General features: G+C 46.4%; 51 protein-coding genes, 2 tRNA genes and 2 pseudogenes. 35 read left to right on the top strand and 20 right to left on the bottom strand.

Annotated features, from left to right (window positions below; translation table 11 throughout):
• The first annotated feature begins 239 nt into the window (after positions 1-239).
• Together C2M35_RS11020 and nagP are read left to right on the top strand one after the other, a co-directional pair.
• Positions 240-2,879, top strand: coding sequence for a family 20 glycosylhydrolase (locus tag C2M35_RS11020; RefSeq protein WP_199774418.1), 2,640 nt, complete (start codon positions 240-242; stop codon positions 2,877-2,879).
• Between the two features lie 160 nt (positions 2,880-3,039).
• Positions 3,040-4,347 carry an N-acetylglucosamine MFS transporter NagP gene (gene nagP / locus C2M35_RS11025; protein ID WP_105265337.1) on the top strand — a complete coding sequence of 436 codons (1,308 nt, stop codon included), beginning with the start codon at positions 3,040-3,042 and terminating at the stop codon, positions 4,345-4,347.
• A gap of 64 nt (positions 4,348-4,411) precedes the next feature.
• On the opposite strand, the gene yjjG is transcribed toward nagP, so the two are convergent.
• From yjjG to C2M35_RS11040, 3 genes are all read right to left on the bottom strand, one after another.
• On the bottom strand, positions 4,412-5,089 hold the full coding sequence (gene yjjG / locus C2M35_RS11030) for a pyrimidine 5'-nucleotidase (protein ID WP_105265338.1): 678 nt from the start codon (positions 5,087-5,089) through the stop codon (positions 4,412-4,414).
• A 3-nt stretch (positions 5,090-5,092) separates the two neighbouring features.
• Positions 5,093-5,647, bottom strand: a complete 555-nt coding sequence (gene yjjX, locus C2M35_RS11035; RefSeq protein WP_105199380.1) for an inosine/xanthosine triphosphatase — start codon at positions 5,645-5,647, stop codon at positions 5,093-5,095.
• Positions 5,648-5,744: 97 nt separating this feature from the next.
• Positions 5,745-6,599 (bottom strand): HDOD domain-containing protein, encoded by an 855-nt coding sequence (locus C2M35_RS11040; RefSeq protein WP_105265339.1) that lies wholly within the window; start codon positions 6,597-6,599, stop codon positions 5,745-5,747.
• 156 nt (positions 6,600-6,755) lie between these two features.
• On the opposite strand from C2M35_RS11040, the gene C2M35_RS11045 reads away from it, so the two are divergent.
• Positions 6,756-7,220 (top strand): thioredoxin, encoded by a 465-nt coding sequence (locus C2M35_RS11045; protein WP_105265340.1) that lies wholly within the window; start codon positions 6,756-6,758, stop codon positions 7,218-7,220.
• A 123-nt stretch (positions 7,221-7,343) separates the two neighbouring features.
• Here the strand turns inward: C2M35_RS11045 and C2M35_RS11050 are convergent.
• The 6 genes from C2M35_RS11050 to cutA all read right to left on the bottom strand — a co-directional run bounded on the left by C2M35_RS11050 (position 7,344) and on the right by cutA (position 12,496).
• Positions 7,344-7,420, bottom strand: a tRNA-Ile gene (locus C2M35_RS11050).
• Between the two features lie 386 nt (positions 7,421-7,806).
• The gene (accC, locus tag C2M35_RS11055) at positions 7,807-9,147 is read right to left on the bottom strand and encodes an acetyl-CoA carboxylase biotin carboxylase subunit (protein WP_105199383.1); all 1,341 of its coding nucleotides are present in this window, start codon (positions 9,145-9,147) and stop codon (positions 7,807-7,809) included.
• A gap of 27 nt (positions 9,148-9,174) precedes the next feature.
• Positions 9,175-9,630, bottom strand: a complete 456-nt coding sequence (gene accB, locus C2M35_RS11060) for an acetyl-CoA carboxylase biotin carboxyl carrier protein (RefSeq protein WP_105199384.1) — start codon at positions 9,628-9,630, stop codon at positions 9,175-9,177.
• A gap of 26 nt (positions 9,631-9,656) precedes the next feature.
• Positions 9,657-10,109, bottom strand: coding sequence for a type II 3-dehydroquinate dehydratase (gene aroQ, locus C2M35_RS11065; protein ID WP_105199385.1), 453 nt, complete (start codon positions 10,107-10,109; stop codon positions 9,657-9,659).
• Positions 10,110-10,346: 237 nt separating this feature from the next.
• Entirely contained in the window at positions 10,347-12,164 is a 1,818-nt protein-coding gene (locus C2M35_RS11070) for a protein-disulfide reductase DsbD (RefSeq protein WP_105265369.1), read from the bottom strand.
• Positions 12,165-12,175: 11 nt separating this feature from the next.
• Positions 12,176-12,496 carry a divalent-cation tolerance protein CutA gene (gene cutA / locus C2M35_RS11075; RefSeq protein WP_105199386.1) on the bottom strand — a complete coding sequence of 107 codons (321 nt, stop codon included), beginning with the start codon at positions 12,494-12,496 and terminating at the stop codon, positions 12,176-12,178.
• Positions 12,497-12,635: 139 nt separating this feature from the next.
• On the opposite strand from cutA, the gene C2M35_RS11080 reads away from it, so the two are divergent.
• From C2M35_RS11080 to C2M35_RS11095, 4 genes are all read left to right on the top strand, one after another.
• Positions 12,636-13,130 (top strand): FxsA family protein, encoded by a 495-nt coding sequence (locus tag C2M35_RS11080; protein ID WP_105258053.1) that lies wholly within the window; start codon positions 12,636-12,638, stop codon positions 13,128-13,130.
• A 110-nt stretch (positions 13,131-13,240) separates the two neighbouring features.
• The gene (locus C2M35_RS11085) at positions 13,241-13,528 is read left to right on the top strand and encodes a co-chaperone GroES (protein WP_105199388.1); all 288 of its coding nucleotides are present in this window, start codon (positions 13,241-13,243) and stop codon (positions 13,526-13,528) included.
• 59 nt (positions 13,529-13,587) lie between these two features.
• Positions 13,588-15,231 carry a chaperonin GroEL gene (gene groL / locus C2M35_RS11090; protein ID WP_105199389.1) on the top strand — a complete coding sequence of 548 codons (1,644 nt, stop codon included), beginning with the start codon at positions 13,588-13,590 and terminating at the stop codon, positions 15,229-15,231.
• Between the two features lie 742 nt (positions 15,232-15,973).
• A complete protein-coding gene (locus tag C2M35_RS11095; RefSeq protein WP_105199390.1) occupies positions 15,974-16,486 on the top strand; it encodes a DUF3016 domain-containing protein in 513 nt (170 codons plus the stop codon).
• A gap of 109 nt (positions 16,487-16,595) precedes the next feature.
• Here the strand turns inward: C2M35_RS11095 and C2M35_RS11100 are convergent, their stop codons facing one another.
• Positions 16,596-16,889: a prephenate dehydrogenase gene (locus tag C2M35_RS11100; RefSeq protein ID WP_105265341.1), complete on the bottom strand. Its 294-nt coding sequence runs from the start codon at positions 16,887-16,889 to the stop codon at positions 16,596-16,598.
• A gap of 259 nt (positions 16,890-17,148) precedes the next feature.
• Entirely contained in the window at positions 17,149-18,165 is a 1,017-nt protein-coding gene (epmB, locus tag C2M35_RS11105; RefSeq protein WP_105265342.1) for an EF-P beta-lysylation protein EpmB, read from the bottom strand.
• 40 nt (positions 18,166-18,205) lie between these two features.
• On the opposite strand from epmB, the gene efp reads away from it, so the two are divergent.
• Both efp and epmA read left to right on the top strand, forming a co-directional pair.
• Entirely contained in the window at positions 18,206-18,772 is a 567-nt protein-coding gene (gene efp / locus C2M35_RS11110; RefSeq protein ID WP_105213424.1) for an elongation factor P, read from the top strand.
• Between the two features lie 111 nt (positions 18,773-18,883).
• Entirely contained in the window at positions 18,884-19,864 is a 981-nt protein-coding gene (epmA, locus tag C2M35_RS11115) for an elongation factor P--(R)-beta-lysine ligase (protein WP_105265343.1), read from the top strand.
• Positions 19,865-19,993: 129 nt separating this feature from the next.
• Here the strand turns inward: epmA and C2M35_RS11120 are convergent.
• Positions 19,994-20,069: transfer RNA gene (locus tag C2M35_RS11120), tRNA-His, on the bottom strand.
• 291 nt (positions 20,070-20,360) lie between these two features.
• Here C2M35_RS11120 and C2M35_RS11125 point away from each other — a divergent pair.
• The 16 genes and pseudogenes from C2M35_RS11125 (at position 20,361) to C2M35_RS11200 (ending at position 38,596) form a co-directional block, all read left to right on the top strand.
• Entirely contained in the window at positions 20,361-21,182 is an 822-nt protein-coding gene (locus C2M35_RS11125) for a mechanosensitive ion channel domain-containing protein (protein ID WP_105265344.1), read from the top strand.
• 19 nt (positions 21,183-21,201) lie between these two features.
• On the top strand, positions 21,202-21,978 hold the full coding sequence (locus tag C2M35_RS11130) for a DUF481 domain-containing protein (protein ID WP_105258050.1): 777 nt from the start codon (positions 21,202-21,204) through the stop codon (positions 21,976-21,978).
• Positions 21,979-22,080: 102 nt separating this feature from the next.
• Positions 22,081-24,771, top strand: a complete 2,691-nt coding sequence (locus tag C2M35_RS11135; RefSeq protein WP_105265345.1) for an SLBB domain-containing protein — start codon at positions 22,081-22,083, stop codon at positions 24,769-24,771.
• A gap of 12 nt (positions 24,772-24,783) precedes the next feature.
• Entirely contained in the window at positions 24,784-25,740 is a 957-nt protein-coding gene (locus tag C2M35_RS11140; protein WP_105265346.1) for a Wzz/FepE/Etk N-terminal domain-containing protein, read from the top strand.
• Position 25,741: 1 nt separating this feature from the next.
• Positions 25,742-27,016 carry a Vi polysaccharide biosynthesis UDP-N-acetylglucosamine C-6 dehydrogenase TviB gene (gene tviB, locus C2M35_RS11145; protein ID WP_105265347.1) on the top strand — a complete coding sequence of 425 codons (1,275 nt, stop codon included), beginning with the start codon at positions 25,742-25,744 and terminating at the stop codon, positions 27,014-27,016.
• Between the two features lie 8 nt (positions 27,017-27,024).
• Positions 27,025-27,969: a Gfo/Idh/MocA family protein gene (locus tag C2M35_RS11150; protein WP_105265348.1), complete on the top strand. Its 945-nt coding sequence runs from the start codon at positions 27,025-27,027 to the stop codon at positions 27,967-27,969.
• A gap of 1 nt (position 27,970) precedes the next feature.
• The gene (locus C2M35_RS11155) at positions 27,971-28,561 is read left to right on the top strand and encodes an acyltransferase (RefSeq protein ID WP_105265349.1); all 591 of its coding nucleotides are present in this window, start codon (positions 27,971-27,973) and stop codon (positions 28,559-28,561) included.
• A gap of 3 nt (positions 28,562-28,564) precedes the next feature.
• Entirely contained in the window at positions 28,565-29,644 is a 1,080-nt protein-coding gene (locus C2M35_RS11160) for a DegT/DnrJ/EryC1/StrS family aminotransferase (RefSeq protein WP_105265350.1), read from the top strand.
• Positions 29,641-30,825: a glycosyltransferase gene (locus C2M35_RS11165; RefSeq protein ID WP_105265351.1), complete on the top strand. Its 1,185-nt coding sequence runs from the start codon at positions 29,641-29,643 to the stop codon at positions 30,823-30,825. Before C2M35_RS11160 ends, C2M35_RS11165 begins: the two co-directional genes overlap by 4 nt.
• A gap of 45 nt (positions 30,826-30,870) precedes the next feature.
• Entirely contained in the window at positions 30,871-32,289 is a 1,419-nt protein-coding gene (locus tag C2M35_RS11170; protein ID WP_105265352.1) for a lipopolysaccharide biosynthesis protein, read from the top strand.
• An 8-nt stretch (positions 32,290-32,297) separates the two neighbouring features.
• Positions 32,298-33,361 (top strand): annotated as a pseudogene (gene wecB / locus C2M35_RS11175) (non-hydrolyzing UDP-N-acetylglucosamine 2-epimerase).
• A 4-nt stretch (positions 33,362-33,365) separates the two neighbouring features.
• Complete coding sequence (locus tag C2M35_RS11180) at positions 33,366-34,469, top strand: glycosyltransferase family 4 protein (RefSeq protein WP_105265353.1); 1,104 nt, start codon at positions 33,366-33,368, stop codon at positions 34,467-34,469.
• 20 nt (positions 34,470-34,489) lie between these two features.
• A pseudogene (gene wecB, locus C2M35_RS11185) lies at positions 34,490-35,628 on the top strand (non-hydrolyzing UDP-N-acetylglucosamine 2-epimerase).
• Positions 35,629-35,699: 71 nt separating this feature from the next.
• A complete protein-coding gene (locus C2M35_RS11190; protein ID WP_158677969.1) occupies positions 35,700-36,692 on the top strand; it encodes an EpsG family protein in 993 nt (330 codons plus the stop codon).
• 7 nt (positions 36,693-36,699) lie between these two features.
• Entirely contained in the window at positions 36,700-37,806 is a 1,107-nt protein-coding gene (locus C2M35_RS11195; RefSeq protein WP_105265355.1) for a hypothetical protein, read from the top strand.
• Positions 37,807-37,816: 10 nt separating this feature from the next.
• A complete protein-coding gene (locus tag C2M35_RS11200; protein WP_105265356.1) occupies positions 37,817-38,596 on the top strand; it encodes a glycosyltransferase family 2 protein in 780 nt (259 codons plus the stop codon).
• A gap of 58 nt (positions 38,597-38,654) precedes the next feature.
• On the opposite strand, the gene C2M35_RS11205 is transcribed toward C2M35_RS11200, so the two are convergent.
• Positions 38,655-39,563 (bottom strand): exopolysaccharide biosynthesis polyprenyl glycosylphosphotransferase, encoded by a 909-nt coding sequence (locus tag C2M35_RS11205; protein ID WP_234000055.1) that lies wholly within the window; start codon positions 39,561-39,563, stop codon positions 38,655-38,657.
• 344 nt (positions 39,564-39,907) lie between these two features.
• Between C2M35_RS11205 and galU the strand changes: the two genes are divergently transcribed.
• The 4 genes from galU (at position 39,908) to galE (ending at position 44,151) form a co-directional block, all read left to right on the top strand.
• On the top strand, positions 39,908-40,786 hold the full coding sequence (gene galU / locus C2M35_RS11210; protein ID WP_105265358.1) for a UTP--glucose-1-phosphate uridylyltransferase GalU: 879 nt from the start codon (positions 39,908-39,910) through the stop codon (positions 40,784-40,786).
• 152 nt (positions 40,787-40,938) lie between these two features.
• Positions 40,939-42,105: a nucleotide sugar dehydrogenase gene (locus C2M35_RS11215; protein WP_105265359.1), complete on the top strand. Its 1,167-nt coding sequence runs from the start codon at positions 40,939-40,941 to the stop codon at positions 42,103-42,105.
• A gap of 11 nt (positions 42,106-42,116) precedes the next feature.
• Entirely contained in the window at positions 42,117-43,118 is a 1,002-nt protein-coding gene (locus C2M35_RS11220; RefSeq protein WP_105265360.1) for an NAD-dependent epimerase, read from the top strand.
• Positions 43,119-43,137: 19 nt separating this feature from the next.
• Entirely contained in the window at positions 43,138-44,151 is a 1,014-nt protein-coding gene (gene galE / locus C2M35_RS11225) for a UDP-glucose 4-epimerase GalE (protein WP_105265361.1), read from the top strand.
• Positions 44,152-44,230: 79 nt separating this feature from the next.
• On the opposite strand, the gene C2M35_RS11230 is transcribed toward galE, so the two are convergent.
• Complete coding sequence (locus C2M35_RS11230) at positions 44,231-45,595, bottom strand: MBL fold metallo-hydrolase RNA specificity domain-containing protein (protein WP_105265362.1); 1,365 nt, start codon at positions 45,593-45,595, stop codon at positions 44,231-44,233.
• Between the two features lie 88 nt (positions 45,596-45,683).
• Positions 45,684-46,382, bottom strand: coding sequence for a 16S rRNA pseudouridine(516) synthase RsuA (gene rsuA, locus C2M35_RS11235; protein ID WP_105265363.1), 699 nt, complete (start codon positions 46,380-46,382; stop codon positions 45,684-45,686).
• Positions 46,383-46,436: 54 nt separating this feature from the next.
• On the opposite strand from rsuA, the gene zapE reads away from it, so the two are divergent.
• On the top strand, positions 46,437-47,570 hold the full coding sequence (zapE, locus tag C2M35_RS11240) for a cell division protein ZapE (protein WP_234000054.1): 1,134 nt from the start codon (positions 46,437-46,439) through the stop codon (positions 47,568-47,570).
• Between the two features lie 81 nt (positions 47,571-47,651).
• Here zapE and slmA read toward each other — a convergent pair whose 3' ends face one another.
• Complete coding sequence (gene slmA, locus C2M35_RS11245; protein WP_105199418.1) at positions 47,652-48,239, bottom strand: nucleoid occlusion factor SlmA; 588 nt, start codon at positions 48,237-48,239, stop codon at positions 47,652-47,654.
• Positions 48,240-48,334: 95 nt separating this feature from the next.
• Positions 48,335-49,522, bottom strand: a complete 1,188-nt coding sequence (coaBC, locus tag C2M35_RS11250; protein ID WP_442792756.1) for a bifunctional phosphopantothenoylcysteine decarboxylase/phosphopantothenate--cysteine ligase CoaBC — start codon at positions 49,520-49,522, stop codon at positions 48,335-48,337.
• 117 nt (positions 49,523-49,639) lie between these two features.
• Between coaBC and radC the strand changes: the two genes are divergently transcribed.
• From radC to rpmG, 3 genes are all read left to right on the top strand, one after another.
• The gene (radC, locus tag C2M35_RS11255) at positions 49,640-50,314 is read left to right on the top strand and encodes a RadC family protein (RefSeq protein WP_105199420.1); all 675 of its coding nucleotides are present in this window, start codon (positions 49,640-49,642) and stop codon (positions 50,312-50,314) included.
• Between the two features lie 326 nt (positions 50,315-50,640).
• A complete protein-coding gene (gene rpmB / locus C2M35_RS11260; RefSeq protein WP_105199421.1) occupies positions 50,641-50,877 on the top strand; it encodes a 50S ribosomal protein L28 in 237 nt (78 codons plus the stop codon).
• A 12-nt stretch (positions 50,878-50,889) separates the two neighbouring features.
• Entirely contained in the window at positions 50,890-51,045 is a 156-nt protein-coding gene (gene rpmG, locus C2M35_RS11265; protein WP_005493124.1) for a 50S ribosomal protein L33, read from the top strand.
• A 78-nt stretch (positions 51,046-51,123) separates the two neighbouring features.
• Here rpmG and C2M35_RS11270 read toward each other — a convergent pair whose 3' ends face one another.
• Positions 51,124-52,977 carry a cation:proton antiporter gene (locus C2M35_RS11270; protein ID WP_105265365.1) on the bottom strand — a complete coding sequence of 618 codons (1,854 nt, stop codon included), beginning with the start codon at positions 52,975-52,977 and terminating at the stop codon, positions 51,124-51,126.
• A 550-nt stretch (positions 52,978-53,527) separates the two neighbouring features.
• Between C2M35_RS11270 and proB the strand changes: the two genes are divergently transcribed.
• Together proB and C2M35_RS11280 are read left to right on the top strand one after the other, a co-directional pair.
• Positions 53,528-54,634, top strand: coding sequence for a glutamate 5-kinase (gene proB, locus C2M35_RS11275; protein ID WP_105199423.1), 1,107 nt, complete (start codon positions 53,528-53,530; stop codon positions 54,632-54,634).
• The gene (locus tag C2M35_RS11280) at positions 54,631-55,878 is read left to right on the top strand and encodes a glutamate-5-semialdehyde dehydrogenase (protein ID WP_105265366.1); all 1,248 of its coding nucleotides are present in this window, start codon (positions 54,631-54,633) and stop codon (positions 55,876-55,878) included. The genes proB and C2M35_RS11280 overlap by 4 nt, the downstream gene beginning before the upstream one ends.
• A 77-nt stretch (positions 55,879-55,955) precedes the next feature.
• Here C2M35_RS11280 and C2M35_RS11285 read toward each other — a convergent pair whose 3' ends face one another.
• Together C2M35_RS11285 and C2M35_RS11290 are read right to left on the bottom strand one after the other, a co-directional pair.
• On the bottom strand, positions 55,956-56,675 hold the full coding sequence (locus tag C2M35_RS11285; protein ID WP_105258023.1) for a glycerophosphodiester phosphodiesterase: 720 nt from the start codon (positions 56,673-56,675) through the stop codon (positions 55,956-55,958).
• Positions 56,672-57,535 carry a DMT family transporter gene (locus C2M35_RS11290; RefSeq protein WP_105265367.1) on the bottom strand — a complete coding sequence of 288 codons (864 nt, stop codon included), beginning with the start codon at positions 57,533-57,535 and terminating at the stop codon, positions 56,672-56,674. The genes C2M35_RS11285 and C2M35_RS11290 overlap by 4 nt, the downstream gene beginning before the upstream one ends.
• Positions 57,536-57,671: the final 136 nt, after the last annotated feature.

The raw sequence follows: 57,671 nt of genomic DNA on the forward strand, positions 1-57,671 counted from the left end.
CATAGAATGACTATGCAGCATAACGAGCGTCGTGATCAGAATGCGTTTAGATTGAACATAAAGTAAACCGCAAAGATAAACAGACCCTATGAATGAAGCCAGATTTCCAGGGCGGCTACGGCCGCCTTTTATACATAAATTGACGATTATTTAACATAAATGATAGCGCTGTCATTTTATATTTTATATGATGCTAACACGCAACAATCAGAATCTAAGGTCCAGGACCAGGAGTAAGCATGTTCAAAGCGAGCCTTATTGCGGCGTTAATGATGTCCTTGGCTGCACAGGCCCATGCCCAGGAAAAGCTAAGCCAGGAGCAAATAAACGCGTTTGCCACAAACACCGAGTTCATGTTTGCGGTAAACAGCAACTTCCATAATGAGGATAAGAGCTTTCTTGGCAGCATTAGGCTTACTAACCGCTCTGGAGTCAGCCTGCCTGCCGGCGAGCAGCCCTGGCATATTTACCTGCACAGTGTGCGCAAGATAAAAGAGGGAGTCAGTCAGGGCCTGCGTATTGAGCATGTGAATGGCGATTTGCATCGCCTGAGTCCGACGGCCAGCTTCAACGGCCTGGCGGCCGGTGAACAATTAGAAATTCCTTTTGAGGCGGCGGTCTGGGTAGTTGCCTACAGCGACTTTATGCCACGGGCCTTTATGGTGGGTCACAATACCGAGCCAGCCATTTTTGCCAATACCAACAGCGAAGACTTTGGCGATTTTGTTGCTCCTTTTACCCAGGAGCAGCAGCTGCGTCGCTATAATCAGCCTCAAGATCTCACCCCCTTAATGACCGCCGAGCTGCGCTATGAGCTTAATAGCAGCCCCTTGAGCGTGAAAGACGAGCAGGTGCAAACGCGCATAGTTCCTAAGCCCCAGGAGCTTGAGATTAATCGCGGCAAAACCACCCTTTCTGATGCCTGGCAAATTCGTTATGCTGGACAATTGCAGGCGGAAGTGGCCTTGTTTCAGAGCGATTTAGAGAAGAAGTATCAACTGGCCCTCGAGGCGCAGGCCGATCATATCGACGCGCCCAACAAGAAGGTGATCAGCATAGGTGTTGATAGCAAAATCGGTAACAAAGAAGGCTATCGCCTGGAGATAGACGGCGAGCATATTCGCATTATCGGAGCCGACAATGCCGGCGCCTTTTATGGCATGCAAAGCCTGTTGGCCTTATTGCCGGCCACCGGCAGTCCAACCCTGGCCAATGTGGAGATAAGCGATGCGCCACGCTATCCATGGCGGGGCATGCATTATGACAATGGTCGTAACTTCCATGGTAAAGAGGCCATGTTTAAGCTGGTCGAGCAAATGGCGCGATACAAGATGAATCGCTTGCACTGGCATTTCTCGGAAGATGAGGGCTGGCGTTTGCAGATCCCCGGATTGGAAGAGCTGACCGAGGTCGGCGCCTACCGCTGTTTTGATCTGGCTGAAAACCGCTGCTTGCTGACTCAGCTGGGTACCGGGCCCTTTAAATCAGGCTCGGGCAATGGCTATTTGAGCCGCGCCGACTTTATTGAATTACTGCGCTTTGCCAAGGCGCGCCATATCGATATCATTCCGGAAATTGAGGGCCCAGGTCATGCTCGTGCTTCCATTAAGGCCATGGAGGCGCGTTACCGTAAACTGAAAGCGCAAGCAGAAGCCGTGGCCAGCAACTCGCTGCTCACCCCAAAAAGCGGGGGCCAGGAGTTTTCAGGCGCGGATTTATCAAAGGCGACCCAATACCTGCTGACCGATCCCAAGGACAGCTCCAGCTATATTACGGTGCAGAATTACACGGATAACTCGATGAATGTGTGCATGGACTCCACCTATGCCTTTATCGACAAGGTCACCTATGAATTACAGCAGATGTACCGCGAGGCCGGCACCAAGCTGAACTATTTGCATATCGGTGGCGATGAGGTCGGCGCGGGCTCCTGGGTGGGCTCTCCCGCCTGCCAGGCGCTTTTTGCCGAGCCTAATAATGGCGTAGCCGGGGTTGCTGATTTAAAGCCGTATTTTACCAAGCGCGTGGCCGACTTATTGCATAAACGCGGTATTGCGCCGGGGATCTGGGAAGACGGCATTATGTACGACAAGGTAAACTCTTTTAATCGCGATGAATACGCGAACAAAACCTTCTTTACCAATGCCTGGGATAATATTTGGGAGTGGGGCGTGGCCGACAGGGCCTATCGCCTGGCCAATGACGGCTATCAGGTGGTGCTCTCTCATGGGACGCATTTGTATTTTGACCATCCCTATGAGCCGCACCCCGAGGAGCGCGGCTATTACTGGGCGACTCGCTATACCGATACCAAAAAGGTCTTTGCCTATATGCCGGATAACGTCTACGCCAATGCCGATTTTACTCGCACCGGCGCCGCCATAGACAACCTTGAAGCCCTGGTGGGAAGGCCCATGCCTGCTTTGCAAAAGCCGGAGAATATTCTCGGCATGCAGGGTCAGGTGTGGTCAGAAACCATACGCACCGAGGCGCAGCTGCTGGCCATGGTGTTCCCTCGTATGCTGGCCGTGGCCGAGCGCGCTTGGAGCAAGGCCCCTTGGGAAGGAGAACAAGTTAAAGTGGGCGCACGCGAGCAAGACTGGCAGGAGTTTGCTGCTACCTTGGCGCTCAAAGAGTTGGCCAAGCTGGACCGCGACGGCATAGCGCTGCATTTGCCTGTGCCCGGTGCTAAGTTTAGTGAGGGTCGCGTGGTGGCCAACAGTGCTTTTGCGGGCTTGGCGATTGAATACAGCCTGGATAAGGGCGTTAGCTGGCTGCTTTATCAGCAGCCGCTTACGCTGACTGAGGGTGGTGAGCTCTTGCTTCGTACTCGAGTACAAGATCAGGTGAGTCGCACCACGTCGGTGTTCGTGCAGTAAAGACAAGGGAGCATGTCAGCGCTGCCAAAAATATCAATTAATTGGTATTCTGAATTGCTCATTTTTACGACTAAAAAAATAATAAATAGCGCTTTTAATGGCCGTTTGCTCAAGCAGTGCAAGCGCCTTAAAGGTAAACAATTCGACAACGAGAAATGTTATGGAAGCAACAGTGTCTACAACCAAAAAACAAAGCAACTTTGTGCCTATGGCTATTGTTGCCACCCTGTTCTTTATCCTCGGGTTTGCGACCTGGCTCAATGGTTCATTGATGCCTTATCTAAAGCAAATCCTGGATTTAACGCCTTTGCAGGCCTCACTTATTTTATTCTCCTTCTATATCGCCGTGACCTTTACCGCGGTGCCTTCGGCGATCATCATCAAGAAGATTGGCTATAAGAATGGCATGGCATTGGGTATGGCGGTGATGATGCTGGCCGGTTTTTTATATGTGCCGGCGGCCAAAACCCAGGTGTTTGCGCTGTTTTTGTTTGCGCAACTGGTGATGGGTATAGGGCAAACCTTGTTGCAAACCGCGGTTAACCCTTATGTGGTGCGTATTGGCCCGGAAGAGTCGGCGGCCGCACGCGTCAGTGTTATGGGTATCTTAAATAAAAGTGCCGGTGTACTTGCCCCTATGGTCTTTACCGCGCTGATCCTAAGTAACTTTACCGGCTTAGTGGGCAAGGACTTAAGCCAGGAAGAAATTGACCAAATGGCCAACAGCCTGATCTTCCCTTACATCGGTATGGCCCTGTTTATCGGTGTGTTGGCGCTGGCCGTTAAATTCTCACCCCTGCCTGAGCTAATCGATGACGACACCCAAGCCCATGAAAAGGGCATGGTGAAAGCCGCCTTGGCTCGTCCTAATCTGGCCTTAGGTGTACTTGCTTTGCTCGTGTATGTGGCCGTTGAGGTCATTGCCGGCGATACCATAGGCACCTTTGCCCTGGCGTTGGGCGTTGAAAAATACAGTGTGATGACCTCCTATACCATGGTCTGTATGGTGTTGGGTTATGCTCTGGGTATCCTCTTGATCCCACGAGTGCTGTCACAACAAACGGCGCTGACTATCTCGGCGATCTTGGGCTGTGTGCTTACCTTGGCCATTGTCCTTGGCGATGCGCAATCGACTATGATTGCCAACGCTCTGTTGGTGCCTTTTGGCGGCGTGGCACTGCCTGATCCTCTATTGCTGATCGCCGTGCTTGGTTTTGCCAATGCCCTTGTCTGGCCAGCGGTGTGGCCATTGGCGCTCTCTGGATTGGGTAAGCTGACCAGTGTAGGTTCAGGGCTTTTAATTATGGGTATAGCCGGTGGTGCATTCGGCCCGTTATTCTGGGGCTTGGCAAGCGGTAGCGATGGCGGTGCTCAGGGACAGCAGAGCGCTTATTTAGTCATGTTACCTTGTTATCTGTTCATTCTTTTCTATGCTATCAAAGGCCATAAGATGACTTCCTGGAAGTGATCGGAATCTAGATTAGTGGCAACCATCCCGTGTTAATGCCAGCGTATGCTGGCATTTTTTATGGCTAAGAGTCTAATAGTAGGGTGCGCAGTTGGCACAAGGACTTAACCTCATAGGTCGGGGTTAAATGCGCGGGCGCTAATTTTTCCAAGCGATTGAGCCAACAGGTGTCGATACCGGCATTGATACCACCCTGAATATCCGACTCCAGGGTATCGCCGACCATAAGGATCTCGTTTTTCGGCGGATTACCCATCAACTCAAAGGCGTGCTCAAACACCGCCATATGCGGCTTGGCATAGCCCACCTGCTCGGAGATCACCAACCACTCAAAGGTGCCCTTTAAACCCGTTTGCTCCAGGCGGGCGCTTTGCAGCTCGGTAAAGCCATTGGTAATGATCCCCAGTCGAGCCTTGCCCTGCAGGGCGTTTAACAGCTCGATAGCGCCTGGCAGTGGCTGGCATATTTGCGCCATGGCCTCCATAAACCACAAGTTTAATTGCTGGGGCGAGATATCCAGGCGCTCGGCCCAGGACATAAAGCGTCTCTCCTGCAATTGTTTGGCACTGATCTCGTTATTCTGATACTGCACCCACAGCGGCTTATTGATCTGCTCAAAGGTGCGGTAGTCCGGCTCGCTAAAGGCAACATTGAGTTTGGCGAACATGGCCTGCAAGCCGGCAAAGGCATCGAAATGAAACAGGGTTTCATCGGCATCAAATAATATCCAGGGATAACGCATGACTTAACTCGAAAATAGTTCGGGGTGATTAAAGGGCGCCATGGCCAGGGTAAGCGCCTGTTGATAGGTGCTTTGGCGGGTGGCATGGCCGCGGGTAAGCAAGCCAATGGCACCGCCCTGCTGCTTGATATTGGTGGTATTAAAGGCTGCATCCATCACATCGCCAAGTTCCTGGCCCTGTTGTAACTTTTCGAACAGCGATTCAGGTAAAGGGAGGTTGCAGCTACGGCCAACGCTCAATTGATGATTATCGGCGATCACCACATAGGCGAAGGTGGCGGCACCATAGTCGAAGCGGGCCGCGCCTCCTTCCATGGCCATATAGAAATCCCCCTGATAATGCTCCTGGCAATAACGCACGCGGTTTTCGGCACCTTGTAGGGTATCTGGTTCACCAAGGGGCTGATCGGCCACCCCGGAAGGGGCGTCGACACCTAGGCAGTCGATATGGTAATCGGGAAAGTAGGTGGCAAGCGTGGCTTTTGCGGCATTTACTTTAACCGGGTTTTTGGAGCCGACGATCAACTTAAGTTGTTTTGCTGCGGAACTTATGGCCATTTCCTTGTCCTTTTAGGTGCTTTTGGCCATTGTATCATGGCCGCAGGGACGGGCACACAGGCCCAAGGGAAGTCTGAGGTTAAGGTCGAAGGACTCTTTAATGGGCACCAAGGAGCAGCAGGTTCTGGCCATTCTCCAGGCAATGTTTGTAGTCGCTTTGCTGCCAGTCTAAGGTTGAAAATACTTTTGCCTCAAGCTGGCGCCAATGATTGATATCACGATGCCGTTTATGCACATGAGCGATATTCTCGGCGACCTTCAAAATAGCGTAGTACAGCTTTTCTTCTTCGCTATGCGGCTCATCCAGAAAGTGTAGATCATGATGGTGCAACACTATGCTGCACAGGGAGCTGGGCAAATGCCAGGAATTCGCCATATAAAATCCGAGCATGGCGTGGTTACAGGGATAACGTTGGTCTTCCAGTGCGGTAAGCGAGGCATGACAGTTATCATCGGCGGCGCTAAGAACCTGCACATAGTCAGGAAAATTCATGGCCATAACCGGAATGCCGATATCATGAAACAGGCCCAGGGTTTGTATATTGTCGAGAGCGATACCGTGCTTTTGTCCTTGAGCCAGATACAAGCACAGCCGCGATATCTCGGTGGCACTATCCCAAAACCTGTCTAAGGAGATACAGCAACTAGGCTGAGGAAAAACCTGCTTAACCAAATAGCCGGAGGTGAGCTGACTAATGGTATTGAGTCCCAGTAATTTAACCGCCTGTTTTACATCCGTGATTTCCAGCTCGGACATGAGTTCGGGCAAGTTTATAAGGCGTAACACCAAGGCTGCCAGGGCGACATCGGCGGTGATCAATTCACTGACCTTATTCAGGCTGGGATCGCTCCGGTTTAGCTCTGCCTGCAATTCATTCAGCGCCGCAGGCCTAACGGGTAGCTTATAGCCCGTCTCTAATTGTGAAAAAACATCGTCATTTATGCCCAGCATAGAACCCCCGCACCACCATGTTAAGTTTAGTCGATTTCCCCTTTGTCGCTAGCTGAACTGGCGCCAGCGCTTCGTGAGTCAGCTTTCGATAAGGCAAGACAAGGCTTGGTAACAAGGTCAAAATGGCGTAGGTATTTACTCTAAGAATTAATAACTATGCGAACTTTTTTAAAACTTTGTTTCTTAATTATGGCCTTGTCGACGACAGCGGCCTGCGCCGACGATAAGCCCTATATCGGCGTGATTGATAGCGCCAGCTTATTGAGTGAATATAAAACCTTTGCCACCGCCTACGATGATTTTGCTCCAAGCGATGACGAGCTGGCGCAGATGCACAAGCTAACGGGTAAGTCCTTATTGGTGCTATTCGGCACCTGGTGTCACGACAGCGAGCGTGAAGTGCCGCGCTTATTAAAGCTACTGGCACTGAGCAAGGTTGAACTCGCCCAGCTTGAGCTGGTGGCCGTGGATTACAGTAAAAAAGATGACAGGGGCTTGGCCGAGCAATTTGCGCTTAAATACACCCCCACCTTTATCGTCCTAGATGGCGACACAGAACTAGTGCGAGTGGTTGAAAAACCTGAGGGCTCACTGGCCGAAGCGCTCACTGATTTTAATTAGTTTATCGAAGTGGTTTTAAGCTATAAGGCTTAGTTGGAACAAAAGCTGACTAAGCTTTTTGTATGCCAAAGACACAAAAGTTCGGTTATTTCAGGGAATGATTTACAAGGGAAGTAGGAAAAATGGTGGCCCCACCTGGACTCGAACCAGGGACCTAACGATTATGAGTCGTGCGCTCTAACCAACTGAGCTATAGGGCCATTTTATGTTGTTGGTGCAGTCGGAGTATACACGTCCATGATGATCTGCACTCAGCTCGGTCATCCACGACCTCGCGTTCTTCTCTTTCGAAGTGATGTTAAATCACTTCTCAAAGCCTTTGGCTTACGTTTATCACCTAAGCTATAGGGCCATTTTGTATTCTTGATGCTTACCTTGTTTTTACAGGATAGGAGATATCCTCAAGTAAGCGCCGAGCAGTATAAAAACTTTTCCAGGCCTTGTCACTAGCTGGAAGGGGATTATTTAAGTTTGTATAAATCAACTGCTTACTTATTGTCCTATCAGCCACTTACCATTGTTTTCAAAGGCTCAATACAAAAAAAGCCGACATCATGTCGGCTTTGGCTTTGCTTAACAATTTAATTTACAGACCTAGTTTCTTCTCTAGATAGTGGATGTTGGTGCCACCATTTTGGAAGTTCTCGTCCGCTAAAATAATCTTGTGCAGTTCGGTGTTGGTCTTGATGCCGTCGATCACCAGCTCATTGAGCGCGTTGCGCGCACGAGCAATGGCTATATCACGGTTTTCACCGTAACAGATCAGCTTACCAATCATCGAATCGTAATGCGGCGGTACAGTATAATCCGCATAAATGTGGCTGTCCCAACGAATTCCTAGACCACCGGCAGGGTGGAAGCGGGTGATTTTACCCGGTGAAGGAATAAAGGTTTTCGGGTCTTCCGCATTGATACGGCACTCGATGGCGTGACCACGGATCACAACATCGTCCTGAGTGATAGACAGTGGCTGACCGGCAGCAATTTTTAGCTGCTCTTTGATCAAGTCAATACCGGTTACCATCTCAGTTACAGGGTGCTCTACCTGAATACGGGTGTTCATTTCGATGAAATAGAACTCGCCGTTTTCATATAGGAATTCGAATGTACCGGCACCACGGTAGCCGATTTCGATACAGGCACGGGTACAGCGGTCACCGATGTACTTACGCATTTCCGCGGTAATACCCGGTGCTGGCGCTTCTTCCACAACCTTTTGGTGACGACGCTGCATTGAACAGTCACGCTCACCCAGGTGGATTGCATTGCCTTGACCATCGGCCAGTACCTGAACTTCGATATGACGTGGGTTTTCAAGGAATTTTTCCATGTAAACCATGCCATTACCAAAGAACTGCTTGGCTTCTTGCTGAGTCAGGGCGATCGAGTTTACAAGCTCTTTCTCGCTGCGAACCACACGCATACCACGACCACCACCGCCACCTGCGGCCTTGATGATCACCGGATAACCGATGCGCTTAGCAATTTGCATATTGCGTTCGTTATCTTCCGTTAGCGGGCCGTCTGAACCCGGTACGCAAGGTACGCCGGCTTTACGCATGGCTTCGATAGCCGATACCTTATCACCCATAAGGCGAATGGTGTCGCCCTTTGGACCGATAAAGATAAAGCCACTTTGCTCGACTTGGTCGGCAAAATCCGCGTTTTCAGAAAGGAAACCGTAGCCAGGGTGAATGGCTACCGCGTCGGTTACTTCGGCGGCGGCGATAATACGAGGAATGTCCAGGTAGCTTTCGCTGGCGGCCGGCTTACCGATACAAATAGTCTCATCTGCAAGGAGCACGTGTTTTAAGTCGCGGTCCGCGGTTGAGTGAACCGCTACCGTTTTAATACCTAGCTCTTTACAGGCGCGCAATACGCGAAGTGCAATTTCACCTCGGTTTGCGATAACAACTTTATCTAACATAGTTGATGCCTTGTTTGGGGGACGCGATTATTCGATGATGAAAAGTGGTTGATCGAACTCAACTGGCTCGCCATTTTCAACCAGGATAGCTTTAACCGTACCGGCTTTGTCCGCTTCGATCTGGTTCATCATCTTCATCGCTTCAACGATACACAGGGTGTCGCCTACGCTTACTTTTGTGCCTACTTCTACGTATGCAGCCGCTTCAGGTGAAGAAGCAGAGTAGAAAGTACCTACCATAGGTGATTTAACCTGATGGCCAGCAGGTTGTGCTGGTGCTGCGGCTGGTGCTTCAGCGGCAGGAGCTGCTGCTGGAGCAGGAGCGGCCATAGGGGCTGCAGCTGTGTAATGTTGTGGCATAGCTACTGGAGCTGGGCTGTGACGGTTAATACGTACCGACTCTTCACCTTCGGTGATTTCTAGCTCAGCAATACCTGTTTCTTCAACAAGCTCGATTAATTTTTTAATTTTGCGAATGTCCATGAAAAACCCGCCTATTAGTTAGTTTTTTAATTCGAATCTTGCAACCGGCTAACCGCTGCTTGCAGCGCGAAGTGATAGCCCATTGCACCAAAACCACAGATAACACCTTGCGCCACATCGGAAAAATAAGAGTGGTGGCGAAAGGCTTCCCGTTGATGAATGTTGCTCAGGTGTACCTCAAAGAAAGGAATGGCAACGCTTAGTAAGGCGTCACGCAGGGCGACACTGGTGTGCGAAAATGCGGCAGGGTTAATAATAATGCTATCAACTTGCTGCCAGGCATCATGTATACGCTCAATCAGGGCCGCTTCGCTATTACTTTGAAAGTGCTCTAGTTCAACATTGAGTGCCGCGGCTGCATCATTTAGTTCATCGGTAATTTGTACCAATGTCTTGGAACCGTACTTATCCGGCTCACGACGACCCAGCATATTTAAATTTGGGCCGTTGATAACTAAAATCTTAAACTTTGCAGTCATAATGCGACTAAAATCCTTTAACTTGTGAGTTATAAGCGTTTATACAAATATCAGTAGTAAACTTAAGGGTAAAAGTTGCAAATAGCAAATTTTTCTCACTTTAGCGAACTATTATAGTGAGTTCGAGGAAAATAGCAGCAAAATACTGGTCTAATCACCTTGGAGGTTAAATTTGCAGAGCTGGCAAAAGAAAGGAGCAAAGTGCCCTAAATGACACTTTGCTTTATTTAGGCTTGGTTAGCTTCCTGCCTGATCGCGTACTTTTTGTAGATGCGCGGCAAAGTCGTCGGCACCCATAAAGCCGGTGACCCGTAATTCCGGAAGTTCTTTACCATCTTGGTTAAAGAACAAGATGCTGGGTAAGCCGAACACGGTAAATGCTTCCATCAGCTCAATGGAGCTGTCATTGGTGTCGGTTAAATCGATTTGCACTAGGGTAAAGTGCTTAAACTGCTGTTGCACCTGCTCCTTGGGGAAAGTGTAGTGCTCAAACTCCTTACAGGCCACACACCAATCGGCATAAAGGTCGACCATAACCAGGCCTTCTGTATTGGCCAGCAGCTCATTGAGCTCAGTTAGGTCGGCAACATGAACGAACTCGCCACTGGCGGCTTGTTGCTGTACTTGAACCTGCTTAACCACAGTCGGTGGCCACACATAGTTTTTAACCAGCATTAAACCGCTAATAAACAAGGTCATGGCCATGGCCCAAAGAATGGTTTTGCCTCGGCCCTGAGTTTGGCCGCTTTGCCAGTAATGCAGATATATAGCGGTGGCTATGCTTAGCACCCCGGCCATTAGTAAAATCACCTCGAATGGCAAAATACGCTCAAGCAGAATCAAGGGCACGAATAACATCAAGAAGCCGAACAGGGTTTTTACTTGCTCCATCCAGCCACCGGCTTTAGGCAGAAGTTTGCCTCCCGAGGTACCAAGTAATAGCAGAGGCAGACCCATGCCCAGGCTGAGGGCATACAGGGTGATGGCGCCAATCATATAGTCGCCGCTTTGCGCCACATAAAGTAAGGCCGCGGAAAGCGGTGCGGTAGTACAAGGCGAGGCGATAAGACCCGACAGCACGCCCATCAGGAAAACCCCGGCATAATTACCGCCCTGTTGCTTGTTGCTGACCTTGGTTAAACGCTCCATCATGCCCTGTGGCAGGCGAATTTCGTAAAAACCGAACATAGACAGTGCCAGCAATACAAACAGCAGGCTAAAGCTGATCAGTACATAAGGGTGTTGCAGATAACCCTGAATATGGCCGCCAAAGTAGGCAACCACTAACCCCAGCAGCGCATAAGTAATGGCCATACCCTGTACATAGACGAAGGACAGGCTAAAGGCCTTGCGGGTCGAGAGGTGCTTTTGTCCGGCGATAAGACTGGACAGAATAGGGAACATGGGGAAGACGCAGGGGGTAAAGGCCAGGCCAATACCGACCACAAAAAAGAACACCAAGTTGGTGAACAGGCTTTGACTGGCCAAACGCTCGGTTAGTGATTGCTCACCTTTGTTGTTGCTTTTGCTGCCGTTATCTTTTGCTTTAGTCTCGGGGGTGCCTTGCGCCATAAGGGCATCGGTTACAGCCTCGGTCGTTGCTGGAGCTGCACCACCGACCAGGGAAAGGGGAATTTCTATAACCTCGGGCGGGTAGCAAAGCCCGGCTTCCGCACAGCCTTGATAGCGCATTTTTACCAAGGCACCGTCGGAAATATTGCTGACCTTTAAGCTAAAGCTTACGGCATTAAAATAGACTTCGGTACGACCGAAAAACTCGTCTTCAATCATTTCACCGCCGGGCAACTGGGCGGGGGGCGTCACGGTCGCGCCTTTGCCGACAAACTCTAACTTATGCTTGTAGAGGTAGTAGCCGGGCTCTATATCCCAATTGATAAGCAGGGTTTCACCTTGTTGATCAAAGTCCAGCTTAAAGGCCTGGTCAACGGGTAAAAAGGTGGTTGCTTGGGTCTTGAGTAAACTATCAAGCACCGAGTTATTGGCCCAGGAGCCAGCACTAAAGGCAAGGGTAAATATGATCAGCCAGATACGCATGAGCAATTGCATTAATTAAGTACCTCGTCCATCCAATTGAAGTAGGCCAAATTTCCCGTTGTTACATCGATTACCTGAATCTCAGGTACCTCGTAGCTGTGTAATTTTTTAATGGTTTGAATCACTTGGTTCATCTTCTCGGATTTTGTTTTGATCAGCAGTTTGGTTTCGGTAGCGCTGGTCACCTCATCTTGCCACATGTAGATAGACTCTACTTCAGGAAGGATGTTCACACACGCCGCCAACTTTAACTGCACCAGTTGTTCTGCCATGGCCCGCGCCTCTTGTTTGTTAGCGCAGGTAGTAAATATCAGCCGATAATGGGTAGTCATAATGAACCTTTTTATACGTTCTTTTTCTAACCCCATACTAGCCGATAGCAAGGTTAAAACCTATAGAAGCTCGGCAGAAGACTTGAAAAGTGACCTTGTCAGCCGCACATTTATTTCATTGAATTAAACGAGACTCAGTATGTTTAGAGCATTATTCCTACTTTTTATCATTATCCCCATCATAGAAATTGCCCTGCTAATCCAGGTAAGTGACGTTATTGGTGGCTTTGCGACCATAGCCCTGATAGTGGTGACCGCCATCCTAGGTGCAAAATTAGTGAAGCAACAAGGCATGGGTGCTATGCGTGATGCTCAGCTGCAAATGGCACAGGGACAAATGCCGGCAGAGCAAATGTTTACCGGTATCTGCGTGATTATCGCCGGAGTTTTATTATTAACACCGGGTATTGTGACCGATGTGTTCGGTTTTCTATTGTTAACTCCGGCGGTGCGTAAACGCATGTCGGCTGCCTTTGCCTCACAAGCGCAGGTGCATATGACTCAAGGTGGTGGCTTCAGCGCACATTATCATAGTTCGCGTACAAGCCATCACAGCTCAGAGCAGCATTCAGTGCACTCAGAGCGCGGCCAATCAAACACCACAATTGAAGGTGAATTTGAACGTAAAGAGTAAAATTTTTAACTTTTACTCTTGGGTTTTAATTTGCTCACCCCCATAAAAGTACACAATCAAATTTTAAGATTTTCTGTAGTTGTTCAGAAACTGTTAGGAGAACTAAACAAATGAACATTCGTCCTTTACATGATCGCGTGATCGTTAAGCGTCTAGAAGAAGAAACCAAGTCTGCTGGCGGCATCGTGCTTACCGGTTCTGCCGCAGAGAAATCTTCACGTGGTGAAGTAATTGCAGTGGGCAATGGCCGTGTATTGGATAACGGCGAAGTACGCGCGTTAGAAGTAAAAGCGGGTGACACAGTGCTATTCGGCTCTTATGTTGAAAAAACAGAGAAGATCGAAGGCCAGGAATACCTGATCATGCGTGAAGACAACATTCTCGGTATCGTAGGCTAAATTAGCCTCCCTAGTGTTGTATTAATACCCGGATTAAACAGAATTTAGAGGAAAGAATAATGGCAGCAAAAGAAGTTCGTTTTGCAAATGACGCTCGCGCAAAAATGCTTAAGGGCGTAAACGTATTAGCAGATGCGGTAAAAGTTACTTTAGGTCCTAAAGGCCGTAACGTTGTTTTAGACAAGTCATTCGGCGCACCAGTTATCACTAAAGATGGTGTATCGGTAGCAAAAGAAATCGAATTAGAAGACAAGTTCGAGAACATGGGCGCACAAATGGTCAAAGAAGTTGCTTCTAAAGCCAATGACGCCGCCGGTGACGGTACCACTACTGCAACCGTTCTTGCGCAAGCCATCGTCAACGAAGGCCTTAAAGCCGTTGCTGCGGGCATGAACCCAATGGATCTTAAGCGCGGTATCGATAAAGCGGTAATCGCAGCCGTTGAAGAACTTAAAGCTCTTTCAGTACCTTGTGCAGACACCAAAGCAATCGCTCAGGTAGGTACTATTTCAGCAAACTCTGATTCAGAAATCGGTGACATCATTGCTGAAGCAATGGAAAAAGTAGGCCGCGAATCGGGCGTTATCACTGTTGAAGAAGGCCAGTCACTACAAAACGAATTAGACGTTGTAGAAGGCATGCAGTTCGACCGTGGTTACCTGTCTCCTTACTTCATCAACAACCCAGAGAAAGGCCAGGTTGAGCTAGATAACCCGCATATTCTTCTTGTTGATAAGAAAATCTCTAACATCCGTGAACTACTTCCAACTCTTGAAGCCGTTGCTAAGACTAGCAAGCCTCTTCTTATCGTTGCCGAAGACCTTGAAGGTGAAGCACTGGCAACACTAGTAGTGAACAACATGCGTGGCATCGTTAAAGTTGCTGCGGTTAAAGCCCCTGGTTTCGGCGACCGTCGTAAAGCCATGCTGCAAGACATCGCTATCCTGACTAACGGTACTGTGATTTCTGAAGAAATTGGTCTTGAGCTTGAAAAAGCGACCCTGGAAGATCTAGGTACTGCTAAGCGCGTTGTGATCACTAAAGACGACACAACCATCATAGATGGTGCTGGCGAGCAAGTTGCTATCGACGGCCGCGTAGGTCAGATCAAGGCGCAAATCGAAGAAGCAACGTCAGACTACGACAAAGAGAAGCTACAAGAGCGTATGGCTAAACTAGCCGGCGGTGTTGCAGTAATCAAGGTTGGCGCAGCAACTGAAGTTGAAATGAAAGAGAAGAAAGACCGCGTTGAAGATGCACTGCATGCAACTCGCGCCGCGGTTGAAGAAGGTGTAGTACCGGGTGGTGGTGTTGCGCTAGTACGTGTTGCTTCAAAGATTGCTTCACTGACAGCGGACAACGATGACCAGAACCACGGTATCAATGTTGCACTTCGTGCCATGGAAGCACCACTTCGTCAAATCGTTTCTAACGCTGGTGACGAAGCGTCAGTAGTTGTTAACGCAGTTAAAGCAGGCGACGGTAACTATGGTTACAACGCTGCAAACGGCGAATACAACGACATGATCGAAATGGGTATCCTAGATCCAACTAAGGTAACGCGCTCTGCACTACAGTTCGCCGCGTCAGTTGCTGGTCTAATGATCACCACAGAAGCCATGGTTGCTGAAATTCCTAAAGATGAAGCTGCTCCAGATATGGGCGGCATGGGCGGAATGGGTGGCATGGGCGGCATGATGTAATCATCCCCCAGAACATCCAGTTTCATAAAAACCCAGCTTCGGCTGGGTTTTTTCATTTTTAGCCCCTCAACCACTTACATCAATAAGAGGTTGTTATCCATTTAGGTTTGCCTATTAACTGCTGGCCTTAGTCGGTATTTGCAGTGTTTCAGACGTCATATCCCCCCTTCATCACACCCGAAAAGAGAAAATTGAAGAGCAATTAGCAAACGTGGACGTTTGCGAAGCTATGTCCGGGACAGGGAAGTGCCGTACATAGTGGTTGCGTACATTTCAATTTTCACTTTCAGGAAAGAGTGTGATGTCGGGGCGACGTTTTCTTGGTTCGTTCTTTTTCGTCGCTCAAAAAGAATGAACGAGGGGCTCATGGATGAGACCAGATAACAGCCTGGGAAGGCGTAACCCTATGGGCTATGCTGACAATGCCCCCTTCCTCAGAAGGTAGATCTTTACTATTAGGGTAAATACAGGGTACAAACCATAATGGATGATTACGTTTGGTAACGAACTTGTTGATTGATTTGTGATCTAAATCCATGTGAACGGGTCTATATTAAATACCAATTCACTTAAATAGCTAATCATTCTAGCGGGCTAAATATCGTGCTAACTGCGTTGAAATTTTTCTATGTAGAATAACTACATAAGAAAAATTCCGCCTTGTTATCACATCATTTATCCAGCGCTATATCTGATCACATACTTAACAGAATTGGTATAGCAGACTTAAACGGAGAGCATTATGAAAGTACGTACAGTATTAGTGGCCTTAATGGCCATGGCTGCATCGGCGGTGACCTATGCCGGTGAGGCCAAAATTAAGTGGCAGGATTTAAATGACTACGCGGATGCCCGTCCCGGCAACGATGTGAAAAAGCCTTTTCACGAGCGCTTGATGAAAAATTTTGACAAGCACTTTAATTTTGAGGCGCAAAACTTACCCGAGGGTAGCGTGTTTAATGTCGAAATAACGGATTTGGATTTGGCTGGTGAAGTGCGCCACGGCATGAACGAGTTTCGGGTGATGAAGCCTATTTATTTTCCGCGCATAGAATTTAGCTACCAACTGCTTGATAAAGACGGCAAGGTTTTAAGTAGCGGCGATGTAGACATTAAAGATATGGCCTATATGGATCATATACGCTCGATACGTGGCGATGACGAGTTTTACTATGATTTCCGCCTGCTCAGCTCCTGGTTTACGGATACCCTGTACCCTGAGCTAGGCATAGAGCCGAAAAAGGTTTATCGCTAGTTAGGTTGTAGGCCGGGGTTCACCCCGACAAAAGGCACACTACGCTTACCTTGTCGGCAATAGGCTCCTGCATGCTCTACTACCGCCATCCCTGGCGGCAAAGGCCGAACTATTTAAAGGTCGATAGCAGAGCAAGCAGGTTTTGCAGCTTAAGCACGGCTGTTTTCAACAGGGCTTCGTCCAGCTCTTGTGCCTCGCTTAGCGCTTCAATATCGGCAGCTACATCAAGAACATACGGCTTGAACCGTTTGGCGGCGAAGGAGAAGCCCGCGTCTTCATTAAACAAAGCTTGGAATTTACCATGGCCGTCTTTTTGCAATTGATCTAACTTTTGATCCGCGTCGAGCGCCTGTCGGTAGGCGAGTTTAAGGTTTTCGTTGAGCTTTTCAATAATCGAGTTCATATTCCGGATCTGTTTCTCTTTGCGGTTTACTTTACGTTTAATTTAAACGCATTAGCTAAAGAGCTAACACATTTGGCTGATATGGTACGTGGATTCGGTTAAAAAGTCAGGTAAGGGCTATGAATATATCGGCGAGCGCATTTCCTGCTATGGCCTTTGCACCATTGCTTGAAATGTCGGCGCATAGCACCGACCTACACCCCGACAAAAATGCGCATAACTCTCCCTTTGTCGGCGCGAAGCACCGACCTACAATAGCTTAGGGCTCTAGATGAAGATCTATCGGTGTCTTGCTGTGCTCGCCACCTATTTCTCTTACCAGCTTGGGTACTAAAAAGCCGGGTAGGGCGCTGAGCATTTGCGCCATCAGCGCCTTAGCTTCGGCATCGCTAACTTCAAAATGGGCGGCGCCTTGCACCTTGTCGAGCTGATGCAGGTAATAAGGAAGAATACCGGCCTCGAATAAACGTTCGCTGAGCGTAACCTGCGCAGCGATATTGTCATTCACTTCTTTTAGCAGCACAGCCTGATTTAACTGGGTCACGCCAGCGGCTTTAAGCTGAGTACAGGCCTTAGCAAAATGCTCGTCTATTTCATTGCCGTGATTAATATGGTGCACAAAGACTACCTGCAAGCGGGTGTTGGCGAATATCTCGCACAGCGCTTCGGTGATGCGGGCGGGAATGGTCACCGGCAAACGGGAGTGTATGCGCAGGCGCCTAATATTGGGCAAGGCCTCTAATTGCGCGACAAACCAGGCGATATGCTCGTCCTTGGCCATTAATGGGTCGCCGCCGCTTAGGATAACTTCATTCACTTCATCATGGGCGGCGATATACGCCAGCTTTTCCTCTAAAGCGGAGCGATTAAGCTGATTATCTGCGTAGGGAAAATGGCGACGAAAACAATAGCGGCAATTAATGGCGCAGGCAGATTTAAATACCAAGAGTACCCGGGAGCGATATTTATGCAGTAAACCGGGTTGTGTATTGTCCTGCTCTTCAAGCGGATCTGTGCTGTAGCCGGGGGCCTGTTGAAACTCTTGTCGGCGCGGTAAAACCTGTAATAACAAGGGGTCACGGGGATCGCCCTTTTGCATTTTGGCTATAAAGGGGCGTGGCACGCGCAGGTTAAACAGGCTTCTCGCCTCGTTGTCGGGAAGAAAGTCGGCTTCGGGTAATTCGAGTAATGAGAGCAGCTCTTCTGGACGAGTAACCACCTCGGCCAATTCTTTTTGCCAGTTTTTATGCAAATTTACTTCGATTCTTTGTATCATTGACAGGTTAATTACTCGAGAAATTGTATTAGAGGACAAGATGGCGAATTATAGCACCAACGAGTTCAAGGGTGGCCTTAAATTTATGATGGACGGCGAGCCTTGCAGCATCCTTGAAAATGAGGTTGTTAAGCCTGGTAAAGGTCAAGCGTTTAACCGTGTAAAGGTACGTAAGCTGATCTCTGGTAAGGTTTTAGAAAAAACCTTTAAATCAGGTGAGACGGTTGAAGGGGCCGATGTAATGGATACCGATCTGGCGTATCTGTACACCGACGGTGAATTCTGGCACTTCATGAACAACGAAACCTTTGAGCAGATCGCCGCAGACGAAAAAGCGGTTGGCGACAACGTGAAATGGTTAGTTGAAAACGACTCATGCACCATCACCCTATGGAACGGTAACCCGATTGCTGTGACTCCACCTAACTTTGTTGAGCTGGAAGTAACGGAAACGGATCCGGGCCTAAAAGGTGACACAGCCGGTACCGGTGGCAAGCCTGCAACCCTTAACACGGGTGCGGTAGTTCGCGTTCCTTTGTTCATCCAAATCGGTGAAGTGATCAAGGTTGATACGCGCTCTGGCGAATACGTAAGCCGTGTAAAATAAACGCTTTTAGCGTTACAATCCCTTCGGGACAAGCCCTTAGGGATAAGCCCAGCCCGGCTAGCCGCGCTGGGATTTTTTACGTCTCAGTTTTGCAAAGTGAGGAAAGAACGAATGAGTCAGCAAGATGTTTTATGGCAACCGAGTGCGAGTATTGAAACGCTGAGGCAGCGCGCCGCTATTTTACGGGCCATTCGCGAATTCTTTTTTGAGCGTCAGGTGTTGGAGGTGGACACGCCATCTTTGTCCCAGGCGAGCGTGACCGATGAGCATTTGCAAGGCTTTGCCACCGAATTTGTCGGCCAGGGCTACGCCCAAGGTTTACCCCTGTATCTGCAAACCTCGCCGGAATACGCCATGAAGCGTCTACTAGCGGCGGGTAGCGGCGCAATCTACCAAATTTGCAAGGCGTTTCGTAACGAAGAAAATGGTCGCCATCATAACCCCGAATTTACCATGCTCGAGTGGTATCGCCCTGGGTTTGATGAGTTTTCACTGATGGATGAAATTGACGAGCTGATGCAACTGGTGCTCGATACCGAGCGCGCCGAGCGTATCAGTTATCAGCAGGTGTTTCTTCAGGTGCTGGCCATAGATCCATTAACCGTTACACTGGAAGAGCTAAAACAGGTGGCCACTGCGCAGGGCTTTGGAAACATTGCCGCTACGGAGCGCGATGCAGATACTTTGATGCAGTTACTTTTCTGTATGGTGATTGAGCCGCAGATAGGGCAAGAGCGCCCCTGTTTTGTGTATCACTTTCCTGCATCCCAAGCCGCATTGGCGCGGCTTAATGAGCAAGACCCGCGCGTTGCCGGTCGCTTCGAGCTTTATTATCAGAATCTGGAGCTGGCCAACGGCTTTAATGAATTAACCGATGCCAGCGAACAGCGACAGCGTTTTGAAAAGGATAACAAAAAACGCCTGGAGCGCGGATTGCAGCAAGTGGATATGGATGAGCATCTGCTGGGTGCATTAGAAGCTGGCTTACCTGCCTGTGCCGGCGTGGCATTAGGAATAGATCGCCTGGTGATGCTGGCGTGTAACAAACAGCATATTAAGGAAGTCTTAAGTTTCGATGTTGATCGAGCTTAGTCGCTATAGAGTATGGGTGTCGGCCGGGTGGTCGGCATTTTTTAAACGCAGTTTGGCTTCGAATAGAGCTTCAGCTTAGAAGGTATCTACTTAGGTAATCAAATGGAGATTTAAAAAATAAGGGGGAGATGGGGCGACTGACGAGACTTGAACTCGCGACAACCGGAATCACAATCCAGGGCTCTACCAACTGAGCTACAGCCGCCATAAAGAAGTTACACACCTCTCGATGTGTGGCGCGCATAATACATAGTTTAATTGAGGTTGTGAAGAGTAAATTGGCGAGTTTTTTCCGTTTGCTGTAAATTTAATCACTAAAGGTACGTAACTAGATAAAAAATAGGCAAAAAGCACCACTTGCTTTTATTATTAGGTGAGCCGCAGCAATGTTGGGTTGCGGTTTATGAGAAAGTTTTGAGATAATTACGGATTAGGTACAACGAAGTTGTTTAATTTCATCGTTGTATCAAACAAAAAGCGGATGATAGGAGCGCTAATGGAAACTGTAACTAACTGGATCTCTGAAAACTCGGATCTACTAATACACTATGCGGTACAATTTGTACTTGCACTCGTTGTCTTCTTTGTTGGTATGCGCATTGCTAAATGGTGTAGCAACTTAACTCAAAAAGCATTTGCAAAGCGTAATGTCGATAAGGCTGTAGGTTCATTCTGCGGTAGCATTATTTATGCGCTGGTTTTTGTTGGTACCATACTGATGGCTTTGTCTCAGGTTGGTATTGAAACAACATCCTTTATCGCTATTTTAGGTGCCGCTGGCTTAGCGGTTGGTTTAGCGCTACAAGGCTCGCTATCAAACTTCGCTTCAGGCGTGCTTATTATCATCCTTCGTCCTTTCAAATCAGGCGACTACATCGAAGCGGGTGGTAAAGCCGGTTCGGTACGCAAGATTGAAATCTTTTCAACTGAGCTAAATACGCCAGATAACAAAATCATCGTAATGCCTAACTCAGCCATTATGTCTGGCCCTATCGTGAATTATTCTCGCGAACAGACTCGTCGAATCGACTTGGTAATTGGTGTAAGCTACGACGCGGATCTGAAAAAAGCGAAAAGCGTATTAAAGTCGGTACTTGATGCCGAAAGCCGTATTTTGAAAGACCCAGCCTACACAGTGGCTGTGAGCGAGTTGGCCGATTCAAGCGTTAACTTCGTTGTTCGTCCTTGGGTGAACACAGCAGATTACTGGCCAACGTATTTCGATCTAATGGAAAATATTAAGATTGAACTAGACGCTAATGATGTTGGCATTCCATACCCGCAAATGGATGTGCACTTACATAAAGCTGGCGAATAATCAGGGGAATATCGCTAACATGAAATTGAAGTACCTATCTCTATTAGTTGCAGCTTGTGCTGCAACTAATGTTGTTGCAGAAGAGAAAAAAACCTGGGAAGCAAACGCCGAACTAGGCGCCATTATCACCAGTGGTAACACCGAAACAACGACCTTTAAAGGCGCGCTAACCGTTAAACACAATTTAGAAAAGTGGAATAACGAGTACAAATTAAGCGGCCTGTACAAAGAAGATGAAGTTGAGCAGGACGATGGCACTAAAATTACCGAGCGCACCAATGAAAAGTACTTTGGTTCTGCACAGGGTAATTACAAATTAAACGAGAAGAATGCGCACTTATTCATCTATGGCTCATATCTGAGCGATTACTTTGGTGCCTATCGTGAGGAAGCTGTGATTTCGGGCGGTTATGGTTTACGCCTAATCGACAATGAAACCATGGTATTAAATGCCGAATTTGGTCCTGGTTATAAGTATTTTAGATACCCGGATGACAGTACCGAAGTTGATGACAACGGTCAGTCGCTTGCCGATGAATGGGAAGGTGAAGTGATCGCGCTAGCTAAAGCAGATTATACCTGGCAAATCTCTGAAGGTGCCAAGTTTACTCAGCTTTTGGCGGTGGAATATGGTGATACCAACACCAAAACTCGCTCTGAGACAGCTTTGCTAACTAAAATCAACGGCTCATTACAAATGAAAGTTGGTTTCAATGTTACGCACAACTCAGATGTTGCAGATGACAAAGACAATACCGATACTGAAACGGCATTGACCCTAGTTTATAACTTCTAAGTTCACAAAAACCCACGTTGAAATTGCTTTTTTCGCATTTTTTTCGTGGGTTTTGTCGTGTATGATATGCCATCTTTTTGAGAGTCAAACATGCAGGGAAAAATGTTTAAGACCTACCTGGGCGCCTTGTCCGCCATTTTTATTTTGTTTTATGCCACTGCCGTTCAGGCGCTGACCCCATCACCTGCGCAAATCGAACAGTTCAAAAAGCTACCTCGCGCTCAACAAGAAGCTTTAGCACGCCAGTATGGTGTAGATGTTGATACTATTTTAGGCAACTCAGCTAAAACCACTCCAAACAACCAAGAAGTTGAAAGCACCATTGGCGAGCGTAGGCTTAATGCTGAAAATGCTGAGCCACAAACACCAGAAGAAAAGTTTAAGCCAAAGAAAGAAGAGCTAGAACCATTTGGCTATGACATCTTTGCCGGTGAGCCAACCAGCTTTATGCCGAGCGAAAGCGCCCCGGTTCCTGATGACTACATAGTACGCCCCGGCGACCAAGTACAAATTTCCCTGTATGGTAAAGAGTCGGCTACGGTAGACGCGAGCATCGATCGTTCTGGTCGTTTAAGCATTCCTAAACTGGCCCCAGTGCATGTAGCTGGCATGACCTTCAAAGAATTAAAAGCCCTGGTAAGCGAAAAGGTCAGTAACGAGATGATAGGCGTAAAAGCCTTTGTTTCACTTGGCCAACTGCGCAGCATTCGTGTACTCGTAGTAGGTGAAGCATATAAGCCAGGCAGTTATACCTTGTCTTCACTAAGCACAGTAACTCACGCGCTGTTTGCCAGCGGTGGTGTAAGTGAGATCGCCTCTTTACGTAATATCGAAATTAAACGCGGCGGTAAGGTTGTTAACCGTTTCGATCTGTATGACCTGCTTATTAAAGGCGATAGCAGTAACGACATCATCCTAAAACCAGGTGATGTAGTGTTTATTCCCCCTGTTGGTGCTCAGGTTAGCGTTGCTGGTGCAGTAAAGCGTCCGGCCATTTTCGAGCTGAAAAAAGGTGAAAGTACGGCTGACTTACTGGCCATGGCGGGCGGAATGAAGGCCAATGCCTACAGAGAAAAAGTTACGGTAGAGCGCGCCGGCCAAGGCGACTATAAGCAAATTCTTTCCTTTGACTTCTCTAAAGGAAGTGCCGGCTACACTCCACGAGACGGAGACGTGGTACGTGTTAGCGAAGCCAGCAGTGCCTATAACCAAGCGGTGACCGTAATCGGGGCCGTTACGCGCCCGGGTGAATACTCTTGGCATCAGGGCAAGCGTATTGGCGATATCATAGGTTCAATCCGTGGTGCGCTATTGCCGCAGGCCGACTTGAATTATGCAATTCTGCTTCGAGAAGTGGATGTATATGGCAATATCGATGTGTATCAATTCAGCCTGGCTAAGGCAGTTGCAGGTGATCTTGCTCATAATCTGATACTAAACCCGCGCGATAAGGTCATAGTCTTTAGCCGTTTTGAGTCAAAAGAAGAAGAACAAGATGCATTAAAGCAGTTGGCGTTAACGGAAGAAGAGCAGGAATTACAGAAAAAGGTAAAATTGTGGCACCTGTTTGAACAACGTCAGTTCGAAGAATTCGTAGGCGCGAAAAAGCCACTCTTTAGTGAAGAAGTGGAGACAGAACTAAAAGGTAAGCAAAAGCTCACCGATCTTATTGCTGCGCGCTCAAATGATGAAGAAGAAGAGGAAATTGAATACGCAACCTTTAGCCGTAATCAACTGCTTGATAAGGTTATTAAAAAGTTACAGCTACAAGCCGGTGCCGGTGAGCGCATCAAGCTGGTAGAAGTAAATGGTAATGTTCGCTTCCCTGGCGTATATCCGCTGGCCAATAATATGGCTGTTATCGACTTAATTACCGCCGGTGGTGGCCTAACCGAGTCAGCATACCTAGACAAGGCTGAAATCACACGCTCTAAAACCGGCACAAATGATGACATTGAGCATATCACCTTTAACCTTCAAGGAGCCTTAGAGGGCACTTTAGAGGAAAACCCACTTTTACATAGTAAAGACAGTCTTAATATTCTAACCATTCCAAATTGGCAGGAGAATATTAAGGTTACCCTGGAAGGTGAGGTTGTTTTCCCAGGGCAATACACCATTCGTCGTGGTGAAACCATGAAAGACGTGATTGAACGAGCGGGTGGTTTCTCTGACTTCGCAGCAATAGACGCAGCGGTCTTTACGCGTAAAACCATTCAAGAGCAAGAGCGTGCTCAAATTGAGCGTTTAACAAACGAGTTACGTCGCGATCTGGCGTCAAAAAGCTTTGAACAATCAATGAATAGCGTCAACCTTTCATATGATGAAATGACTAGCTTGATAGTCGATTTATCGCAGATGCCTACGCTAGGGCGTTTAGTTATCAGCCTGGATGATATTCTGGCCGATAAGCAACAACTTGTACTGCAAGATGGTGATGCGCTCTATATCCCCTCTAAACGCGACTCAATTAGTGTAATTGGCGAGGTAAACTATGCGACATCTCACCTTTATAATGCCAATACAGATGTGGATGCCTATATCCGTCTTAGCGGCGGCACCAAGGCACGAGCCGATGAAGAGCGCATCTACGTTATTAAAGCTAACGGCTCTGTCTATATCCCCGAAAGCAAAGGTTGGTTTGCCGTTAATACCAGTAAGCAATTGGAGCCAGGAGACACCATAGTGGTGCCTATGGATACAGCGCACATGGATAACCTTACCCTTTGGAGCACAGCCACGCAGATCTTCTACCAGCTAGGTGTAGGCGTTGCGGCTATTAGCGGTATTTAAGGAATAGCATCTATGAATGATCAAAATATCCAAATAAAACGAGCTACCTTTGTAGATGATGAAATCGATTTAAAAGAGCTGTTTTTGGCACTGTGGCAAGGCAAGTGGATCATTATCGGCACAACAATAATCGCGGCTGTTATATCAGTCGTGTACGCATTGAGCCTGCCGAACATCTATAAAAGTGAGGCGCTTTTAGCTCCCGCTGAAGATAACCAAAGTGGTGGGCTATCAGGGTTAGCGGGTCAGTTTGGCGGTCTAGCCTCTCTTGCTGGTGTAAACCTTGGAAGCGGAAGCGCTGATAAGACCACTATCGCACTGGAGCTGCTAAAAAGCCGCTCTTTTATCGGTGAGTTTGTTCAAGAACATAATTTGAAGCCTGTGATTATGGCGGCAAACGGCTGGGATCAAGCAAGTAATAAAATTATGTACAACCCAGAGGTTTATGATTCTGAAAAAGGTGTTTGGGTACGTGAAGTAAAGGCACCTAAGCAAGCTGAGCCAAGTCTGCTTGAAGTACATGGTAAGTTTACTAAACAGTTCTTAAATGTTTCGCAAGACAAAGAAACAGGGTTAGTGACTATATCTGTAAAGCACTACTCGCCAGTAGTAGCCAAAGAGCTTACAGACAAGCTAATTGAGCAGCTCAACAATACGATGCGAGCAAACGATATCGCAGATGCTGATAATAGTATTGAATACCTTAATAATGCCCTGCAAGAAACGTCGGTTGCTGATATGCAGAAGGTGTTTTATCAATTAATCGAGCAGCAGCAGCAAACAAAAATGCTGGCAAGTGTTCGAGCTGAATATGCTTTAAAAACAATCGACCCTGCTGTTGTTGCTGAACTAAAGTCTGAACCTAAACGTGCGCTAATTTGTCTCGTAGGTGTCTTGGTTGGGGGAGTGTTGTCATGCTTTATTGTTGTAGTGCTAAGCACAGTCCGTAAAATTAAGAAGAGTAGATAGAATGGATTTAAAGAATAGTAAAATTGCTATTATCGGCCTAGGATACGTAGGGTTACCTCTTGCTGTTGAATTCGGTAAGCATTATCAGGTACTTGGGTTTGACATTAATCAGGCCCGTATTGATGAGTTGCTTTCTGGCCATGACTCTACTCTAGAAGTATCAGATACAGATCTCGCTAGTGCTACAAACCTGACGTACTCTTGTAAACGCGAAGATTTAAAAGACTGCAATATATACATTGTTACAGTTCCTACACCTATTGATGATAGTAATGCACCTGATTTAACCCCATTACAAAAAGCCAGTGAAATGCTGGGATATGCAGTTAATAAAGGTGATCTGGTTGTTTATGAATCAACCGTGTACCCTGGCGCTACAGAGGAAGTGTGTCTTCCTATTATCGAAAAGGTCTCGGGTCTAAAGTTTAATGAAGACTTTTTTGCGGGTTACTCTCCTGAGCGTATAAACCCAGGTGACAAGGTGAATACCCTCACTAAGATTATGAAGATTACTTCCGGTTCTACGCCGGAAGTTGCTGATTTTGTCGATAACCTTTATGGCTCAATCATTGAAGCAGGAACTCATAAGGCCAGTTCACTGAAGGTAGCGGAAGCGGCTAAAGTTATTGAAAACACCCAGCGAGACTTAAATATCGCAATCATTAATGAGTTTGCGAAGATCTTTAACCGCCTTGGCATTGATACCGAGGAAGTCTTAAATGCAGCTGGAACCAAGTGGAACTTCTTAAAGTTTAAGCCAGGCCTTGTGGGTGGCCACTGCATTAGTGTTGACCCTTATTACTTGACTCATAAAGCACAGGAAGTAGGTTATCGACCCGAAGTGATTTTAGCTGGACGGCGTATTAATGACGGTATGGGCGAATATGTTGCTACTCAGTTGGTGAAAAAACTGTCTAGCCAAAAGATTCACATTGATGAAGCTAAGGTGTTGGTACTTGGTTTTACTTTCAAAGGTGATTGCCCTGACGTGCGTAATACCAAGATCATAGATATCGTTCGTGAACTACAAGACTTCAATATGGAAGTGGATGTATATGATCGCTGGGCTAGTCCAGATGAGGTTCAGCACGAATACAACCTTGAGCTTATCAAAGAGCTTAAAGAAAGCTATTACGATGGTGTTGTGGTGGCGGTGGATCACAGTGAGTTTAAAGAAATGGGGATGGCTGCCTTGCGTAAGTTAGGTAAAGAAAACCACGTGTTATATGACGTCAAGCACGTGCTACCGGTAGGTCAGTCAGATATCAGATTGTAAGGATTAACATGAAAAAGTTTGCTTTAATTGGTGCTTCTGGTTACATCGCACCTCGCCATCTTCGCGCTATCAAAGATACCGGAAACGACCTTGTTGTTGCCATGGATATCAATGATTCAGTTGGTATCATGGATAGTCATTTTCCAAATGCTGAATTCTTTACCGAATTTGAAGATTTCACGGCATTTGTGGAAGACCAAGAAATGCAAGGAAACAAGCTAGACTACATCGCGATTTGTAGCCCTAACTACCTACATGCCCCGCATATGAAATATGCTCTAAAAAATGGCATAGATGTTATTTGTGAAAAGCCACTGGTGCTGGAATCGAGTGACATGGATGTATTAAAAGGCTATGAAGAAAAGTACGGCGCTAAAGTAAATTCAATTTTACAGCTACGCCTTCATCCTTCAATTATCGCCCTAAAAGAGAAGGTTGCGGCAGCTTCGGCAGATCATATTTTTGATGTTGACCTAACGTACATGACTTCTCGTGGTAAGTGGTATATGAAGTCATGGAAGGGTTTCGATCATAAGTCTGGTGGTGTTGCTACCAATATAGGTGTGCATTTTTACGATATGTTGCATTTTGTATTTGGTGAACTTCAACATAACGAAGTGCATTATCGCGATGAAAAAACAGCCAGTGGTTATCTTCAATATGAGCGTGCCCGCGTTCGTTGGTTCTTATCTATTGATGCTAACAACTTGCCGGAAAATGCCGTGCATGGCGAGAAAACAACCTATCGCAGTATTACTATTGGTGATGAAGAACTTGAATTCTCGGGTGGTTTTACCGACCTACATACGCAAAGTTACCAGAATATTCTTGCCGGTAATGGCTTTGGCGTAGATGAAAATCGTGTTGCTATAGAAACCGTTGAAAACATTCGTGTAATGCCAATTGCTGAAGCGGGTGATAAAGCGCATCCGTTGCTTCACAAGGTGCTGTAAAATGGCAGTCGATTATCAGGTGCATGAGAGCGCTATCGTTGATGATGGCGCACAAATTGGGGAAGGTAGCCGCGTTTGGCATTTTGCTCACGTATGTGGTGGAGCCAAAATTGGCTCTGGCTGCTCTTTAGGACAAAATGTTTTTGTAGGAAATAAGGTTACCATAGGCAACAATGTAAAGGTCCAAAATAATGTGTCGGTATACGACAATGTGCATTTAGAAGACGATGTATTTTGCGGCCCTAGTATGGTTTTCACCAATGTGTACAACCCGCGCTCCTTTATCGAGCGCAAAACAGAATATCGTGACACCCTTGTAAAGAAAGGCGCTACGCTAGGCGCGAACTGTACGATTGTTTGCGGCGTAACCCTAGGTGAATATTCGCTGATTGGCGCCGGCGCAGTAATAAATAAAGACGTAAAGCCTTTTGCACTTATGGTTGGTGTACCTGCAAAGCAAATCGGATGGATTAGCAAGTATGGTGAGCAGTTAGACTTGCCGCTAGAAGGCGAGGCACAAACAAGCTGTCCCCACACAGGTGATATCTACAAGTTATCAGGTTCTACCCTGACGCTAATTGAAGAAGAATAAGTCATGCAGTTTATCGATCTTAAAGCTCAGTATGAGCACTTAAAAAGCAAAATAGATAAGCGTATTCACAATGTTCTCGAACATGGCCAATACATTATGGGGCCTGAGGTTCAAGAGCTAGAGCAGAATCTGGCAGATTATGTAGGTGTTAAGCATGTGATTACCTGTGCAAATGGCACAGATGCGCTAACACTGGCAATGATGGTTCTAGATGTAAAAGAAGGCGACGCAGTTTTTTGTCCAACGTTTACCTTCTTTGCAACCGCTGAAGTGATAGCGTACGAAGGCGCTACGCCTGTTTTTGTCGATTCTGATCAAGACACCTTTAATATCTGCCCAGTAGACTTGGAAAAGCAAATTCAAAAAGTGATTGCCGAAGGTGAACTTAACCCTAAGGCTATTATTGCAGTTGATTTGTTCGGCCTGCCCGCTAATTATCCGGCACTGCAAAAAATTGCAGATAAATACAACCTCAAGTTGGTGGAAGATGCGGCGCAAGGTTTTGGTGGGGAGATAAACGGTCAGCGTGCAGGTAGCTTCGGTGATATTGCTACAACCAGTTTCTTTCCAGCTAAACCGCTAGGTTGTTATGGGGATGGTGGTGCCATTTTCACAAACAATGACGAGTACGCAGAATTACTTCGCTCTTACCGAGTGCACGGTAAGGGAGCGGATAAATATGATAACGTTCGCATCGGTATGAATAGCCGTTTAGATACCATTCAAGCCGCTATCCTGTTGGAGAAGCTAGCAGAGTTTCCAACGGAGCTAAAAGCTCGCAATCGAGCCGCTGATAAGTATTCCCGCGAGTTGGCAGGTAAGTACAAGATACCTGTTGTTCCAGAAGGCTATGTAAGCTCATGGGCTCAATATACCTTAGTCAGTGACGATCGCGATGCTGAAATGGCTAACTATAAGGAGCAGGGTGTGCCGACTATGGTGTATTATGGGACCTGTATGCATCAACAAACGGCTTTTAAGGAGCTAGGCTACACTGACGAAAACTTCCCTATTGCTTCTCGATTAGCCTCACAAGTTTTTAGTCTTCCAATGCACGGGTATATGGCTGAGGTATCGTTTTGAACCATAAAGCGCATATTTTAGTACTTCCTTCTTGGTATCCTCGCTATAAAGGGGACGTTGTGGGGAGCTTTTTTCGTGAACAAGCGATAGCTCTTTCTAAGTATGGTCATCAAGTGGGGGTGATCTTCCCTGAAATTAACTCGTTAAAAAAAATTTTTAACTTTAATGTGTGGTCACAGCAGATTGAAAAAGATGATGATGTCATCAATACCTACCGTTATCGATTTTTTAATATGGCGCCGAAGTGCCGCACACTAAGCATCAAAAGCTATTTGCAAAAAGGTGAGGCATTATATCAACACTATGTGAAAACACACGGTAAGCCGGATATTATACATGTACATTCATTGTTAAATGCAGGGGTGCTGGCTCATTACTTAAGTGGAAAGTATGATATTCCTTATGTGGTTACTGAACATCAAACGGCGTTTGCTCGAGGTTTGTATTCAGCAGAGGTTTTCGCTGAGTTAAAGCCTGTTGTAAGTCAGGCAAGTAAGTGTATTGCAGTTAGTAATGAATTTAAGACGTTATTGAATGAGCAGTTTAATACAAAAAAGTGGGCCTATATCCCAAATATTGTTAACGACTCATTTTTTAGTAGTGAGATACCACCAAAAAAAAGTAGAAGTGATACGCTAACAATTATTAATGTTTGTTTTCTAGATAAAAAGAAACGGCTTGATGTGTTAATTAAAGCTTTCTCACAATTGAATGGAGAATATCCATTGACCAACTTGGTAATAGGTGGTGATGGGCCAGAGAAAGAAAACTTAATCGCTTTAGCTCAACACTTAGGTGTAGCTCACAAAGTTAGCTTTTTAGGTATGCTGACGCGAGAGCAAGTTAAGACTGAAATGATAAAAGCCGATTTATTTGCACTAACCAGTGAGTATGAAACTTTTGGTGTGGTGCTTGTAGAGGCGTTGGCGCTTGGAAAGCCTGTTTTATCTACCCGTTCTGGGGGGCCTGAATCTATCGTTATCGAGGATGTAGGTACTTTAGTTGATAAAAATGATGCTTTAGCTGTATATCAAGGGCTTAAAGAAATGTTAGGGCAGTGGCAGCGGTATAACGCTCATGATATTCGCTCGTATTGCCAAAAGAACTTCAGCGAGCAAGCTGTCGTACGCCAACTTACGATGGTCTACGATGAGATTCTTGTTTCTGAGGTAAATGAATAACATGGGACTGTTAGGCTATCAAGATGCCTTGACGGTGAAATTCAGATGAATAAAAAGCTAATTCTAGGCTATCTGGTTGGTCCTATTGGCTCTGGTCTGCTGGGCATAATTTCGTTACCTCTTATCACTTGGTTTTACAGTGTAGAAGATGTGGGCCGTGTCAGCATGCTACAAGTAGTGATGAGCCTTTTTGTGCTTGTTTTTTGCTTGGGCTTAGACCAATTTTATGTGCGTGAATATTATGAATCAAAAAATAAGCCTACACTTTTTAAGGCCGCTATATTACCAGGAGCTTTGCTCGCACTGGGAGCGTTAACGACTGCATTTTTTATTGATAGAACCCTCATATCTAGATTGCTTTACGCACAAGATAGCGAACATCTAAGCTTATTAACCTTAATATGTTTATTAGCGGCCTTGCTTTCGCGATTTTTTTCTTTAATTTTACGTATGCAAGAACGCTCTTTAGCATTCTCTATGGCGCAATTGCTGCCAAAAGTATTCTTTTTACTATTTATAGTTGCCGCTGTATGTCTGAATACAGGCAGCTCTTCAATAACCTTGGTAAGTGCCCACACCTTATCAATAGTTATTGTGTTATTAGTGTTTATGTGGAATACCAAAAAGGACTGGCGGGAAGCTATATCATCACCGCTAGACATCGAACTATTGAAAAGAAGCCTGCATTTTGGTTTGCCGCTTGTTATTGCTGGCATCGCCGTATGGGGCTTAAATGTAATGGATAAACTGTTTTTACGTTATCTATCAACCTTAGCTGAACTGGGCGTCTACTCTGTAACCATGAGCTTTGCGGGGGTTGCAACTCTTTTTGCTGGGATTTTTAATCTAATTTGGGCACCTTTGATTTATAAATGGGTGCATGAGGATAAAGTTGATATAGATAAGCTTGAGAATGCTTCATCGCATTTTTTAGCAATAGTTTATTTCACAACTATGCTATCTGTGGCATTCTCATGGGTCACTCCTTTATTCTTACCGCAAGAGTATGAAGCGATAGCGTATTTGTTACCTCTTTGTTTATTGCACCCTCTCCTTTACACCCTGTCAGAAATAAAAGCCGTTGGAATTACAATTGTAAAAAAAACCAAACTTTCAATGTACGCATCTGTTACGGCTATGGTGATTAACTTTACAGGAAACTATTTACTTGTTCCGAACTATGGAGCTTTGGGGGCCGCCGTCTCAACCTCAATTGCCTTCGGTGTGTTTTTTATACTTCGGCTGGAGCTTTCTTCATTAGTTTGGGTGAATTTGAGAAATACAAAGAGCTATATTGTTACCTCCATTATTCTGATATTTCTGATTGCTAATGGGTTTGTTTTTAAGTCTGAATATATAGGTATTTCTTTGTCGCTATTTTTTTTGATTGGCGGTTTTTTTCTTTTTAAAGGAAGTTTTTTGTCAATTATTGAATTAATAAAAAACTCTAATATTAAAAAATAAGGTGTTTTGTGAAAAAGATTTTTACTATTATTGGTGCGAGGCCCCAATTTATTAAAGCGAGTGTTGTTTCTCGTGAGATTAAAAAAACAGGTGGTATTGAAGAAGTTATTTTACATACAGGGCAGCATTTTGATGTCAATATGTCAGATGTTTTTTTTAATCAATTAAATATACCTCGCCCTGATGTTAAGTTAGATATTCACGGCGGCAATCATGGAGAGATGACGGGGCGTATGCTAATAGAAATAGAGCAAGCCCTATTACAACATAAACCTGATAGAGTACTGGTTTATGGTGATACTAATTCAACACTTGCAGGAGCACTTGCTGCTACTAAATTACATATTCCAGTCGCGCATGTCGAAGCAGGGTTGCGGAGCTTTAATATGCAGATGCCTGAAGAAATAAATCGTATTTTGACTGATCAAATAAGTGATATTCTCTTTTGCCCTACAGATACTGCGATTCAAATTTGAAAAATGAAGGTGTTAGCGATAAACCAATAAAAACTTTACAAGTTGGGGATGTAATGCAAGATGCAGCCATATTATTTGCTGAGCAAGCAGTCCCCCCTATAAATGATCTTCCTAGGCAATTTATCCTTGCTACATTACACCGTGCTGAGAACACTGATGATCCAGTTAGACTTAAACATATTGTTGATGCTCTAAATTATATACACCAGGAAGTCGCTTCTGTTGTAATACCCTTGCACCCTCGAACCCGAAAATTAATTGTTCAACAGGGGTTGCAATTGGATGTTCACCTGATTGATCCCGTTGGCTACTTTGAGATGCTTTGGTTATTAGAGCATTGCCAGTTAGTTTTGACAGATAGCGGTGGCGTACAAAAAGAAGCATTTTTCTTTAAAAAAGCTTGTGTAACTATGCGTGATCAAACTGAATGGGTTGAGTTAATCGACATTGGTGCAAATGAGCTTGTTGGTGCTGATACAGTAAAAATAATCGATGCCGCCAATCGCCATCTTGGCCGGAAAGTTGTTGACGAAAAACAGCTATATGGCGGTGGAAATGCTTCGATACGAATAGTTAAAGAGTTACATAGAAGTTAAGTTAATGAAGAAAGTACTTATAGTAGGATTACCTTTTTTTCCACATAAATATCAATATTTGGTTGATTCTTATAAAAAGTCGGGTATAGAGCCTAAGGTTTTACTAAATTCAAGCCAAGAAGATTTTAATGGGGAGGTGAACGGTACTTTTTATTTTTCAGGTAGGGGGCGTTGGGGTAGGTTCCTCAGTTACTTTCGAGCACTTAAAGATTTTAAACCTAAAAATATAGATTGTTACGATTACTCCATATTCACAATTTTTTACATAATAACAGCAAGAGCTTTGGGTATAAATGTCAGGTATTGGCTAATAGGTTGGGAGCTTGTTGGTGATAATCAAAATACGAACGCAACATCCAAGGTGACTAGGTTTTTAACTTATGCCAAAATGAGGCTTTCTAGGTTATCTTTAAACTTTGCTAATCATATATATGCGAAAGAGCATCATCATTTAGAATCAATTAGAGCAATAAATCCACATCTTTTGACTAAAGTTATTTCGATCTACAACTGTGTCCCTGTAGGTGAATTTGTTGGTGGGTTTAATAGGGCGGGGGATTTTTTATACGCAAATGCAGTCATTGAAAAAAGGAATGTTATTGAGCTTATAGACTCCTTCAATGAGTTGAAAAATAAAGGTGCTTCATTTTCAGCATCAATATATGGCTTTAATTCTATATCAAACGATGTCTATGCCCCCCGAGGTGTCCATTACTCAGATAAGGCTTTAAATCATTTTAAAAATTTGGATTTGGATGAGAGTGTTCGCACTTATGGTTTTGTGAATAACATCAAAGATGTGATGAAGGAGTTCAAGTTTTTTGTCCTTCCTGCTGATATTGTCCTCGCTAATTATGCGTTATTGGAAGCTATGTCCTTTGGTTTAGTTCCGATCGTATACCCTGGTGACGGTTATGAGGTGCTAATTGATGATGGCATAAGTGGGATTGTTGCGAAGGATTACAATTTAACTAAAGCGTTAGAATGCGCTTTAAAAATGCCAGAAGATAAATACTTAGAAATGTCAGAGGCAGCATATAATAAAATAAAAAAAGATTTCTCATTGGCACTGTGGGAAAGAAAAATATCTCAAAATATCGTTGGATAATTAAGGGTTAATTAATGGCGATGAAAATCTTATCAGTTTTTGGTACGCGACCAGAGGCTATAAAAATGGCTCCTTTGGTTAAAGCTCTCGAAGAAGACGCTTTTTTTGAGGCTAAGGTGGTGGTGACTGCTCAGCATAGGGAAATGCTTGATCAGGTTTTGACACTTTTTGATATTACACCTGATTATGATTGAATTTAATGAGATCAGGGCAGGATTTATACGATATTACTAGTGGTATTTTGTTGGGGTTACGTGATGTTTTGAAAGCAGAAAAACCAGATCTCGTTTTAGTTCATGGTGATACCGCAACTTGTTTTGCAGCAACCTTAGCTGCCTTTTATCAACAAATTCCGGTTGGCCACGTTGAGGCAGGGTTACGTACAGGTGATCTTTTATCACCTTGGCCTGAAGAAGCAAATAGAGTACTCACTGGTCGATTGGCTAAGTGGCATTTTTCCCCAACGTCGCGTAATCAAAAGGCTTTACTTGCCGAATTAGTCAATGAAAAAGATATTATGGTTACCGGTAACACAGTGATAGATGCTTTGCATTGGGTTAATCAAAAGGTTGAAAATTCAACACAATTAAAAGATTCGTTATTGAGTACATTAACCAGTGCGGGACTGGCATCTGAATTACTAGCTAGTCGCTATGTGCTTGTAACCGGGCATCGACGTGAAAACTTCGGTGAAGGTTTTGAAAATATATGCAAGGCATTAGGGGAGCTGGCGCAACAAAACCCTGATGTACACTTCATTTACCCTGTCCATTTAAATCCCAATGTACAAGAACCTGTTAAACGTTTGTTGGGTAATTTAACTAATGTGCATTTAATTGCCCCGCTGTCGTACGAGCCTTTTGTCTATTTAATGCAGCGTTGTTATCTGGTACTTACAGATAGTGGCGGTGTACAGGAAGAGGCACCTGGTCTGGGAAAACCAGTTTTAGTTATGCGTGATACTACGGAACGCCCGGAAGCCGTAGATGCTGGGACAGTCAAGCTGGTGGGCACAAATGCAGCCATTATTGTCAATGAAGTACAGCGTTTGTTAGATGATGAGGCCTTATATCAATCCATGAGTCAGGCGACTAACCCTTATGGTGATGGTTTAGCCAGCCGACGTATTTTAGATTTTCTTAAAGAACACGCAAAATGATACCTTATCTGCTATTTCTAGTCGAGATATCAATCGGTACCATATTTGATAAATCTAAGTATGAGAACCTAGTGTTTCTTATACTTGCGTTTTCGTTACTTGTGTTTTCTGCGTTTCGTCTAGGAGGGGTCGGTAAAGGTGATTATGATGCTTACTTGCGGCTGTATGGAAATATTCAAAACTGGGAGCAGGTAGTTGACCCTACAGTTCATGTTGAATTTGGTTTTAGGTTTTTATCCTATTTAGGTAATGCGATCGGTTTTGACGGCCAGTTTATTATCGCTGTGATGGCATTGCTTTCAGGCGGGATTGTGCTTTATGTTATTTATAAGTATTCACCTTATAAAATGCTCTCCTTATTGGTTTGGTTTCCTTATTTTCTAAGCATGAATATGCATACGGCAAGAACCTCCGTAGCCGCAGCCTTTGGTTTGCTTTTTTTTATAGCGTTTATTCATAAAAAATATTATAAAAGTATCCTTTACTTTTTATTGGCATTTTCTTTTCATACCTCTGCATTGGTTCTTTTGGTAATATTCTTGACTCGCTTTCAATTAAAAACACTGTTGCTAATGCTGTCTTTTTCTGCGCTTTTCTTTGTTTTTTTTAGTCCCTTTTCTATGGTGATTCAAGCTTTTTCTTTAATTGGTTTCGAGAAGGTTGCAGCTTTTATTAGTATATACCTTAATTCCTCTGATTATGGTTACCCTATGCCTCTTTATGATCCGCGCATTTTATTAGGTTTTTTGGTTGTTTTTCTTATTTATAGGGCTAGAAGGTGGCTAAGTAATTATTTTAATGAGGATTATTTTAAAGTTTATATTCTCGGTATGTTTTTGATGATTTCGCTATCTGATGTAACGGTCCTTGCCTGGCGAATAAGTTACTACTTTTTACTGTTGGGTGTGATAGTCATCCCCTGGTTAGCCAAAATTTACAATGATGCAGATTATCAAAAAACATCAATCAAACGGATGGCAACTACCTTATTTATCTTGGTGTATTCATTGTATTCGATGCCAATCATATTGGCTGCTGAACCTTATGAATTTTATTTAAAATAATAGAGTCATGAAAAAAATAGTTTTTATAGATACCACTTGGCCTATCAATAGCAGAACCGCGCGTTTTAAGAGCACTTTGGCTAGAAAGTTTGATGTGATTGTCTCAGCATGGAATCGCGGGGAATATACAAAAGAAATCCCCGAGGACGCTAGAGTATTACAAAACAATCTTAAGTATGGTAATCAGCTAAAAAAGTTGCTTTCACTACCCAAGTTCATAAAGCATTGCTATAAAGTTATTAAAACTGAAAAAGCTGAAGTGATTTTTGCCAGTCATTGGGATTCTTTACTTTGTGCAGTACTAATAAAAAAATTTTTAAATAAGAAAATAGATGTTATTTATGATTGCTTAGACTTACCGACATCAAATAATCAACTTGTGCTAAATGGTTTGAGAGTACTTGAGCGTTACTTGTTGAGAAGTACTCAAGTGACAGTGCTGGCATCTCGTTATTTTAAAGGGTTATATAGCGAAAAATTAACTACTTATGTGTTTGAAAACTACCCTTCAAAAGTAACTTTTGAGAATGGATTAAAGCAGAATCAAAGTTACTTTCATGCTCCTATATCTATCGATGGTGTTTCGGTGGCTTGGATTGGTGTTGTTCGTTATTTTAATATTTTAGAAAATATACTTGAAGCGATTCAAGGAACGGATATTCATTTCTTAGTTTATGGTGATGGTCCTGAGCTCGAAAATTTAAAAAAACGTGTTAGCGATTTAGAAATGGATAAGCAGGTATCGTTTTTTGGTAAATACCAATTAGCGGACTTGCCTAACATATACGAGTCAGTTGATTTTGTATGGGCTGCATATCCGACAAAAGATTTTAATGCGCTCTATGCAATTTCAAATAAATACTTTGAATGTTCTTACTTTTCTAAGGTTCCTATCTTTTCAAAAGAAACAATGATGGCTAAAGATCTGAAAAACAGATCGAATAATGTCATTTTAATTGATGAATATAATGTTTCTGATATTCGGAAGGAGCTTCTTTCAAAATCTAATTTATTGAAAGAAAGCTATTCTAAATATGAGCCTGATATTTTTTGGGAAGATAGAGAGGATGATTTTCTTCGCTTTATTACATCAACAATAAAAAATAATATCTAGGATAGAAATTATGCCCTTAGTTTCAGTTATTATGCCGCTGTATAACGCAGCATCATTTTTAGAGGAAACAGTTCAATCTGTTATTCAACAAACGTTAACGGATTGGGAGCTAATTATTGTTGACGATTTTTCAACAGATAGTTCTTTATCGGTACTAGCTCCATTGATAGATGCTGAACCAAGAATAAAGTTAATTCAACAAGCAGAGAACGCAGGTGTTTCTGTGGCAAGGAATAAAGCAATTTCCAATGCTAAAGGTCGTTATATTGCATTTTTAGATAGTGATGATCTTTGGTTGCCATATAAGCTTGAGAAGCAAATTGATTTTATGCGATCAAATAATATTGCTTTTAGTTACTCAGCATACGAAAAAGTGGACGAGGCCGGAAATTGTTTTGGCCGTGTGGGAGTTCCTGAAAAAGTCGATTATAATAACTTATTAAAAACTTGCGTGATAGGTTGCCTAACTGCAATTTATGATACAAACCGACTTGGTAAAGTTTATATGCCATTGAATACAAAACGCGAGGACTTTGCGACTTGGCTATGTATTTTGAAAAAAGTAGATTTTGCTTATGGTTATCAGGATGTGCTAGCGCAATACAGGGTTTATGCTTCTCAAAGCTCAGGAAAAAAAGCTCAGATGGCGCAAGAAAACTGGTATTTGTATCGCCATATTGAGAAGTTGGGGTTTATTCGTTCCACGTATTATTTTGTTCATTATGCAGTTAAGGGGATTTTGCGTACAAAATGCCCCTCACTAGCTCGATTTCTAGGGGTGCTAAAGTAACTCCGATGCCAATTGGAGAGTGGAAAGATTCATTTTAGCATTCCAAAATGGGATGGGACTAACGTCCCATCCCAAAGAGCACTGTTTTGATGGTCAGTAATAAAATCTTTAAATCCATACGCCAACATTGGTGTTTAATGTAGTAAATATCGTATTTGTGCTTCCAAATAGCGTCTTCTGTGGATGCACCATAAGGGTACTTCACTTGAGCAAGACCTGTAATTCCCGGCCTCACCGCATGTCTAAAGCGGTAGTAAGGGATTGCCTTTTCTAAATCTGAAATAAAAACTTCGCGTTCTGGTCTCGGGCCGACCATGGACATTTCATTTTTAAGCACATTGATCAATTGCGGTAGCTCATCAATTCTCGTTTTTCGAATAAACTTGCCCACTTTGGTAACGCGGGCATCATTTTTAGTAGCCCATTTTGCACCACCCTTTTCAGCATCCGTTCGCATTGAGCGGAATTTGATCACGTTAAATTCTTTGTTGTATTTACCGGTACGTTTTTGTTTATAAAAGACTGGGCCAGGAGACTCTAATTTGATCATTAATGCTGTGATTAGGCCGATTGGAATCGCAATTAGCGAGAGTAAAAATACAAAGGCTAAGTCAATAAGTCGCTTAATCCTAAAGCTTCTTTTATTAGATAAGATAGAAAATGCTTTTTGATGTAAAAAGTAGCCGCTGTGTAAAATCTCAACTTCTGTATACCCCAGCTTTCGATCTAAAAAGCTGACTAATGGTTCTACCCAAGCACCTAACTCAGTAGCTGCGATTAGGTAGGATTGTTGCTCTTCAGTTAGGTTAGCGCTGCGGTAGTGGCAAAGGGTTTTACCTCGAAAGTCCCTAGTGTTGTAATTATTTACTTTAAAGTTAAAGATACTATGGCGACTTAACACTTTAATGAGTCGGCTTTCGTCTTCCTTAGGGCAGTAGACATAAACAGCGCGATTATCAAGAGTCATATTGTCTACAATCTCTAAATGAGGCTCTGCCTTGTCACTGGTGGTAATATGCAAGCCGGTTTCGTCATTACTTATGTTAACTTTACTCGCTTTAAAACTCATAAATGATGTTATATCCTGAAACTATTAATCCATTTGGGTATACACCTTGGGTTCTTCAATTCCCTTTTTCGTAACCCTAAAAGCAGACAAATTTTACACCATTTCACCCTTAACTCAAAGCTTGAAGCTAACAGGGCGGTTAATATGGTGAGTTTCCTCATGAAGTGTTAGTATTCTCCATTGTCTGGCCGTCTTCTTATGCGGTATATTTGTAAAATTATAAAACGGATTTAGATGATACGATGAAAGCAGTAATCCCAGTGGCGGGTTTGGGCACCCGCATGCTACCGGCAACCAAAGCCATCCCTAAAGAAATGCTGCCTTTGGTAGATAAGCCACTGATTCAATATATTGTTAATGAATGCGTGCGCGCGGGTATTAAAGAGATAGTGTTGGTAACACATTCCTCAAAAAACGCCATTGAAAACCACTTCGACACCAGTTTTGAATTAGAAGCAACGCTAGAGAAGCGAGTGAAGCGCCAGTTGCTTGATGAGGTGCGTTCTATTTGCCCAGAAGGCGTAACTGTAATGCATGTACGCCAAGGCGAAGCAAAAGGTTTGGGCCATGCCATTATGTGTGCTAGACCAATTGTCGGCGATAATCCCTTTGCGGTGATCTTGCCGGATGTAATCCTCGATGAATTCAGCGCCGATCAACGCACTGAAAACCTGGCCGCCATGATCAAACGCTTTAAAGACACTCAGACCAGCCAAATTATGCTTGAGGCGGTAGCTACGCAGGACGTAAGCAAGTACGGGATTGCTGATATTAATGGTGCTCAAATTGAACCAGGTGAAAGTGCCGTTATCAAACACATGGTGGAAAAGCCTAAGGTGGAAGAAGCGCCTTCAAACCTGGCCGTGGTAGGTCGCTATGTGCTATCTCATAATATTTGGCCGCTATTAAAGAAAACGCCCATTGGCGCGGGTGGGGAAATTCAACTCACCGACGCCATCGATATGCTTATTGAGCAAGAGCCGGTAGAGGCGTTTCGTATGAGCGGCCTCTCCCACGATTGTGGCGATAAGCTGGGTTATCTCAAGGCGTTTGTGCGCTATGCCCAGCAACACCCTGATTTAGGTGATGCGTTCACCGCGTATCTTAAAAACAGTCTGTAAAATGCGGGCTGTAGGCGAAGCCTGCAGCCAGCTTAGATAGCTTATACCGCTTAAGTTTTTCCCTCGCAGAACTTAATCTAACATTCATATCTATACGATAGTGTTTATCTAATACGAAATTGCTTTGAACCTAGTTTACACAGAAGATTGTTATGAAAATTACTATAGTTGGTACCGGCTACGTCGGTCTGTCTAATGCAGTACTTTTGGCGCAACACAATGAAGTGGTTGCCCTGGATATCGACAGTAACAAAGTTGCTTTATTAAATAAGCAAGAATCACCCATAATCGACAAAGAAATCAGTCACTTTTTGCAACATAAGTCACTTAACCTTGCCGCCACCACGGATAAAGAAATGGCGCTGCAGGGGGCTGAGTATGTGGTGATAGCCACGCCCACCGACTATGATCCAGAGACCAATTACTTTAACACTCAAACCGTGGAAAAGGTGATTGAGGATGTGCTTCACATCAACCCGGCCGCGCTGATCGTTATCAAATCAACCGTGCCAGTAGGTTACACCAAAAGCATCAAGGAAAGGTTTGGCGTTAATAATATCCTCTTCTCGCCGGAGTTTCTGCGTGAGGGCAAGGCGCTGCACGATAACCTATATCCATCGCGTATTATTGTTGGTGAGCAAAGTGAGCGCGCAGCTAAGTTTGCGGCCCTTTTACAGCGAGGTGCAGAAAAAACAGATGTGGATGTGTTGCTGACTAATTCCACCGAAGCCGAAGCCATTAAGCTGTTCTCCAACACTTACCTTGCCATGCGTGTCGCCTATTTTAATGAGCTGGACAGCTATGCAGAGTCGCACGGTTTGGATGCCCGTCAGGTAATTGAAGGGGTGGGCTTAGATCCGCGTATCGGCAGTCATTATAATAATCCTTCGTTTGGCTACGGCGGTTACTGCTTACCAAAAGATACCAAGCAGTTGCTGGCCAACTATAAGGATGTGCCCAACAATATGATCCGCGCCATAGTTGATGCCAACACTACGCGTAAGGATTTTATCGCCGACTCAATCATTAAACGCGCCCCTAAGGTTGTAGGTGTGTATCGCCTGGTGATGAAGACCGGCTCGGATAATTTCAGGGCGTCGGCTATTCAGGGCGTAATGAAGCGTATTAAAGCCAAGGGTATCGAAGTGCTGATATATGAGCCTACGCTCGAGTCGGACACCTTTTTCCATTCTAAGGTCACCACCTCGCTTGAGGAACTCAAGCAGTGCTCTGATGTCATAATCTCTAATAGGATGACCGATGAATTGAGTGATGTCGCGGATAAGGTGTACACTCGCGACCTGTTTGGCAGTGATTAATAAGGGTAGCTATGAAGTATTTAGTAACGGGCGCCGCGGGTTTTATAGGCGCCGCGGTCAGTGACAAGCTATTGGCACAGGGCCATGAAGTTGTTGGCATAGATAACCTTAATGATTATTATGATGTTGCCCTAAAAACGGCGCGCCTTGAGCACATAAAGCACGAACGTTTTACTTTTATTGAGTTGGATCTTATTCAGCAGCAGGCGCTGGCGCAACTATTCGAGCAGGAAAAGTTTGACCGCGTTATTCACTTAGCGGCCCAGGCCGGTGTGCGTTACTCTATTGATAACCCTCATGCCTACGCCGAAAGCAATCTGTTTGGCCACCTAAATATCTTAGAAGCCTGTCGCCATAATCAGATTGAGCACTTGGTATATGCGTCATCCAGCTCTGTCTATGGTTTAAATGAAACCACGCCTTTTTCTACCAGTGATTCCGTTGACCACCCGGTTTCACTCTATGCGGCGACCAAGAAGTCCAACGAAGTAATGGCTCATAGCTATTCTCATTTATATGGTTTGCCAACTACCGGGCTGCGTTTCTTTACCGTGTATGGTCCTTGGGGCCGCCCGGATATGGCTCCCTACATTTTCACCAAGAAAATCCTTAACGGTGAAACCATAGACGTGAATAACCATGGTGACATGTGGCGCGATTTTACCTATATCGACGACATTGTCGAAGGTGTGGTGCGTATTGCCGATGTGGTGCCCGAGCCGAACCCGGAGTGGAAGGTTGAGTCTGGCTCGCCGGCCACTAGCTCGGCTCCTTACAAGGTTTACAACATCGGCCATGGCAGCCCTGTTAATCTGATGGACTTTATTAAGGCCATTGAAGATGAGCTGGGTATCGAAGCGGTGAAAAACTTCCGCGAAATGCAGCCGGGCGATGTGTATAAAACCTATGCCGATACCGAAGATCTTTTTACTGCAACCGGCTATCGCCCTCAGGTCGATGTTACCTCCGGGGTGAAGCAATTGGTTAAATGGTACAAAGGTTTTTACGCCTAATTTTTGACAGGGATAGATTATGAAAATCTTAGTGACCGGCGGAGCCGGTTATATCGGCTCACACACGGTACTTGAGTTGCTTGAGCAGGGCAGTGAAGTGCTGGTCTTTGATAACCTGAGCAACAGCTCGCAAGAGTCGCTACGTCGCGTTGAGGCGCTAACGGGTAAGAGCGTGGCCTTTGTTCAAGGTGATATTCGCGATAAAGCGGCGTTGGATAAGGTGTTTAGCGATCATCATATCACCGCCGTGGTACATTTTGCTGGCCTTAAGGCTGTGGGCGAGTCGGTGAGCAAGCCAGTGATGTATTACCAAAATAATGTCCAGGGGTCGCTTACCCTGATTGAAGCGATGCGCGAAGCCGAAGTGTTCTCTTTGGTATTTAGCTCATCCGCCACGGTTTATGGCGACCCGCAAACCTTGCCCATAGATGAAAATGCCCCCGTGGGCGGCACCACCAACCCTTATGGCACCTCTAAATTGATGGTGGAGCGGATTCTGGAAGATGTAGCCAAGTCCGATCCCCGTTGGCGCTTTGCTATCTTGCGCTACTTTAATCCGGTTGGCGCTCATCACAGCGGACAAATTGGTGAAGACCCTAACGGCATTCCCAATAACCTCTTGCCTTATATCTCTCAGGTAGCCGTAGGTAAGCTGGAGAAGCTGGCGGTATTTGGGGACGATTACCCTACCAAAGACGGCACCGGAGTGCGCGATTACATTCATGTTGTCGACCTAGCCTTGGGTCACCTTAAAGCCCTGGACTGGCTTGCTGAACACAGCGGTGTGCATATTTATAACCTGGGTACCGGCAACGGTTACTCGGTATTGGAAATGGTGCAGGCCTTGGAGCAGGTGGCCGACAAGCCCGTGCCTTATCAAATCGCCCCGCGTCGCGATGGCGATATCGCCACCTGTTATGCCAGTGCGCAAAAAGCTTTGAATGAGCTGGGATGGCAGGCAGAGCGCGGCTTAATGCAAATGATGCAGGATGCTTGGCGCTGGCAAAGCCAAAACCCCAATGGTTATGAGTAATAACCTGTAGGTCGGTGCTCTGCGCCGACAAAGCTAACTATGTGCATATTTGTCGGCCTAAAGGCCGACCTACAACGCCTTAGGTCGCGATTTCTATCTTCACTTCGCCTTTGAGGCTTTCTTTAAGTTTATCCGCAAGCGCTTGCTTTGCCTCTGTATCACCATGCACTATTTTGATATGTCTTGGCTTCTTCGTCATGCCGCTAACAAATCGCACTAAATTGGCCTGATCCGCATGAGCGCTGTAACCGCTAATGGTATGTATCTGTGCTTTAATATCGATCCTTTGCTTATTTAACAACACATAACCACCGCGCGGGCCGTATTTTTGAATATCACGTCCGGGCGTTCCCTGGCCCTGATAGCCGACAAAGATCACATCGGTACGGGGATCTCCTATAAAAGCTTCCAGGTAATTCACTATGCGCCCGCCGCTGCACATGCCACTGGCGGCGATCACAATCGCCGGCTTTTGCCTCTGCTTAAGATAACTCAGAGTTTGTACATGCTCCTGGTGGCTATCCAGGGTATACAGATGTTCAAAGTTAAGGGGATGGCGGCCCTTGGCCACACGTGCCTTGGCCTCTTTATCCCAGAGCGATTTAAAGTGTCTATATTCGCTGGTGAAATTGGCGGCCATGGGGGAGTCGATAATCACCTCAATGTCCCGCCAAAAAGATCGTTTTGGGGCACTGTGGATGATCTGCTCCAGCTCGTAGAGCAGCTCCTGAGTTCGGCCTATGCTAAAGGCGGGAATCAGCACCACGCCGTTATCGCGTACCGCCTTTTCAATCACTTCCTTAAGTCGTTTACTGCGGTTTTTACGCCCCTGATGCAGGGTATCGCCATAGGTAGACTCAATCACCAGGGTGTCGGCCTTATAGGGTGGTTTAGGTGCCGGTAGCAAGGGCGTGTGGGGTGCGCCTAAGTCTCCGGAAAACACCACTCGTTGCGCCTGCTTTCCTTGGCCTACATCGATTTCGATATAGGCGGAGCCGAGAATATGTCCGGCCCGTTGCAGGCGAAAGCGCAATGGGGTCTTAAATTGCTCCAGCATTTGCCACTGTTTAAAGGGGAGCGGTACCAGTTGCTGGCGAATAAGCCTTAAGCAGGTGGCAACCAGTTGCTCATCTTCTGTGACGCCAATTTTTAGAGCATCTTCAATCACTAGGGGAAGCAGGGCGGCAGTGGCTTCGGAGGCGTAAATCGGGCCGCTAAAACCGGCGGCAAGCAGGTAGGGGATACGACCCACATGGTCGATATGGCAGTGGGTTACTAGGAGTGCCCGCACCGTACTGATATCAAATTCGATGCCGAGCTCCTGGCGCGCTTCAAGCCCTTGAAACAGGCCGCAGTCGACCAATAAGGACTCGCTCTCGCTCACCTTCAACTGGTGGCAAGAGCCGGTCACGCCATTTACCGCTCCGTGGTGAATGATTTCCATTGCTACTCATAGGCTTAATCGGTACATACCTATTACTATAGGTGAACCGCACACCAGTGCAATGGACTTTTCCTGAGGACACTTAGCGCTAGAGCGCGATTTCCTCTTCGCTCAGGAGACGGTACTCACCCGGGGCGAGATCCGGGTCAAGTTCTATGCCGGCAATGGCTTCGCGGTGCAAGGTCACCACCTTGTTACCAACCGCGGCCAGCATGCGCTTAACCTGATGGTATTTGCCTTCGACTATATGCAGGCGAATTTGGTATGGCGCCAACACTTCGACCTTGGCGGGTAGGGTGAGGTCGCGCTCACCATGAAGCTGCACACCTTGCTCAAGTTCACTAACCGCTTGCTCTGAAAGCGGCTCGGCCAGCTCGACCAGATAGGTTTTGAATTTTTGCTTTTTCGGGCTGGTGATCTGGTGGCTCCATTGACCATCATTGCTGATCAACACCAAACCCGTGGTGTCTATGTCTAAGCGTCCGGCAATGTGTAACTCGCTCAGGTTGGGCTCATCAAGCAGTTCAAACACGGTGGCATGGAGCTCATCGCTATTGGCGCACACATAACCTTCCGGCTTATTGAGCATAAAGTAGCGTATCCCTTGATAGGTGAGAATCTCACCATCGAGCATAATTTCATCTTGTTCAGTCACTGCTTGATCAAGCTGCCTAGTGACTTCTCCGTTGACGGTGACACGCTTTTTCTTAATGGCGGCTTTGGCGTGAGTGCGCGGAATTTCCGCCAGGTTGCTAATAAACTTGTCTAATCGGCAGGGGAACTTCATTGGGGACGGGCTTAAACTTGGTTACAATGGCGCGAGTATAGCCCATGCCGCATAGTGAAAACAGCCACCTTGAGTAAAATCCTCGACCAATACAGCCAGCTTATTGGCAATAAAGAGATCCTCGCCGATCCCGTGCAGTTGCGTGCGATCAAGGCGCTGGCAAAGCTGGCGTCGGCTTTGGAGGCAGACCAAGCATCCCCTCGCTTTTTCTGGCAGCGCAAACGCCTTATTCACGGGCTTTATTTACATGGTCCGGTAGGGCGGGGCAAGTCCATGCTGATGGACTTATTTTATGAGCAGATAGCGATAGCAAATAAACAGCGCCTACACTTTCATCACTTTATGGCCTGGGTGCATGAGCGCTTGCAGGCATTGCAAGGGACTAAAAATCCCATGCGACAACTTGCCAATGACTATGCGTCGCAGACACGCTTGCTCTGCTTTGATGAATTCTTTGTCAGCGATATCGGTGATGCCATGATCATGGCACGCCTGTTCGAAGCCCTGTTTGCCGAAGGCGTGGTACTGGTTGCAACCAGTAACTGCCAGCCCCATGAGTTATACCGCAATGGCCTACAGCGCGCCCGTTTTGAGCCGACAATTGCCTTAATTGAAGCTCATTGTCAGGTCTGTGATGTCAGCGGCGAGCAAGATTATCGTCTGCACGGGTTTAACGGCTTTCGGCATTTTATCGAGTATCAGCCGGAGCGCCTGTTGCAGCGTTTTAGCAAGGAGCAAAAACAAGCTGCCCACAGCCAGGCCTTGTTGATCCACTATAGGGCCGTGCGTTTTCAAGCCCTCGGTGAGCGCGCCGCCTGTATCGATTTCCTTGAGCTATGTGGGTTGGGGCGATCCAGTGCCGATTATATGTTTCTCGCCCAGCGTTTCGATGTGCTCTACGTGGATAAGGTACCCTTAATGGGCGTGGAAAAAGTACAACACTTTACCGCTCAAGGCATTGAAGAGGGCTACATACGTGAGCGGGAGCAGATCAGTCATGCCCTGTTTGACGATGAGGCAAGGCGTTTTATTGCGCTGGTGGATGAGTTCTACGACACGGGGAAATTGATTGTCATTGCCGCTCAGGGGGAGCTGACTCATTTATACCAGGGCGAGCGTTTGGCGTTTGAATTTGCCCGTACCCAGTCGCGTTTGATCGAGATGCAGCGCTGGCCATTACCCCTGTAGGTCGGGGTTCACCCCGACAAAGATGCACCATTTTTTGATATGTCGGCGCAAGCACCGACCTATAAGGTGCGAGGGGGGGAGCTACAACCAGATCTTTTGCAGCTCTTGCCACTGCTTCTCAAACTGAGCACTGGGCTTGGCGGTAAAGTTAGAGCGCACAAACTGGTTCATCTTGCCTTCCACATAGGCAAGGAACAGGTTGGCCAATGTGGCTTCGTCGCTGGCAAAAGCCTTACCTTCGCGCAGCTTACGTTCACGTAGAACTTGCTTAAACTGGGTTTCCAGCTTTTCAAACAGGCTTTGGATGCGCTCGCGCAGACGCTCATTTTCCCCTTGCAGGGCGTCGCCGGTCAGGATGCGGGTGATGCCCGGATTCTTCTCGGCAAAAGCCAACACCAGCATCAGCATGTTATACACGCGGCTTTGCGTTTCTTTTTCGTTTTCTAAAATGATGTTGATGCGTGAGAGCAGGGTGTCTTCGATAAACTCGATTAAGCCTTCGAACATACGTGCCTTGCTTGGAAAGTGACGATACAGCGCCGCTTCCGATACCCCCACCTCAGCTGCCAGCTTGGCGGTGGTAATACGTTGACCTGGGCTAGTCTCTAACATTTGCGCTAGTGATTGGAGAATCTGCTCTTTGCGATTAGTGCGGCGTGTGGCAGCCATGGCGTTCCTTTTTAAAGCTCTTTAGTGGTCTTTGACCTTTATTATGAACGCCATCTTAATGCTTTCTGAAATCCCTTTCCAGTTTTTTACATGCTTTAAATCAACTTTGCAGCAATATTTTCCATGACAGTGAGCGCTAACTTATGCTTGTCGGTTAATGGCAGGCTTAGTTCGCTGTCGGCGCTAAACAAGGTCAGGGCATTGCTGTCGCTGTTAAAGCCTTGTCCCTGTTTTGCCACGTCGTTGGCACAGATCATATCCAGGTTTTTATTGCGCAATTTGCCCTTGGCATAAGTGGCAACATCCTGAGTTTCGGCGGCAAAGCCAACGGTAAACGGACGCTGCTTTGTTAAGGCGGCAACGTCGGCAATAATGTCCGGGTTTTTCACCAAAGTCAGGGTCAGCTCATCGCCTTGTTTCTTCATTTTTTGTTCGGCGATATCGGCGGCGCGATAATCTGCAACCGCGGCACAGCCAATAAAAATATCCGACTGCGGCGCTAAGGCCAATGCTTGTTGGTGCATTTCCAGTGCGCTTTGAACACCATACACTTGGCATTGCGCCGGTGGCGTCAGGCTCACCGGGCCGGAGATCAAATTCACCTTAGCGCCCAGAGCCAGTGCCGCTTCGGCCAGGGCATAGCCCATTTTCCCCGAACTATGATTGGTAATATAACGCACCGGATCGAGCGCCTCGCGGGTTGGTCCAGCGGTGATGGTGACAGTTTTGCCCGCTAATACCGGCTCGTGGGCGGGTGTGCAGATAAGCTCTACTAATTCCATCGGCTCCAGCATACGTCCGGCACCCACATCGCCACAGGCCTGCTCGCCGCTGCCCGGGCCCCAGATGGCGACACCGCGTTGAGCCAAGGTGGTTAAATTCGCTTTGGTGGCCGGGTGGGCATACATTTGTTGATTCATCGCCGGGGCGATGGCAACGTCGGCATCCGTGGCCAGCAATAAGGTGGTGAGAAGATCATCGGCAATGCCGGCAGCCATTTTGGCAATGATGTTCGCCGTTGCCGGGGCAACTAAAATCAGATCCGCCCATTTGGCAAATTCGATATGGCCCATGGCCGCTTCGGCTTGAGGGTCGAGCAGGGAGTCCGACACCATTTCACCGGATACCGCCTGCATGGTCAGTGGCGTGATAAAGTGTTTGGCACTGTCGGTCATCACCACTTTAACCTCACAACCGCGCTCTTTAAGGCGACGTGTTAACTCGGCACATTTGTAGGCGGCAATGCCGCCGCTGATCCCAAGGACCACTTTTTTGTTTTGCATAGCGAACAATAATTCAGTTGATATTTAAACGGGTATAACGCCCTAAACTGGGGTAAAAGATACCAGATGTCGGCCCCTTGCACTATAGTTTAGCAATTAGCAAAGCAAGGAGTGCTTATGCGTATCACCGACATCCCCCAGGCGCAAAGGCCGCGTGAGAAGCTGCTTGCCAGCGGCGCTCACAGCTTATCCGATGCCGAATTACTAGCGATTTTCTTTCGTACCGGTGTGCCCGGCGCCAATGCCGTGGAGCTGGCGCAGCAGGTGTTAAGCCACAGCCAGGGGCTGTCGCCCTTGTTGAGCGCCGAGCATGATGATTTTTGCCGCTGGCGCGGTATGGGCACGGCTAAGTATGTGCAATTACAGGCGGCTATCGAGTTGGCAAGACGACATTTGCTCAGCGCCTTAGAGCGCGACACCTTGTTTGATTCGCCGCAGGCGGTGCGTGATTTTTTGCTGCTTGAGCTAAAAACTCAGCAGCGGGAGCAGTTTTTAGTACTGTTTTTAGATGCGCAGCACCGCTTAATCACCAGGGAAGTCTTGTTTCAGGGCACCATAGATGCAGCGTCCGTCTATCCGCGCGAGGTGGTAAAGGCGGCACTGAAGCACAATGCGGCAGCGGTGATCTTGGCTCATAATCATCCCAGCGGCGTGGCCGAGCCCAGCCAGGCGGATAAACTGATCACCCATAAACTTACTCAGGGGTTGGCGCTGGTGGATATTCGGGTGCTGGATCACCTGGTTGTAGGCGGCAGTCAATGCGTGTCTTTTGCCGAGCAGGGACTGCTCTAAACGCTTTCCGTTATTTGTTGTTCCTTTCGGAGTATGTACTTAGTTCACACCGCGAGCAGAAGGCGTTTAGATGGTGCTCAGAGTAAAGCGCAAAAATAAACGCCTTTAGTGCAATTTAAATGCAGTTTTTGCTTTCCCTTTGCCGCCTAGATCTCTATAATTGGCCGCTATCAAAATTCATACATGAGCTGATTCTGAGATCAGGTTTCTTGATCTTTGCCTGTCTATGCTGTATAAAGAGCGCCCTTCGATTTATCCCGGGGCAGTATACAAAAAGGCCATAAGGGAAAATTAAGCTCGAGCGAAGTTATTGGAGATAAATAGACATGTCTAAAGTCTGTCAAGTTACAGGTAAGCGCCCAGTGGTAGGTAATCACCGCTCACACGCGCGCAATGCGACTAAGCGTCGTTTCCTACCTAACCTACAAACTCACCGTTTTTGGGTTGAAAGCGAAAAACGCTTTGTATCACTACGTACTACTACTAAAGGTATGCGTATTATCGATAAGAAAGGCATCGACGCGGTTCTAGCAGAAGTCCGTGCTCGCGGCGAAAAAGTTTAAGGAACCTAAGTCATGCGCGATAAGATTCGTCTAGTTTCAACTGCCGGTACTGGTTACTTCTACACTACCGACAAAAACAAGCGTAACATGCCTGAAAAAATGGAGATCAAAAAATACGATCCTAAAGTTCGTAAGCACGTGATCTTCAAAGAAGCGAAAATCAAGTAATTTGATTCTTAGCTTTTACAGCATATGCTAAAAAACCCGACTTTATGTCGGGTTTTTTGTTGCCTGATTTTTATTCCTTTAATTCGGATTCTTCGTTGCCTGCAACTGCGGATTTTTGCTTGAACCGTTTTGTTGAGCATCTTTGATCAGCGACATTTTCGGCGGCTGCAACGCGACAATTTTCTCCCCTTGCTCCGGCGGTCGCTCCATATCCTCGGTAATGATACGCACAGATTTCTCGGCACCAATAATAAATAGGGGAATGGCCTCGGCATTAAATTCCTGGTATTGCTGCCAGTCAAATTCTTCACTTAAGCGTGTTGCACTGACCTTGCCGCCCTTGGCTATCAGGCTGCTGAGCTTGGCGTAGGAGCCATTATCGCCAAAGAGGATCTGCCGTGATAAGAAGGTGGCACTGTCTTTATTGGCTTTGGCGTGGTTTTGCGAAGACTTTAAAGAGAACACCTTATTCTCCCCCAGCAAATGGCTAAAGTATTGAATACCCAAGGCATTGTGATGGCGGTTTGGCGACATGGCCAATACCTTATTGAGATTGCCAAGAGGGAGGTAACGCTCGGCATGCTCGGATTGCGGGTTGCCGTAGTAGCAGGGCAGGCCATCCATGCGTGCCATTTTGCAGTTTTCCCAGGCCGGATCGGAGAGATGCACATCTATGTCCTGATCTTTTAAGCCACGGGCAATGGCGCGAGAAACATGGTTGGCACCAATAAACAGCAGGGTTGATGGCGCCGGTTGGCGCACTTCCAGCAGTTTTGCTAAGGGTACGGCACTGAGACTGTTAAGCACGACTGTCACTATGATCACGGTAAAGATCAGCGGCACCATTTTATCGGCATCGAGGATACCGGCTTCGGCCATACTGAGGGCGAATACCGAGCCCACGGCTGCGGCGACTATGCCTCGTGGTGCTATCCAGGCCAACATAATACGGGACTTTATCGGCAGGTCGCTGCCATAGGTGGAAAGCAAGATATTTAACGGACGCGCCACAAACAGCACTATGGCGAGGAAGAAAAACACCTGAGCATCCAGAGCCAGTAAATCCGATAACTCCAGGCGTGCCGCCAAGAGGATAAACAGGGTGGAGATAAGGATCATGGATAAGTCTTCTTTAAACTCCAGCACCGAGTCTATTTCCAAGTCATCCTGATTTGCCAACCAGATCCCAAATACTGTCACTGCCAACAGGCCCGACTCATGGCTGAGATGATTGGATACGGTGAAGCTTATCAGCACCAAAGCAAGGGTAAAGAATTTATGTAGATCGTAGGGCAGCCATTCACGACGAATAAGCTGAGTGGTGATCCAACCTGCGGCGGCGCCAAGTGAGAAGCCAACGCCTAAGGTGGTCACCAGGGCGCCCAAAGTATGGCTAAAGACATCGCTTTGACCTACCAGCATTACGGCCTCAAACACCAAGACAGCAAATAAGGCGCCAATGGGATCAATCACTATGCCTTCCCAGCGCAGCACTCGGTCAATATCCTGGGTTGGGCGCATGGCATTGAGCAGCGGCGCAATCACGGTCGGCCCGGTTACCACTAATACGGCACCCAGTACCGCGGCCACCCGCCAGTCCAGCTCAAGCAGTAAGTAAGCGCTGGTGCTGATCACCGCAAAGGTCACCAGCATGCCCACAGAGCACAGGTTTCGTACTACTTTGCCTATGCCTTTTAGCTCTCGAAAGTGCAGGGTTAATGCGCCTTCGAACAGGATCACCGCCACCGATAAGGAGACCACGGGGAAAAGCAGTTCACCCAATAGCTCATCGGGTTTGAGTAAGGAAGTGGCAGGTCCGAGTAGAAGACCGGTAAGAAGGAGGAATAAAATCGCGGGAACGCGAAAGGCCCAGGCGAGCCACTGTGCAATAACGCTGCATAGCGCAATTCCTGCAATATAAACAGCTGACATAAAAACCCTTTTAATCTATCCGTGAAATTTAAGTATGAGGTAAGTGAGCATCGATGACAATGTCGCTCGGCAAAATCCTAACCTTCAGCTGAGCCTTTTCAGCTGTTTATCGTCTGAGTGGAAATTAGTATCAGGTCTAACGTTTTTGTTTCGGTTTTAAATTCTGCCCTTTCATTGCAAGGTGATGGTGCTACGTAATATAAATAGGCTTTATGTTCTTTATTGCCCCGTTATCCTTGATATTTAGTGACAGATCCGCATAATAACCTTCGTACATAAAATATTAGAGTGCTAATTAATTGTGGTTTTGTGCTTTATGGAGCCAAGCAAACCACAACTGTTAGTGCTTTTTCTTAACTCCCTTGGGTTGTGGCTAAGCCTTATGCGTCAGTCGCTGTGCTGGCCAACCCTAGTTAATCACGGCCCGCTCCATAGCGGCTTTTTTATTGTTTAAATTAGGCCCTTTTTTCTTCGTGATATCGCCACGGCGATAGGCGAGGCTATGAGTTGGTTTATCACCTAAAACCCTGTTGGTAAGGATGTGAAGCACATGCAAACGTTTAAATGGCAACGTATCGTACTTAAAGTGGGCAGTGCCTTAATTGCGCCGGAGCAAAATGGTTGCAGCTCCCGCTATCTGCTCAGCATTGCGCAGTTTATTGTTCGTTGTCGGGCGCAAGGCATTGAGGTGATCTTGGTCTCCTCCGGCTCGGTAGCCGCCGGCTCACACCTGTTTCCGGCCGATAAAGCGCGCTCAGTGGCGATGAAAAAAGCCATGGCCGCGGCGGGACAAACTGAGATGATGGCGGCCTGGGACCGATTTTTCGATTTTCCTTCGGCGCAAATCTTACTGACTCATGGTGACTTGCGTGACCGTGAGCGCTATAAAAGTATTCGTGAAACCATCTTTACCCTGCTTGATCACGGTGTGCTGCCTATTATCAATGAGAACGACACTGTGACCACGGACGATCTTAGGGTGGGCGACAACGATAACCTGTCCGCCATGGTTGCGGCCGCCGCCGATGCGGATGCCCTGATGATTTGCTCTGACGTCGATGGCTTATTCGATAAAAACCCGAATTTACACAGTGATGCTGTGTTGTTGCCCGAGATAAGCAAGATCGACGATTCGATTTATGCTATGGCCGGCTGTGCTACCAGTGCCGTGGGCACAGGAGGCATGAAAACCAAAATTGAAGCGGCAGAGAAGGCAACTTCGCACGGGATCACCACCTTTATTCTAAATGGTTTTAAGGAACAAACTTTTAATCGTTTACTTGAGGGGGAGAATCCGGGCACTATCTTTATGCCGTATGAAAAGCCGATGCAAGAAGCGATTCACTGGCGCACACACACCGCCAGCGAGCAGGGTGAACTTGTGGTTGAAGGGAGTTTTACCGAGCCTCTGGATAAAAATAGCGAACAGCTTAATCCCCATGAGATAGTTGAGGTGCGGGGCGAGTTTGCGGTTGGCGACACCATTTTAGTGCGCAGCGACGATGGCACTAAGCTGGCCAAGGCCAGGGCTAACTACAGCAGTTGTTTGCTGAACTTTATAGCCGAGAACGAAAGCACAGAATTCAGCGATGAGGTGCAAGATTCAATCGGCCCGATTATTTCAGATGAAGACATCGCAGTATTGGAGAAATCATGAGTTTAGTTAAGGATATTTCCGCCCAAGCAGCCAAGGCCGCCAAAGTACTGGCCTTGCTTGATACCGAGAGTAAAAATACCGTATTGCGCGATATGGCCAAGGCGCTGCGCGACAATAAAGAGCAGATTAAAACACGCAATGAACAAGACCTTGCCCAGGCCCGTGACAACAACTTGGCCCCGGCCATGGTTGACCGTCTGACCCTGACCGATGACCGTATCGAAGATATGGCCGTTGGTATTGAAACCATTGCCGAGCTTGACGATCCTGTGGGCCAATTACGCTCGTTAGGCGAGCGTCCCAATGGCATCAAAATTACCAAGATGCGGGTGCCGCTTGGGGTGATCTGCATGATTTATGAGGCGCGCCCGAACGTAACCGCCGATGCCGGTGCCTTGTGTTTTAAATCAGGTAACGCGGTAATTTTACGTGGTGGTAAAGAGGCACTGGCCTCAAGCATGGCCATCGCCGAGGTGCTGCATCAGGTATTAGAGCAGCATAATTTACCAACGGCGCTGATCTCGGTGATCCCAGATCCAGACCGTGGTCTGCTGATGGAGCTGATGCGCCAGCGCGAGACCATTGACCTTATTATTCCTCGCGGTGGTGAAGGCCTGATTAACTTTGTCACCGAGAACAGCACCATTCCGGTGATCCAGCACTTTAAGGGCGTATGTCACCTTTATGTGGATAAGGACGCAGATTTGGATATTGCCCTAAATCTGCTGTTGAACGGTAAAACGCAGCGCACTGGGGTATGTAATGCCCTGGAAGGCCTAGTGGTGCATCAGGCTATTGCCCCGCAATTTTTACCTATAGCTGCCAAGGCCTTGGCCGAAAAAGGCGTGCGTATTAACGCCGACAGCCAGGCGGCACAGTACTTTGATGGCGCCAAGGTGATAGGTGAAGACGAGTTCGGTGAGGAATACCTAGACTTAGAAATTGCCGTGCGCATGGTAGAAGACTTTAACGCCGCGGTGGCCCATATAGATCGTTTTGGTAGCTTTCATACCGAGGTGATCTGCACCCAAAATGAGCAAACGGCGGCGCTGTTCCAACGCAGTGTGGATGCGTCTGTGGTTATGGTGAATGCATCATCACGCTTCTCAGATGGTTCACAGTTAGGCTTAGGTGCCGAAATTGGTATTGCCACTACCAAATTGCATGCCTACGGTCCAATGGGGCTGGAATCCCTTACCACGGAAAAATACCTGGTCAATGGTATTGGTCAGGTGCGTGACTAATAAGGATTCCTCTTAAGTAAGAAGCCGCTTGATAGCGGCTTTTTTTATGCGTGCTGCGACTCGGCTGACAAAGCGCTTTAAGCCATGCCTGCTTGGTTATCTCCATGCTGTGCCAAGACTTTTTTGGTATTGCATGGGAAGTTGGTAAAGACGCCATCTACCCCCAGTGCCTGCATGGTTAAAATATCTTCGTCTTTATCTACCGTGTAGGCATAGACCTCCAGCCCCCGCGCCTTTGCATCGGCGACAAACTGATGATTAACAAAGTTTTTATCCAAGTGCAGGCTATAGGCATTAAGACGCTGAGCAAATTCCGCATAGCCTAAGGGAATAGACGATGTTAATGCGCCAATTTTGACCCAGGGCAGATGTTGTTTCAACCATTGCAGTTGGTGGTGATCAAAAGAAGAAACAATAAGTTGATCGCGGTTGAGTCGGCCTTGGTCGACATTGTGCTCCAAGGTGCTGACCAGCTTATCGAGGGAAAAGGTGTGTTTTAACTCCAGGTTCAGCAGGGTCTTATTGCCTACCCAGTCAATCACATCTTGTAAGCCCGGCACCTTTTGTCCATTTCCGGCATCCACCCGCCTAATATCGGCAAAGGCGGTGGCATTAACCTTGCCTTGCCCCGAGGTGGTTCTGTCCAACCAGGAGTCGTGGATGATAACGTAGTCATCCAAACAGCTTTGCAGATCCAATTCAATGCCATCGACACCTATGTCTAACGCCGAGTTAATGGCGATTTCGGTGTTTTCCGGGTGGTTGCCGCTGGCTCCGCGGTGTGCAAAAACCTTCATTTTGGTTGCCTCGAGACTGACCAGGTTTCAAAAAGGGCAGCGCTGACTATCATCAGACCGCCGATTAACGTCGCCGTATCGGGACGCTCTTGCAGCAGCATAAACGCCAAAATGGTTGCGTACAAGGGCTGTAAACAAGAGATAAGCCCGGCGGTGGTGGCGCTGAGCCCTCGCAGAGAAGCTGCAAATAAGGCATGGGGCGCGGCGGTAAAAACAATGGCTACTAGGAGCAAGAGGGCAATGTCACGTTCGGGGATGTCTGTCACCGGCACCTCGACAAAAGCGCACAGCATCAGCGCCGCAACCAGGGTTTGGTAAAACATGGTTTGCGGGCCACTGTAATGGGTGAAATAACGCTTTTGGAAAATATTGCGCAGGGCAAAGCACAGCGCCGAAAACACCCCGGTAACTATCCCCAAAGTGACATCGTTGCCTAAATTCGCTTCGGGTACCAAGAGGTAAATGCCCCCACTTACCACTAAGGCACTGACTATATCCTTGGCTTTTGGCCATTGACGATGAAACAGGGGTTCTATTAAGACGGTCAGTACCGGATAACTGAAAAACGCGATTATGCCTATGGTGATCCCCGCCAGCTGCATGCCGGCAAAGTAAGTGACCCAATGTATGCCAACTATCATGCCTAGCCCAATGGCAATAGCATAATCTTTACGGCTGCTTAAACGTATACGCTGACCCTGAAAACCAAGCAGCAAGGCCAGGACGGCTGCGGCCACCGCGGTGCGATAGACTGTGATGTCTAAGGCCGAGAGATTGATCAACTTGGCAAACAGGGCGGTGCCGCCAAATAAGAGTACGGCAACGTGCAGATAAATAAGGCTTTGTTTATGGGGATTCATAACGGCAAGGCTGAATTTTTTGTCAGCATATCATGGCAATTAAGGCAGAGAAATGAAGGAGTCGGGCATTTTCGTGTAAATGCGACCAAGGGCTAATGCGCAGGTAAATGATTTTCTGGAAATGAAGTATTTAGTA

Source organism: Pseudoalteromonas sp. T1lg76 (assembly GCF_002964725.1).
Classification (GTDB): Bacteria; Pseudomonadota; Gammaproteobacteria; order Enterobacterales; family Alteromonadaceae; genus Pseudoalteromonas.

Coding starts and splice junctions, on each gene's coding strand:
- C2M35_RS11020 (WP_199774418.1), top strand. CDS start 240: ATGTTCAAAGCGAGCCTTATTGCGGCGTTAATGATGTCCTTGGCTGCA.
- nagP (WP_105265337.1), top strand. CDS start 3,040: ATGGAAGCAACAGTGTCTACAACCAAAAAACAAAGCAACTTTGTGCCT.
- yjjG (WP_105265338.1), bottom strand. CDS start 5,089: ATGCGTTATCCCTGGATATTATTTGATGCCGATGAAACCCTGTTTCAT.
- yjjX (WP_105199380.1), bottom strand. CDS start 5,647: ATGGCCATAAGTTCCGCAGCAAAACAACTTAAGTTGATCGTCGGCTCC.
- C2M35_RS11040 (WP_105265339.1), bottom strand. CDS start 6,599: ATGCTGGGCATAAATGACGATGTTTTTTCACAATTAGAGACGGGCTAT.
- C2M35_RS11045 (WP_105265340.1), top strand. CDS start 6,756: ATGCGAACTTTTTTAAAACTTTGTTTCTTAATTATGGCCTTGTCGACG.
- accC (WP_105199383.1), bottom strand. CDS start 9,147: ATGTTAGATAAAGTTGTTATCGCAAACCGAGGTGAAATTGCACTTCGC.
- accB (WP_105199384.1), bottom strand. CDS start 9,630: ATGGACATTCGCAAAATTAAAAAATTAATCGAGCTTGTTGAAGAAACA.
- aroQ (WP_105199385.1), bottom strand. CDS start 10,109: ATGACTGCAAAGTTTAAGATTTTAGTTATCAACGGCCCAAATTTAAAT.
- C2M35_RS11070 (WP_105265369.1), bottom strand. CDS start 12,164: ATGCGTATCTGGCTGATCATATTTACCCTTGCCTTTAGTGCTGGCTCC.
- cutA (WP_105199386.1), bottom strand. CDS start 12,496: ATGACTACCCATTATCGGCTGATATTTACTACCTGCGCTAACAAACAA.
- C2M35_RS11080 (WP_105258053.1), top strand. CDS start 12,636: ATGTTTAGAGCATTATTCCTACTTTTTATCATTATCCCCATCATAGAA.
- C2M35_RS11085 (WP_105199388.1), top strand. CDS start 13,241: ATGAACATTCGTCCTTTACATGATCGCGTGATCGTTAAGCGTCTAGAA.
- groL (WP_105199389.1), top strand. CDS start 13,588: ATGGCAGCAAAAGAAGTTCGTTTTGCAAATGACGCTCGCGCAAAAATG.
- C2M35_RS11095 (WP_105199390.1), top strand. CDS start 15,974: ATGAAAGTACGTACAGTATTAGTGGCCTTAATGGCCATGGCTGCATCG.
- C2M35_RS11100 (WP_105265341.1), bottom strand. CDS start 16,889: ATGAACTCGATTATTGAAAAGCTCAACGAAAACCTTAAACTCGCCTAC.
- epmB (WP_105265342.1), bottom strand. CDS start 18,165: ATGATACAAAGAATCGAAGTAAATTTGCATAAAAACTGGCAAAAAGAA.
- efp (WP_105213424.1), top strand. CDS start 18,206: ATGGCGAATTATAGCACCAACGAGTTCAAGGGTGGCCTTAAATTTATG.
- epmA (WP_105265343.1), top strand. CDS start 18,884: ATGAGTCAGCAAGATGTTTTATGGCAACCGAGTGCGAGTATTGAAACG.
- C2M35_RS11125 (WP_105265344.1), top strand. CDS start 20,361: ATGGAAACTGTAACTAACTGGATCTCTGAAAACTCGGATCTACTAATA.
- C2M35_RS11130 (WP_105258050.1), top strand. CDS start 21,202: ATGAAATTGAAGTACCTATCTCTATTAGTTGCAGCTTGTGCTGCAACT.
- C2M35_RS11135 (WP_105265345.1), top strand. CDS start 22,081: ATGTTTAAGACCTACCTGGGCGCCTTGTCCGCCATTTTTATTTTGTTT.
- C2M35_RS11140 (WP_105265346.1), top strand. CDS start 24,784: ATGAATGATCAAAATATCCAAATAAAACGAGCTACCTTTGTAGATGAT.
- tviB (WP_105265347.1), top strand. CDS start 25,742: ATGGATTTAAAGAATAGTAAAATTGCTATTATCGGCCTAGGATACGTA.
- C2M35_RS11150 (WP_105265348.1), top strand. CDS start 27,025: ATGAAAAAGTTTGCTTTAATTGGTGCTTCTGGTTACATCGCACCTCGC.
- C2M35_RS11155 (WP_105265349.1), top strand. CDS start 27,971: ATGGCAGTCGATTATCAGGTGCATGAGAGCGCTATCGTTGATGATGGC.
- C2M35_RS11160 (WP_105265350.1), top strand. CDS start 28,565: ATGCAGTTTATCGATCTTAAAGCTCAGTATGAGCACTTAAAAAGCAAA.
- C2M35_RS11170 (WP_105265352.1), top strand. CDS start 30,871: ATGAATAAAAAGCTAATTCTAGGCTATCTGGTTGGTCCTATTGGCTCT.
- C2M35_RS11180 (WP_105265353.1), top strand. CDS start 33,366: ATGAAGAAAGTACTTATAGTAGGATTACCTTTTTTTCCACATAAATAT.
- C2M35_RS11195 (WP_105265355.1), top strand. CDS start 36,700: ATGAAAAAAATAGTTTTTATAGATACCACTTGGCCTATCAATAGCAGA.
- C2M35_RS11200 (WP_105265356.1), top strand. CDS start 37,817: ATGCCCTTAGTTTCAGTTATTATGCCGCTGTATAACGCAGCATCATTT.
- C2M35_RS11205 (WP_234000055.1), bottom strand. CDS start 39,563: ATGACTCTTGATAATCGCGCTGTTTATGTCTACTGCCCTAAGGAAGAC.
- galU (WP_105265358.1), top strand. CDS start 39,908: ATGAAAGCAGTAATCCCAGTGGCGGGTTTGGGCACCCGCATGCTACCG.
- C2M35_RS11215 (WP_105265359.1), top strand. CDS start 40,939: ATGAAAATTACTATAGTTGGTACCGGCTACGTCGGTCTGTCTAATGCA.
- C2M35_RS11220 (WP_105265360.1), top strand. CDS start 42,117: ATGAAGTATTTAGTAACGGGCGCCGCGGGTTTTATAGGCGCCGCGGTC.
- galE (WP_105265361.1), top strand. CDS start 43,138: ATGAAAATCTTAGTGACCGGCGGAGCCGGTTATATCGGCTCACACACG.
- C2M35_RS11230 (WP_105265362.1), bottom strand. CDS start 45,595: ATGGAAATCATTCACCACGGAGCGGTAAATGGCGTGACCGGCTCTTGC.
- rsuA (WP_105265363.1), bottom strand. CDS start 46,382: ATGAAGTTCCCCTGCCGATTAGACAAGTTTATTAGCAACCTGGCGGAA.
- slmA (WP_105199418.1), bottom strand. CDS start 48,239: ATGGCTGCCACACGCCGCACTAATCGCAAAGAGCAGATTCTCCAATCA.
- coaBC (WP_442792756.1), bottom strand. CDS start 49,522: ATGCAAAACAAAAAAGTGGTCCTTGGGATCAGCGGCGGCATTGCCGCC.
- radC (WP_105199420.1), top strand. CDS start 49,640: ATGCGTATCACCGACATCCCCCAGGCGCAAAGGCCGCGTGAGAAGCTG.
- rpmB (WP_105199421.1), top strand. CDS start 50,641: ATGTCTAAAGTCTGTCAAGTTACAGGTAAGCGCCCAGTGGTAGGTAAT.
- rpmG (WP_005493124.1), top strand. CDS start 50,890: ATGCGCGATAAGATTCGTCTAGTTTCAACTGCCGGTACTGGTTACTTC.
- C2M35_RS11270 (WP_105265365.1), bottom strand. CDS start 52,977: ATGTCAGCTGTTTATATTGCAGGAATTGCGCTATGCAGCGTTATTGCA.
- proB (WP_105199423.1), top strand. CDS start 53,528: ATGCAAACGTTTAAATGGCAACGTATCGTACTTAAAGTGGGCAGTGCC.
- C2M35_RS11280 (WP_105265366.1), top strand. CDS start 54,631: ATGAGTTTAGTTAAGGATATTTCCGCCCAAGCAGCCAAGGCCGCCAAA.
- C2M35_RS11285 (WP_105258023.1), bottom strand. CDS start 56,675: ATGAAGGTTTTTGCACACCGCGGAGCCAGCGGCAACCACCCGGAAAAC.
- C2M35_RS11290 (WP_105265367.1), bottom strand. CDS start 57,535: ATGAATCCCCATAAACAAAGCCTTATTTATCTGCACGTTGCCGTACTC.